The sequence below is a fragment of the Pseudomonas sp. Ga0074129 genome, assembly GCA_001465025.1.
In the GTDB taxonomy this organism is placed as follows: Bacteria; Pseudomonadota; Gammaproteobacteria; order Pseudomonadales; family Pseudomonadaceae; genus Aquipseudomonas.
Map to the genome: position 1 here is coordinate 1 of LNDO01000062.1, position 56519 is coordinate 56519.

Here is a 56519-nt window from a genome sequence, read left to right on the forward strand (position 1 = left end):
CGAAGATCAATTTACGCCCACGCAAACGCCTGGGCTGGAAGACACCGTACGAAGTGTATGCAGGGGTGAGCGTTGCACTTATGGGTTGAATTCAGGCCCTGCCTCACCCAAGATTGATCCTGTTGCAGGAGATAAGTGTTTCACAGTTGCCGCAGCCTTATGCGCCGTGGAAAGGGTGGGCAGATGTGGCATTACCGTTATAATCGCCGGCTTAGCCTGAACGTTGTCGAGATGTCATGAGCCAATCCACTGATTTGATCCAATCCGCGCAGCGCACCATTCGCTTGGAACTCGACGCCATTGAGGATCTTCTGCAGCGCATCAACGGCGACTTTATTCGTGCCTGTGAGTTGATTCTCGGCAGCAAAGGACGCGTTGTAGTGGTGGGCATGGGCAAATCAGGCCATATCGGTAACAAAATCGCTGCAACCCTAGCCAGCACCGGCACCACAGCCTTCTTTGTTCACCCGGCTGAGGCGAGCCACGGCGACATGGGCATGATCACCCGTGACGACGTGGTGCTTGCATTATCCAACTCCGGCTCAACTGCTGAGATCGTCACCCTGCTGCCCCTGATCAAACGCTTGGGCATCACACTGATCAGCATGACCGGCAATCCTGAGTCGCCATTGGCCAAGGCCGCTGAAGTCAACCTGGATGCCCGCGTGGCGCAGGAAGCCTGCCCACTCAACCTCGCCCCCACGTCATCGACCACCGTATCGCTGGTTCTTGGCGATGCCCTGGCGATTGCCTTGCTAGAAGCACGCGGCTTCACCGCCGAAGACTTCGCATTCTCCCACCCGGGCGGCGCATTGGGTCGCCGCCTACTGCTCAAGGTGGAAAACGTGATGCACACCGGCGCCAGCCTGCCGCAGGTCAAGCGCGGTACCTCACTGCGCGACGCGCTGCTGGAAATGACCCAAAAAGGCTTGGGCATGACCGTAGTTACCGAGGATGACGGGCGCTTGGCCGGCATCTTCACAGACGGCGACCTACGCCGAACCCTGGACCGTAATATCGACGTCCGTGAAACCCTTATTGACCACGTCATGACCGCTAACGGTAAAACAGCGCGCGCGGACATGCTGGCCGCCGAAGCCCTGAAAATCATGGAAGACCACAAAATCAGCTCACTGGTGGTGATCGACGAACACCAACAACCCATTGGTGCACTGAACATGCACGACCTGCTGCGCGCCGGAGTGATGTAATGACAAACCTAACCCACGAAGAACTGCTGCAACGCGCCCGCAGCGTCAAACTGGCTATTTTTGACGTCGACGGCGTGCTGACTGATGGCAAACTGTATTTCTTGGTTGATGGCAGTGAGTTCAAGACATTCAACACACTGGATGGTCACGGCATCAAAATGCTGATCAACTCAGGCGTACGCACGGCCATCATCAGCGGGCGCAAAACACCGGTGGTTGAGCGCCGCGCACAGAATCTGGGCATTCAGCACCTGTATCAAGGCCGTGAGGATAAGCTGGTGGTGCTTGATGAACTGCTGGGCGAATTGGGCCTCGACTATACTCAAGTGGCTTATCTGGGTGACGACCTGCCTGACCTGCCAGTGATTCGCCGTGTAGGCCTTGGCATGGCAGTGGCCAGCGCCGACGGTTTTGTTCGCGAGCACGCTCACGGCATTACTCGCGCCCGAGGTGGCGAAGGCGCTGCCCGCGAGTTCTGCGAATTGATCATGCATGCGCAAGGCACCCTCGATACCGCCCAAGCTGCTTACTTATAGGCCCGCCATGCCGCGCAAATTGCTCAACTTATCGCTCCTTGCTTGCGCCGCACTGCTGGTGGCAGCGCTCGGCTACTGGAACTTAAACCCGGACGAAGCGAATACAGTCAAAAGTAGTGGAGCGCCTGAAAACCTTGTCGACTTCTACGCCCACAACACGTACACCGTGCAATACCAGGCCGACGGCAAGCTGCATTATGAAATAACCGCCGAGAAGGTTGAGCACATCAAGACCAGCGACATCACCCTGATGACCGCACCGAACATGAACCTGTTTCGTGGCACCGATCTGCCGTGGCAGATTCGCAGCGAGCGTGGTGAAGTTTCCCCTGGCGGCAGCGAAGTGGAGTTAATCGAGCGGGTTCGCGTCGAGCGAACCGACGCCAAAGGCCGCCCAACGACGCTTACTACCAGCCGCCTGACCGTATTCCCAAACAAGGAATTTGCGCAGACCCAGCAGGCCGTTAGAATCGTAGCGGCCAACGGCGTGACCACGGCACAAGGAATGAAAGCGTACATGAATGACGGCAGGATGCTCCTGCTGTCCAACGTAAGAGGTCAGCATGAGGCTCGTTAACACCCTCCCCCTACTATTCAGCCTGAGCGCCGCTCTTGTTAGCGCCAGCGCATGGGCACTGCCCTCTGATCGTGAGCAGCCTATCCGCATCCAGGCAGACAGTGCAGAGCTGGATGACAAGCAAGGCGTGGCCGTTTATCGCGGCGACGTCATCATCACCCAAGGCAGCATGAAGGTTACCGGCGACACCGTGACCATCACCCAAAACGCCAAAGGCGACGTGGAGGTTTTCACCTCCGTTGGCAGCCCGGCCTACTACGAACAACAGCCTTCGGCTGACAAAGAAATCGTCAAAGCCTACGGCCTGACCATTCAATACTTTATGAGCAATGAACGCGTTGTGCTGATTGACCAGGCCAAAGTCATTCAGGAAGGCAACACCTTCGAGGGCGAGAAAATCGTTTACGACACCCGCCGCCAGATTGTGAATGCCGGCCGCGCCACAGGCACGAGCGTCACCGCTCCTCGCCCGCGCATCGACATGGTGATCCAGCCGAAGAACAAACAAGCCGATCAGCAGGCGCAATAACAATGGCCATATTGAAAGCCCAGCACTTGGCCAAGAGCTACAAAGGCCGACAGGTCGTGCGCGATGTCAGCCTGAATATCGAAAGCGGTCAGATCGTGGGCTTGCTCGGCCCCAACGGCGCAGGCAAGACCACCTGTTTCTACATGATTGTTGGCTTGGTTCAAGCGGATCAGGGGCGCGTACTCATCGATGACCTCGACGTCAGCTATCAACCTATGCACGGCCGCGCTCGCGCCGGCATCGGTTACCTGCCGCAGGAAGCCTCGATCTTCCGCAAGCTAAGCGTGGCCGACAACATCATGGCCATCCTGGAAACACGCAAAGACCTCAACAAATCCGGCCGCCAGGATGCACTCGAAGCCCTGCTGCAGGAGTTTCACATCACCCACATCCGCGACAACCTTGGCATGAGCCTGTCCGGCGGTGAGCGCCGCCGTGTAGAGATTGCCCGCGCGCTGGCAACCAACCCAAAATTCATTTTGCTGGATGAGCCTTTCGCTGGTGTTGACCCGATTTCCGTGGGCGACATCAAACAAATCATTCACCACCTCAAAGCCAAAGGCATCGGCGTATTGATCACCGATCACAACGTACGCGAGACACTGGATATCTGCGAGACCGCCTACATTGTCAGCGACGGCCAACTGATCGCCGAAGGAGATGCCGATGCCATTCTGGCCAACCAGACGGTTAAAGAGGTGTATCTGGGCCACGAATTCAAGTTGTGACACAAACTCTTCTGGGGTGAACACAACCAAGGCTAGGCAAACCCCTTAAAATCAGGCATATAATTTGCTTCCAAGTGGCGTTTTTCTTAACCGCCCTGTAGTGGATCGCGCACAGACGCCGGTAAATAAGGTCTGCAATGAAACCATCGCTAGTCCTGAAAATGGGCCAGCAGCTGACGATGACGCCTCAGCTGCAACAGGCCATTCGCCTACTCCAACTGTCGACCCTGGATCTGCAACAAGAGATCCAAGAGGCCCTGGAGTCAAACCCGATGCTCGAACGCCAAGAAGACGGCGATGACTTCGACAATTCGGACCCCATGGCCGATGGCGCAGAAAGCGCCAGCAGTCACGAACAGCAAGAACCCGCTTACCAAGACACCAACTTCCAGGAAACCACACAAACCGTGGACAACCTTGAAGAAGGCGACTGGAACGAGCGCATTCCCAATGAGCTGCCAGTTGATACTGCCTGGGAAGATATTTACCAAACCAGCGCCAGCAGCCTGCCCAGTAGCAGCAACGACGATGACGAGTGGGATTTCACCACCCGCACTTCAAGCGGCGAAAGCCTGCAAAGCCATATGCTCTGGCAACTCAATTTGGTGCCTATGTCCGACAAGGATCGCCTGATCGGCGTTACCTTGATCGACTGCATAAACCAGCAGGGCTATCTGGAAGAAACCCTGGAAGAAGTCGTTGAAGCCTTCGACCCCGAACTGGACATCGAACTCGATGAAGTGGAAGCGGTGCTGCATCGCATTCAGCAATTCGAGCCCGCCGGTATTGCCGCACGCAACCTGGGTGAATGCTTGCTGCTGCAACTGCGCCAGCTACCCAGCAAAACGCCTTGGCTGACAGAGGCCCAGCGCCTGGCCAATGACTACCTTGACCTGCTCGGCAGTCGCGACTACAGCCAGTTGATGCGCCGCATGAAGCTCAAGGAAGATGAACTGCGCCAAGTTATAGAGCTGATCCAAAGCCTCAATCCGCGTCCAGGCTCACAGATTGAGTCCAGCGAACCCGAATACGTCGTGCCTGACGTGATTGTGCGCAAACACAATGAACGCTGGTTAGTTGAGCTGAACCAGGAAGCCATGCCACGCCTGCGGGTAAACGCGCAATATGCCGGGTTCGTCAAACGGGCCGACTCCAGCGCCGACAACACCTTTATGCGCAATCAGTTGCAGGAAGCACGCTGGTTTATCAAAAGTCTGCAAAGTCGTAACGAAACGCTGATGAAAGTCGCCACGCAAATCGTCGAGCACCAACGCGGCTTCCTCGATTACGGCGATGAGGCCATGAAGCCGTTGGTGCTACACGACATTGCAGAAGCAGTCGGCATGCATGAATCGACCATTTCGCGGGTCACCACGCAAAAATTCATGCACACCCCGCGCGGCATTTTTGAGTTGAAATATTTCTTCTCCAGCCACGTCAGCACCTCTGAAGGTGGCGAATGCTCGTCCACAGCGATACGAGCCATCATCAAAAAACTGGTCGCCGCGGAAAATGCGAAAAAGCCGTTGAGTGACAGCAAGATCGCTGGTTTACTGGAAGCACAGGGCATTCAAGTGGCCCGCCGCACCGTTGCAAAATACCGTGAATCCCTCGGTATAGCGCCCTCCAGCGAGCGCAAACGATTGATCTAAGGCGACCCAAAGAAGGAAGACAACTCGCAGCGTGCAAACACCCCTGGCCACGTATTTTCGTAAAAGCGTCCATACTGTTAACAAGCAATATGCGCCGTGCCAGGCTCGCAGCGTCAGAGCCTTCCACGCCACAGTGTTCCGGCGGCAGGCCCTTTGCCTGTCTCTTACACACGGCAACAAGGAGAAAGCGGTATGCAAGTCAACATCAGTGGACATCAGCTGGATGTGACCGACGCCCTGCGCGACTACATCGCCGAAAAACTCGGTCGATTAGAGCGCCACTTCGACAAGATAACCAACGTGCAAGTCATCATGGAGGTCGAGAAACTCAAGCAGAAAATCGAAGCCACGTTGCACATCGCCGGAGGCGAAGTGGTCGCCAACGCCGAGCATGAAGACATGTACGCGGCCATCGATTTACTGACCGACAAACTCGATCGACAACTCATCAAACACAAGGAAAAACAGCTCGAACGTCAACAGGGCGCAATGGCTCGCTGACTTCGTCTATCTCCTATGATCCAACTCCAAACTATCCTGACCCCCGGCCGTTCCTTGGTGAACGTGCCGGGAGGCAGCAAAAAACGCGTTCTTGAACAGATTGCCAACCTGGTAGCCCGCGAGCTGCCTGATTTGGACGGTCAAGACGTTTTCGAAAGCCTGATTGCCCGTGAAAAGCTTGGTTCTACCGGCTTCGGTAACGGCATCGCCATTCCTCATTGCCGCTTGGTCGGTTGCAACGCGCCCATCAGCGCACTGCTGCGCCTCGACACGGCGGTAGACTTTGACGCTATCGACGGCGAGCCAGTGGACCTGCTGTTTGTCCTGCTGGTACCCGAAGCGGCGACTGATGCTCACCTTGAACTGCTGCGCCAAATCGCCAGCATGCTCGACCGCAGCGACGTTCGCGCCAGCTTGCGTCAGGCCGACAACAGCGAAGCGCTGTATCAGGTCGTAGTTGACGCACAAAACCAACTCAATCAAGGCTGAGTATGCGTCTGATCATCGTCAGCGGTCGTTCCGGCTCCGGCAAGAGCACCGCGCTCGATGTGCTCGAAGACAACGGTTTCTACTGCATCGATAACCTGCCAGCTGGGTTGCTGCCCGATCTAGCTGAGCGCACATTGATGCACACCGAGTTGCTCCACCCGCAAATTGCCGTGTCTATCGACGCGCGCAATTTACCAAGCCAACTCAAACGCTTCCCTGAACTGCTTGCCGACGTACGTGCGCGGCATATTCAGTGCGATGTGATCTTCCTGGATGCGGATGATGAAACCCTGCTCAAGCGCTTTTCAGAAACCCGCCGGCGTCACCCGCTGACCAATGAAAGCCGCTCCCTGGCTGAAGCCATTGCCGATGAAAGCCTGCTGCTAGGGCCGATTACCGATCTGGCTGATCTGAAAATCGACACCACGCGCCTCAACCTTTACCAACTGCGCGACAGCCTCAAGCTACGCCTGCTAAACCAGCCTGAACCCGGCACCGCGTTTCTGATTGAGTCCTTTGGATTCAAACGTGGCATGCCGGTGGATGCGGATTTGGTGTTTGATGTTCGCTGCCTGCCAAACCCTTACTGGAAGCCAGATTTACGTGACTTTTCAGGGCTGGATCAGCCTGTTGCTGAATACCTGTCGAGTCAGCCCGATGTTGAAGAGATGTATCAGGACATCTTCAGCTACCTGAACAAGTGGTTGCCGCGCTTCGCAGCCAGTAACCGCGCCTATGTCACAGTGGCTATCGGCTGCACGGGCGGGCACCACCGCTCGGTATACCTGGCCAACCGTTTGGGTGACGCCCTCAAGCCCATTCTGAAAAACGTTCAGACACGCCACCGCGACCTCAGTTAAGGAATTGCCGCGATGCCCGCCTGCGAAATCACCATTATCAACAAGCTTGGTCTGCACGCTCGTGCAGCGGCCAAGTTCGTTGGCGTTGCGGGGCGCTTTCCTTGCCAGGTCAAGATTGGCCGCAGCCCTGAGGGCCTGGTAGATGGAAAAAGCATTATGGCCGTGATGATGCTGGCCGCTGGCAAAGGCACGGCCGTACACCTGCATACCGAAGGTGAGCAGGACGCAGAAGCGATACAAGCCCTGTGCGAGCTGATCAATAACTTCTTCGACGAAGGCGAGTAAAAACCCAAGCGGCAGCCTCAGCATTAGGTTTGCAGGCCACGTTTTTTAGTCCCAGGCGCGTAAATCACCAATAAAAAGGGCTGCCCCGCACAAACGGGGCAGCCCTTTTTTGTGTCAGGCGATTTAGCTACCGGCCACGGTCATCCGCTCAATCAGCACTGAGCCGGTGCGGATGTTGCTGCGCAGTTCAAGGTCATTACCCACGGCCACTATTTGCTTGAACATGTCGCGCAAATTGCCGGCAATGGTCACTTCCTGCACCGGGAACTGGATCTCTCCGTTCTCCACCCAGTAGCCGCCAGCACCGCGCGAATAGTCACCGGTGACCATGTTCAAACCCTGCCCCATCAGTTCAGTGACGAGCAACCCGCGCCCCATGCGCTTTAGCAGCGCCGCCTGGTTCTCATCGCCATGACTGACAAACAGGTTATGCACACCGCCTGAGTTGGCAGTACTGGGCATGCCTAGCTTGCGCCCGGAATAAGTGCCGAGCACGTAGGAAAGCAACTCACCGCCCTCAACAAACGACTTGGCATAGGTTGCCAGGCCGTCACCATCGAAGGCGGCACTGCCCAGCGCACGCGGAATGTGCGGGCGCTCGTCGAGCTTCATCCATTCCGGGAATAACTGCTGCCCCAACGCGCCCTCTAAAAACGATGACTTGCGGTACAGGTTGCCGCCCGAGATGGCCGCGAGAAAACTGCCGAACAAGCCTGTTGCCAGTTCCGCCGCAAACAACACCGGCACCTCACAGGTGGGCACCGGTCGCGCGCCCAAGCGGCTGACGGAACGCTCGGCAGCGCGGCGGCCAATACTGGCGGCATCGGCCAGCAACTCACCCTGACGATTAACGTCATACCAGTAGTCGCGCTGCATCTGCCCGCCATCCTCGGCAATCATCACGCAACTCAGGCTGTGCCGGGTGCTGGCATAACCACTGATAAAACCATGACTATTGCCATACACCCGACAGCCCTGATGGGTATTGAGGGTAGTGCCGTCAGCATTCTTGATCCGCTGATCCGCCGCAAACGCTGCGGCTTCGCAACTCAGCGCTTGTTCGATGGCCTGCTCGGGGGTGATCGACCACGCATGGTACAAATCCAACGCCGGCAGCTCACGGGCCATCAGTGCTGCATCAGCCAAACCCGCACATTCGTCTTCAGAGGTGTGTTTGGCAATGGCCAGAGCCGCCGCCACCGTCTCGCGAATAGCCGCATCCCCGGTGGCCGACGTGCTGGCTGAACCCTTGCGCTGGCCAACATAAAGGGTGATGCCAAAACCCTGATCGCGGTTGAACTCAACCGTTTCCACCTCACCCTGGCGCACCGTGGTGGACAAGCCCTGCTCCACCGACACCGCGACCTCGCAAGCACTGGCGCCCTGCTTTTTTGCCTCAGCAATAATTTGCTCCACCTGCGCCTGCAACTGCGGCACTGCCTGTGGGCCTACCCCGTCTACTGCACTCATAAACACTCCTGAACGATAAGCGGCAAGCGCGACCAAACAGGCCAGACGCTTACAGCTGGAAACTTGCTGCTATCATGTCGGCGTTTTCCACTGGACCGCCACCATGTCTGAATACCTTGACGACTTCTCCGGCGAGAAGAGCAAAACCCAAATCAAGCGCGAGTTGCATGCGCTGCAAGATATGGGACAACGCCTGACCACCCTAAAGCTTGACCTGCTCAACAAACTGCCGCTGACCGACGAGCTGCGCCGCGCGCTTGCCGAAGCGCCGAAGCACACGGCCAATGCCGCGAAAAAGCGCCACGTGCAGTTTATCGGCCGGCTGATGCGCGACCAGGACGTGGACGCCATTCTGACCCTGCTCGATCAACTGGATGCCTCAACACGCCAGTACAACGAACGTTTTCATAACCTCGAACGTTGGCGTGACCGCTTGCTCAACGGCGACGACGACACCCTGGAGAAATTTGTCGGCGAATACGCCGACGCCGACCGTCAACACCTGCGCCAGCTAATCCGCCAGGCCCAGCATGAACTGGCGCAGAACAAAGCACCTGCCGCCTCACGCAAAATCTTCAAATACATCCGCGAACTGGATGAAGCTCAGCGCGGGCTGCGTTAACCCTCGCAACAGGTTGGGTTACGCCTGCGGCTAACCCAGCCTGCGCTTTATGCGTTGCGGTGAGCCTTTCACCGCTCACGCAAAAAGCTCGCTACGCCCCCGTCCCCCCTACAGTAATCGCATCAATCTTCAGGGTCGGCTGGCCCACACCCACTGGCACGGACTGCCCGTCTTTACCGCAGGTGCCTACGCCGCTGTCCAGCGCCAGGTCGTTACCGACCATCGACACCTTGCTCATGGCTTCCGGGCCGTTGCCGATCAGAGTTGCGCCTTTAACCGGAGCGGTAATCTTGCCGTCTTCGATCAAGTACGCCTCGCTGGTCGAAAACACAAACTTGCCGCTGGTGATATCCACCTGACCGCCGCCGAGGTTGGCGCAGTAGATGCCCTTCTTCACCGAACGGATGATTTCTTCCGGGTCGCTCTCACCGGCCAGCATGTAGGTGTTGGTCATGCGCGGCATCGGCAGATGCGCGTAAGACTCACGACGACCGTTACCGGTTGCGGCCACGCCCATCAACCGCGCGTTGAGCTTGTCCTGCATGTAGCCCTTGAGCACACCGTTTTCAATCAGCGTGGTGCACTGGGTCTGTGTGCCTTCGTCGTCCATGCTCAGGGAACCGCGCCGCTCAGCCAGGGTGCCATCATCAACGATGGTGCACAGGCTGGAGGCCACCTGCTCGCCCACTCGGCCGCTGTAAGCTGAACTGCCCTTGCGGTTGAAATCACCCTCCAGGCCATGACCAACCGCCTCGTGCAGCAGCACACCTGACCAGCCAGCGCCCATCACCACAGGCATGGTGCCCGCCGGCGCAGGAATGGCTTCCAGATTAACCAAGGCCTGACGCAGCGCCTCGCGGGCATAGCCCATGGCGCGCTCTTCGTTATTGCTGGTTTGCTCAAGGAAATACCGGTAATCGATGCGCCCGCCGCCGCCATGCCCGCCGCGTTCACGGCGGCCATTTTGCTCGACGATCACACTGACATTGAAACGCACCAACGGGCGAATATCCGCGCCCAGGCTGCCATCGGTGGCCGCCACCAAAACACGGTCCCACACACCGGCCAGGCTGACACTGACTTGCTGGATACGCGGATCAAGCGCACGGGTGGCGACGTCGACACGCTTGAGCAACTCGACCTTCTCCGCGCGGCTCAACACATCCAGCGGATTGTCTTGAGCGTACAGCGGCGTCATTAACGGGCTGCTGAACGCCTGTACACGGCCATTTTGTCCCGCGCGGGCAATCGAGCGGGCAGCGCGTGCGGCCTGGCTCAGGGCATCGGCAGTGATCGCATTGCTGTAGGCAAAACCGGTTTTCTCACCCGACTGGGCACGCACGCCCACACCTTGGTCGAGGTTAAAGCTGCCTTCCTTGACGATGCCATCCTCCAGCGCCCAGGTTTCCGATACCTGGCTCTGAAAATACAGGTCAGCGGCGTCAATACCAGGACCAGCCAACTCGGCCAGTACGCCCGGCAGATGCTCGAGGGTCAGGCCACCCGCCCCAAGTAGATGCTCACTGACAGACATCAACATCGTGTTCATGGGTTTATCTCGTTCATAACGGTTCAACACCTGGCTGCCGAGGTTCAGCAGCCGCAAAAAATCGTTTATGCCGGCTCACCGGCATGCGTTGACGGATGGCCGCCTGCTCGTGCGCGTTACGCTCGGCCACCAGCACACCAGTGCCACAGGGTAACTCGGCCAATACCCGCCCCCAGGGGTCGATCAGGGCTGAATGACCGAAGGTCTCACGCCCACCAGGGTGGCAACCGCCCTGCCCGGCGGCAAGCACATAACACTGGCTTTCGATGGCGCGGGCACGGGTCAGCACCTGCCAATGCGCCGCACCAGTTACGGCCGTAAAGGCCGCTGGCACGCTGATCAACTCAGCACCGGCATCGCGCATCGCGCTGTATAACTCGGCAAACCTCAGGTCGTAGCACACGCTCAGCCCAAGCCGACCGACAGGCGTATCAACGACCACCACGTGATCACCGAAGGCGTAGTCATCGGACTCACGGTAGCGACCATGACTGTCGCTGACATCCACATCAAACAGATGCAGCTTGTCGTACCGGGCGACGCGCTGACCTTGCGCATCAACCAACAGCGAGCAGGCGTGTGGTTTGGCATCCGGCTGGCCGTCCGGCGGCAGGGGCAAGGTACCCGCGACAATCCACAGGCCCAGATCACGGGCGGTTTGCTGCAGCCAAGGCAGAATAGGGCCCTCACCCAGCGCTTCAGCCTGCCCTAGTGCAGCCAGATCACGCCGGCCCATGGCGGCGAAGTTCTCGGGCAACACAGCCAGGCGCGCACCTTGCGCCGCGGCTTGCTCAAGCAGTTGCCGCGCCTCGGCCAGATTGCCCAGAACATCGGCCTGACTGACCATTTGAATGACTGCGAGATTCATCACGGCCTTATCTCAACGTCGGTTTAACCCAAGCTTACAAGCCACGCTGGCCGACTGCACGGGCGCATATGGCACACAAGGTTACTGCGGTTTTTCAAACGGCTTGTCGAAACTGATGTCTGGGTTCTGCCAGGCGCCTTTAACGTCGTACTGCACAGTGGCAAAACGGGCCACACGGTCGCCCAGCAGTTTATCCACCACAAACAACGCGCCACCAATGGCCGGTGCGCCGACAATCAACGCGGCCAGCGGCAGGTTGTTGGTCACTGGCAGTGTGACCAATAACTTGGCGTCGATACGGTCATTGGCAATATCCAGCGTGCCGTTAAGTTCCAGGTTGCTGGACGGGCCTGTCAGGGTGATGGGCTCGCGGGTCAGAAATACACCGCTGTCGGCATCCAGCACGCCTTTTACCCGGTCATAGCTGAGACCTTTGCCGAGCAGATCGGAAAAATCCAGTCGCAGTCGGCGACCGATTGAGTTGAAGTTCAACAAGCCAAACACTCGCAGCGCCGAAGCGGGCCCTTCCACCTCAGAAAACTGCCCCTTGCGCAGCGAAGCGTCCAGCGTGCCGCTAAAGCGTTTGAGGGCGAACCAGGCTGGCGAGCCAGGCCAGTGACCGTCTACATCCAAGTGAAAGCTGCGACTGGTCGCCGTGGGGGCAAACCCCCAAGCGATCAGCACGTCGGCCAAATCAGCCCCCGCCAAACGTCCCTGGTAAGTTGAGCGCACGCCAGCGCCCGCGTGCTGCCAACTGGCGCGACCGGCGATGTTCAACCCCTTGAGATTCAGATCAAGTTCGCTGAATTGAACGCCGGCACTAACCGGGCGCGCCTTGAATGACCAACCGCCCAGCGGCTCAATCCCCTGAAAGACCTCAGTGATGCGTACATCCAGCGCAGGGAAACCGCGCGGATCGAAGGTCGCGAGCGGGTCGGGGGTATCGACCTTCACCTCACCTTCGACCTTCGCTTTAGCCGCCGGGAAACGTAGATAATCCAGCGCGAGAACTATTGGCTGGTCGCTGCTGCTTGGCAAACCAACCCGCCCCTTAAGCTGCGCACTGTCAAGGCTCACCGACCACGCGGCCGCCTCACGCGAGACACCAACCTCCAGCGCCTGCAGGCTGATACCAAAGCCGTTGAACTGAGCGACCTGCAGTTGAGCGTCCTTGAACAGTTGCTGGGCATCATCTTTCGGTAAAGCCGAATAAGGTTTTAACGCGTGCTGCCAGGCTGACCAGTCCAACTCGGCCACTCGACCGCGCACACGCAGGCCCGGCGTGGTCGGCAAACGCGCTGGGCCATCGGCCAGTCGCAACTCGCCACGGCCCTGACCGAACTGGCCGGGTGCCGCAGCAAACGACAGACTCAGCAACTCGGCATAATCCAGCCAGTAGCGCCGCTCTGCGCCGCCCAGGCTCATGCGCCACTGCGTATCGCGCTCGTCTGCCGCCGCTTTGCCGAACGGCGCGGGCAAATCCACCACGGCGCCTTTAAGGCTGGAGCTGACACGCAACTGGCTGTCAGCGCCTTCCAGAATCAGATTTAAGCGATACGGCAGCAGGCCGCTAACGGGCACGGGTTGTGTCACCCCCAGCCAGGCCGTCAGCTCTGGCACGGCAATTTGCCCACGGGCTTCGATACGGCTGCGTGCCTTACCGCGCGAGCCTTCAGCCAATGCTTTGGCACGCACCGCATGGCCAAGTAACTGCGCACGAATATCCGGGGCACTCAGGCCACTGGCAGTATCGTAGCGAAATGCACCCTGCAACTGGGTGAACTGCAACGCTGGATTGGTCAGATTGAGCTGCGCATTCTCGGTGGCGAAATCCACCACCACCTCTGGCGGCAGGCCCTTGCGCAGCGGCAAGTCTAAACTGAGTTTGCCCGCCAGCGCACCCTCGCCAGACCACCCAGCAAAGGTCGACGCGGTGCCAATCGGAGCTTGTTGGAGAATCTGCAGGGCATCGCGCAAGCTGCTGTTCAGATCTGCCGTGAGCTTTAACCGCGGGATTTGTCCGGGCAACGCCGTGGCAATCACTGCCTGAGCATTCACAATCTGGCTGTCGAGAATGCGCCCCTCAGCCAAGTCGACCCGCACGCCGCTGTCTTCGACCAACACCTGGCCGCGTGCCGCTTGCAGCGACGGCCAACCAGGTTGAAAAGCCAGTTCGGCATCACGCACGGCAAAGAACAGGCTAATACTGCGCGCGCTGTTTTCAGCCCCTTTATTCAACGAACCCTGATATTGGAAGTAGCCCTCATCCACCGCACCGCCGCGAATGGCCTGTTTCAGCCAGGCATCCAACTGCGGGCTCATGCCCGGAGAGCGGCTGGGCAGATACTTCTCAGTGAAGCGCGCATCGCCGTTACGCAGGCCCACGCGCAGGTCCATGTAATCCTCTTCGGCAGGATCACGACGTAAGCGAATCAGGAAATCACCGGCCACCGGCCCTTCTTCACCGAGCACCTGCAAATAGGGGCTGCGCAAGGTGAAGGCGTGCTCGTCCAGCTGCCAGGTCAGGCGTGCACTGGCCTTTTCATAGCGCCAAGGCTGTGGAAAGAGCGTCTCCAGGTGCAGTGAAAAATGCTCGGTTTGTAAACGCAACTCACCCTGACCGAGATCGCCAGCGATGCTGCCACTGACGTTTTCAACGGCAGGCGAGCCTAGGTAAGCGGCAAAACCAACCTGCTGCAGGTTGGCCGCAAATTGCACACGCTTGCTGTCAGTAAGGCCGGGGCGAACATCCAGCTGAATGTTACGCAGCGTGCCATGGGGCTTGAGCTGATTGAGCAACGCCAGGGCATTATCGGGCAGCGGTGCTAAGGCGCTGATCAGAGGCTGCAAAGGCGCCAGCTCAAGGCGGTCAGCACTGAGCAGCCATTGCTCCTGCAACTCTGGGCTTTCTGCCTGCTGAGTCAGCCCTAGGCGCACATCGCCCCAGCGCTGCCCATCGCGGCTAAAGGCCAGATCATCGAGAAGCAAGTTAAAGCCCGTGGCCGTGCGTGTGAAGTAGGCATTCAGCGCCAGATTACCCAGCGTCACCGCATCGCGCCCGGCCAACCCCGCCTGAAGCTGCGGTGCGTGTAACCGGCTAACGGCGCGCTGCACGGCACCATCCACCCATTTCAGCCACACTTCGCCGCCCAGTTGCAGTTGCTGCACGCGCCACTGTGCCAGCACCTTGGGTGGTAACCAGGGTGCCCAATCGCTCTGCGGCAGGCTGAGGTAAACATCCGCCTGCAGATCTTGCCAGCGCTCGGCCTGCATGCGCGTGCGCACCTGCAAGGCCAGCGGCTGACCATCAGGCAGTAGCAAACGACCATCCAGGCGCTGGCGCACTGTGCCATTGAGCAGGCTGAGGTTGACGTAGGTCAGGGTGCGCGCCGGCTGCTCATAGGCTTGCAGGGTGACCTGACTGTTGAGCAGGGAGATGCGTTTGACCACCTGCAGCTGGCGCAGAGTTTTCGCGATGTCCAGTTCGACCTCGGGTTTCGCCAGCGGCAAGCCCTTGAGCGTCCAGCGGCCCTCGGCATCCTCCGTCAGCACCACTTGCAGGCCGTCCAACTCCAGCCGGGCGATGCGCACCTGACGCGCCATCAGGCTGCCCAGCACATCCGGCACCACGCGCACCTGCTCCAACTGCAATGCCGTGGCACCTTCGCCCAGGTCGACGTCATGCGCAGTGAGCAGGGGGGCAAAGCCTCGCCAGGAGCCTTCCAGCTCACCAATGCGTACCGGCATGTGCAGAGCAGTTCGGGCCTTGTCTTCCACCTCAAGGCGGTACTCGGCCAGAAACGGCACTAACTCACGCCCCAGGCTCACATAAAGCGCGGCCAACACCAAACCCAAGGCACATAGCCCGAGCGTGGCGCGCAGCAACCACGCTAACCCGCGTGCCAATAACTGCATTCAGTTCAGGCCCGTGCACATATCAGAGCAACACCACATCGTATTGCTCCTGGGAGTACATGGTTTCCACCTGTAACTTGATTGTCCGGCCGATAAAGGCTTCCAGATCAGCAACATTGCCCGACTCTTCATCGAGCAGGCGATCCACCACTTTCTGGTTGGCCAACACTCGGTAGCCTTCGGCCTGATAGGCCCGCGCCTCACGCAGAATCTCGCGGAAAATTTCATAGCAGGTGGTTTCTGCGGTTTTCAGCTTGCCGCGTCCCTGGCAGGCACTGCAGGACTCGCACAGCACTTGCTCGAGGCTTTCGCGGGTGCGCTTGCGGGTCATCTGCACCAAGCCCAACTCGGTAATGCCGATGATGTTGGTTTTTGCGTGGTCGCGCTCCAGTTGCTTCTCCAGCGTGCGCAGCACTTGGCGCTGATGCTCTTCATCTTCCATGTCGATGAAATCGATGATGATGATGCCGCCGATATTGCGCAGACGAAGCTGCCGGGCAATGGCGGTGGCGGCCTCCAAATTGGTTTTGAAGATGGTCTCTTCAAGGGTGCGATGGCCGACGAAAGCACCAGTGTTGACGTCAATGGTGCTCATCGCCTCGGCCGGATCGATGATCAGGTAGCCACCCGATTTGAGCGGCACTTTGCGCTCAAGGGCTTTCTGGATCTCATCTTCAACGCCGTACAGGTCGAAAATCGGCCGCTCGCCAGGGTAATGCTCCAGGCGGTCGGCAATTTCCGGCATCAACTCATCGACGAACTGAGTGATCTTGCCAAAAGTTTCCCGCGAGTCGATGCGGATCTTCTCGATCTTCGGGTTGACCAGATCACGCAAGGTGCGCAGCGCCAGGCTGAGGTCTTCATAGATCACTTGCGGCGTAGGGCCGATTTTCATCTGCGTGGCGATCTGCCCCCACAAGCGGCGTAAATAGCGGATGTCCGCGAGAATTTCATCCGCACCCGCGCCATCGGCGGCCGTGCGCAGGATAAAACCGCCGCTCTCTTCAATGCCTTCGGCGGCCACACAATCGGCGACCACTTTTTTCAGACGCTCGCGCTCGGCTTCATCCTCGATTTTCAAGGAGATACCAACGTGCGCGGTGCGCGGCATGTACACCAGATAGCGCGACGGGATTGACAGCTGTGTGGTCAGGCGCGCGCCTTTGCTGCCGATCGGGTCTTTGGTGACTTGCACCACCAAGCTCTGCCCTTCATGCACCAGCGCGCTGATGCTCTCGACGGCGGAACCTTCACGGCTGGATATTTCGGCCGCATGAATAAACGCGGCACGTTCCAGGCCAATGTCGACAAACGCGGCTTGCATACCCGGCAGCACGCGCACCACTTTGCCTTTGTAGATGTTGCCGACGATGCCGCGCTTTTGCGTACGTTCGACGTGAACCTCTTGCAGTACGCCGTTTTCCACCACCGCCACGCGCGATTCCATCGGCGTGATATTGATCAGGATCTCTTCGCTCATGCGCACATCTCTTGGGAGATCAGGCTGAAGCCGTGGCACTGCACCTCAAACGGCAGCTCATTACCCACGACCGGCCACCTCGTGACTGTGGACTGGCAGCGTTTGCCAGCACGGAATAGCAAATTCGGCGAGCAAGGCCGCCGTCTCACACAACGGCAAACCGACCACGGCCGAGTAACTGCCTTGCAACTGGCTGACAAACACCGCTGCCAGCCCCTGAATGCCGTAACTGCCAGCTTTGTCCTGTGGTTCACCGCTGGCCCAGTAGGCCTCGATTTCGGCCACGGACAATGCCCGGAACGTGACATGGCTTGTGACTACCTGCGAAACAATCCGTTCGCTGCTTACCAGCGCCACCGCCGTCAGCACCTCATGGCACCGACCCGACAACGCCTGCAAAGTCGCCAGCGCGTCGGCACGATCCAGAGGCTTGCCGAGAATGCGCCCATCCAGCACAACGGCGGTATCCGCACCGAGCACAACCGCATCGGCTGGATTGCTCAACGCAGCCAAACCGGCCAGGCCTTTGGCGCGCGCCAGGCGCTCTACATAGGCTGATGCCAGCTCATCTGGCAATGCATTTTCATCAATCGGCGCGATTTGCGTGAGAAACGGCACGCCAATCTGCGTCAGCAGTTCGCGTCGCCGTGGCGAGCCGGATGCGAGATAGAGCGTGGCCATGCAGACTTCTCCCTGTCGGATAGACGCAAGGCCAAGGCACCTTGCTTAATTGACACCCAGACGTTGCTGGAAACCGCGCAAAATGGCGCAGACCCAAGGCCAGAGCAGTGCGCTGATCAGCGCGGGCAAGACAAAGGTCAAGGTCGGCGGACGACTGCCGGTGAGGGCATTGAGCCAAAGCTGGACCAGTTGCGCCAAGCCAAAGACCACCAGCAGCACCATGCTCTGCTGCCACATCGGAAACATGCGCAGGCGCTGGTGCAAGGTCAGCACAAGAAAGGTGATCAAGGTCAAAATCAGCGCATTCTGCCCAAGCAGGCTGCCGTTAAGTACATCCGCCAGCAACCCCAGACACCAGGCCGTGGTCATGCCTACGCGATGCGGCACAGCCAGCACCCAATAGGTCAGAAACAACGCCTGCCACAAGGGACGACCCAGCTCCATGAACTTCGGCAGACTGGCCACGCTCAGCAGCAGCGCAACCGCGAACGTCAACCACACCAACCAGATATTGCTTGCCCGTGCGGCCATCATTGCGCTGCCTCTGGCGGGTTCACGGCAGGCTCAGATGCACCTGCCGCCTGAACAGCAGGTTGTGCCTGCTGAAGAATTTCCTGATCCAACGCTTCCTGCGCCTGCGCCGATTCAGTTGCGCGCTGCTCAGGGGTACGCGGATCGGTGAACACCAGCAGCATGTAGCGACTGCGATTGAGCATGGCCGTCGGCACCGCTCGAACAATCGCAAAGGGCTGGCCAGAGTCATGGATCACTTCACTGACCATGGCCACCGGATACCCGGCCGGGAAGCGCTGACCCAAACCCGAGCTGACCAGCAGATCGCCTTCTTTGATGTCTGCCGTGTCCGCTACATGGCGCAACTCCAGGCGTTCCGGGTTGCCTGTACCGCTGGCAATGGCGCGCAGGCCATTGCGATTGACCTGCACCGGAATGCTGTGTGTGGTGTCGGTGAGCAGCAACACGCGCGAGGTGTAGGGCATGACTTCAACCACCTGGCCCATCAGACCGCGCGCATCCAGCACAGGCTGGCCCATGACCACGCCGTCTTTCTCACCTTTGTCGATGAGGATGCGGTGGGTAAACGGATTGGGGTCGATGCCGATCAGCTCGGTGGCCAGCACCTCGTCATCGACCAACGCGGCGGAGTTCAGCAATTCGCGCAAGCGCACGTTTTGTTCGGTGAGGGCAGCCAACTTCTGCAACCGACGCTGCAACATCAGTTGCTCGGCTTTGAGTCGCTCATTTTCGGCCGTCAGTTCATTGCGCGTGCTCAGCTCTTGCGTCGCACTGTCCCAGATCCGTACCGGTAAACGCCCAACCCAATACACCGGCTCGACAATCAAGCCCAGTTGCGCGCGCAAAGGCTGCAACAACGTGAAGCGCGCATCGACCACCATCAGCGCAGCCGAAAGCACGGTGAACACCAGCAGGCGAACACCCAGCGAAGTACCTTTGGCAAATAGCGGTTTGATCGGCAATTCCTCACAGCGGCAGGCAGCAAAACAAAAGCTGCAAGCAGGTTAACCCGGCTTGCAGCTCAAGACTTGGAGCGCTCGCGTTTATTCCGAGGACAGCAGATCCATGGTGTGGCGATCCATCATCTCCAGCGCCTTGCCACCACCACGGGCAACACAGGTCAGCGGGTCTTCGGCGACGATCACCGGCAGGCCGGTTTCCTGCGACAGCAGTTTGTCCAGGTCACGCAGCAGCGCGCCACCACCGGTCAACACCAAACCGCGCTCAGCGATATCGGAAGCCAGCTCAGGCGGTGATTGCTCAAGGGCGCTTTTAACCGCCTGAACGATGGTCGCCAGGGATTCCTGCAGCGCTTCAAGCACTTCGTTGGAATTCAGGGTAAAGCTGCGCGGCACACCTTCAGCCAGGTTACGACCACGCACGTCGACTTCACGCAGTTCGCCACCGGCGAAAGCGGTGCCGATTTCCTGCTTGATGCGCTCAGCGGTGGATTCACCGATCAGCGAACCGTAGTTACGGCGCACGTAAGTGATGATCGCTTCGTCGAAACGGTCGCCACCCACACGCACGGATTCGGCATAAACCACACCGTTCAGCGAGATCAGGGCGATTTCAGTGGTACCACCACCGATATCGACCACCATCGAACCACGCGCCTCCTCAACCGGCAGGCCCGCACCAATGGCGGCGGCCATCGGCTCTTCGATCAGGAACACTTCGCGAGCACCGGCACCAAGGGCCGATTCACGAATAGCGCGACGCTCAACCTGAGTGGATTTGCATGGCACGCAGATCAGCACGCGCGGCGACGGCTGCAGGAAGCTGTTTTCGTGAACTTTGTTGATGAAGTACTGCAGCATTTTTTCGCAAACGCTGAAGTCGGCGATAACGCCATCTTTCATCGGGCGGATAGCGGCAATGTTACCGGGGGTACGACCGAGCATGCGTTTTGCTTCGGTACCAACAGCGACCACGCTCTTTTGGTTACCGTGAGTACGGATGGCAACAACCGACGGTTCGTTGAGGACGATGCCGCGTTCGCGAACATAAATCAGGGTATTGGCAGTGCCCAGGTCAATCGACAGATCGCTGGAAAACATGCCACGCAGTTTTTTGAACATGGGATAAGGACCCTAGGCAACGCGTGGGTAAAGGCAAGCGCACAAACGCGCAGGTAAAAAGTGCGGCAAACTCTAACAACGGTAGGGATTTTGAGCAAGGCACCAATATGGTAGATTGCCGGCTTTTCCGGGCTTTACGCCCCATCATCGCGGCCTTTGACCGCCACCTTTTGCAATCTGTTCCCTAATGTTTCCTACACGGGAACCTGTTCACATTTCCACAGACAGCCAAGCATTGCGCTGCGTTTAATAGGGGAGATATCTGATGGCGCTTGAACGCTCCGACGTGGAGAAAATCGCTCATCTGGCTCGACTGGGCCTGAATGACGCCGATATTCCAGACACAACCGCGACCCTGAACAACATTCTCGGCCTGATTGACCAGATGCAGGCGGTCAATACCGACGGCATCGAACCGCTGGCCCACCCACTGGAAGCCACCCAGCGCCTGCGCGCTGATCAGGTCACCGAACGCAACCAGCGCGAGGCTTACCAAGCCATCGCCCCGGCCGTCGAGAACGGCCTGTATCTGGTTCCGAAAGTCATCGAGTAAGGGAAAAGCCACCTCATGCATCAATTGACCCTGGCCGAGATCTCCCGCGGACTCGCCGATAAACAGTTTTCCGCTGAAGAACTGACCCGCAACCTGCTGGCGCGCATCGCCCAACTGGACCCGCAACTCAACAGCTTTATCACCGTCACCGCTGATCAAGCCATCGCCCAGGCCCAGGCTGCCGACGCGCGCCGCGCCGCTGGCGAAAGCAGCGCCCTGCTTGGCGCGCCGATTGCGCACAAAGATCTATTTTGCACGCATGATGTACTGACCACCTGCGGCTCGAAGATCCTCACCGGTTTCAAGGCCCCGTATAACGCCACCGTGGTGGAAAAACTCGCGACTGCCGGAGCTGTGAGTCTGGGCAAGCTGAACATGGACGAGTTCGCCATGGGCTCGGCCAACGAGTCCAGCCACTTCGGCGCGGTGAAAAACCCCTGGGACCTAACCCGCGTACCTGGCGGCTCCTCAGGCGGTTCCGCTGCGGCTGTGGCGGCACGCCTGCTGCCCGCAGCCACCGGCACCGACACCGGCGGCTCGATCCGCCAGCCCGCGGCGCTGACCAACCTCACCGGGATCAAGCCAACCTACGGCCGCGTCTCACGCTGGGGCATGATCGCTTACGCCTCCAGCCTTGATCAGGGCGGCCCACTGGCGCGCACCGCTGAAGACTGCGCACTGATGCTGCAAGCCATGGCCGGTTTCGACGCCAAAGACTCCACCAGCGTCGATCAGCCTGTTGACGACTACCTTGCCGCCCTCAGCCAGCCGCTCGCAGGCCTGCGCATTGGCCTGCCGAAGGAATACTTCGGCACAGGCCTGGATGCACGCATCGGCGAGAAGGTCATGGCCGTGGTCGAAGCGCTGAAAAAGCTCGGCGCGACCGTCAAAGACATCAGCCTGCCGAACATGCAGCACGCGATCCCCGCCTACTACGTAATCGCCCCGGCCGAAGCCAGCAGCAACCTGTCGCGCTTTGACGGCGTGCGCTTCGGCTATCGCTGCGAGAACCCAGTCAACCTCGAAGACCTGTACAAGCGCTCACGCGGCGAAGGTTTTGGCGCGGAAGTGAAGCGCCGGATTATGGTCGGCACCTACGCGCTGTCCGCTGGCTACTACGACGCGTACTACCTAAAAGCGCAGAAAATCCGCCGCCTGATCAAAAACGATTTCGTTGCTGCCTTTAATGATGTCGACGTGATCCTCGGCCCGACCACGCCAAACCTGGCCTGGAAGCTCGGCGAGAAGAACAACGATCCGGTCGCCGCCTACTTGGAAGACATCTACACCATCACCGCGAACCTGGCCGGCATCCCCGGCTTGTCGATGCCTGCGGGCTTCGTCGATGGTTTGCCGGTTGGCGTGCAGTTACTCGGCAACTATTTCCAGGAAGGCCGCCTGCTCAACGTCGCCCACCAGTACCAACAGGTCACTGACTGGCACACACAAGCTCCGGCTGGATTCTGAGGACGACTGACATGCAATGGGAAACCGTAATCGGGCTGGAAATTCACGCCCAGCTCAGCACCCAATCGAAGATTTTCTCCGCCAGCGCCATCGCCTTCGGCGCTGAGCCCAACACCCAGGCCAGCCTGGTTGACCTTGGCATGCCCGGCACCCTGCCGGTGCTGAATGCCGAAGCTGTGCGCATGGCCTGCAAGTTCGGCCTGGCGATTGACGCCGAAATCGCGCCGCAGAACATCTTCGCCCGTAAAAACTACTTTTACCCGGATCTGCCCAAGGGCTATCAGACCAGCCAGATGGATCACCCCATCGTCGGCAAGGGCTTCCTCGACATCACCTTGGAAGACGGCACCCAGAAGCGCATCGGCATCACCCGCGCGCACCTGGAAGAAGACGCGGGCAAAAGCCTGCACGAAGACTTCCACGGCATGAGCGGCATCGACCTCAACCGCGCTGGCACGCCGCTTTTGGAGATTGTCTCCGAGCCGGATATACGCAGCGCCAAGGAAGCCGTGGCTTACGTCAAGGCCATGCACGCGCTGGTACGTTACCTGGGCATCTGCGACGGCAACATGGCCGAAGGCTCGCTGCGCTGCGACTGCAACGTATCGGTACGCCCGAAGGGCCAGGCCGAGTTCGGCACCCGCGCCGAGATCAAGAACGTCAACTCGTTCCGCTTTATCGAAAAAGCCATCAACCATGAAGTGCAACGGCAGATCGAACTGATCGAAGATGGCGGCAAGGTGGTGCAGGAAACCCGCCTGTACGACCCGAACAAAGACCAGACGCGCTCCATGCGCAGTAAGGAAGAAGCCAACGACTACCGTTACTTCCCCTGCCCTGACCTGCTGCCTGTGGTGATTGAGCAAAGCTTCCTCGATGAAGTCCGCGCAACTCTTCCAGAGCTGCCGGTGCAAAAGCGTGCGCGCTTTGAAGCGCAGTTTGGTTTGTCCGCCTACGACGCCGACGTGTTGGCTGCCAGCCGCGAACTGGCCGACTACTTCGAGGCCGTCAACGCTGTGTGTGGCGATGCCAAGTTGGCCGCCAACTGGGTGATGGGCGAGCTGTCCAGCCTGCTCAACAAAGACAACCTGGAGATCGAGCAGTCGCCAGTATCCGCCGAGCAGTTGGGCGGGATGATCCTGCGCATCAAGGACAACACCATCAGCGGCAAAATCGCCAAGATGGTCTTCGAGGCCCTGGCCGCCGGTGAAGGCGCCAGTGCCGATGAAGTGATCGAGAAGAAAGGCCTTAAACAGGTCACCGACTCCGGCGCCATCGAATCGATGCTCGACGAAGTGCTGGCCGCTAACGCCGAGCAGGTCGAACAGTACCGCGCGGCTGATGAAGCCAAGCGCGGCAAGATGTTCGGCTTCTTCGTCGGCCAGGCCATGAAGGCCTCGAAAGGCAAGGCCAACCCTGCACAAGTGAACGAACTGCTGAAGAAAAAGCTCGAAGGGTGAGCCGGCGCGCCCTAACAAGCCAAGGATGGCTTGCTCTATCAACGCCGGGTCAGCCCGGCGTTGTTTTGTCCGTCGCACCCACCTCGGAGCTGCTATGCGCTTTCTGTTAATCGCCATAACCAGCCTGTTGCTCAGCGCCTGCGCCAGCCAGGGCCAGGTCGACCCGCAGGGCTATCGCGCCGAAGGTCAGGCGTCTTATTACGGTGCACGCCACCACGGCAACAAAACCGCCAGCGGCGAACGCTTCGACCAAAACGCCCTGACCGCCGCGCACCGCAGCCTGCCGTTTGGCAGCCAGGTACAGGTGACCAACCTGCGTAACAACAAAAGCGTGGTGGTGCGCATCAACGACCGCGGCCCCTACGCAAAACAGCGCATCATCGATCTGTCGCAAAAAGCCGCCGAACGGCTGGGCATGCTGCGTGACGGCGTGGTGCCGGTACGCATCGAAAAACTGCACGAGCAATAACAGTTGTTTACAAACACATGCGCAAAAAAGCCAACGCCACTGGCAAATCACAAACCGATGATTAAACTAGCGCCACTTTTATGGAGCTGACTGCAATGACTGTAATGACCTTTGTTTATCTAATTGCCGGCCTAGTGCTGCTGGTGGCCGGCGCGGAAGTGCTGGTGCGCGGCGCGGCTAAACTGGCTGCTCAGTTTGGTATTCCGCCACTGATTATCGGCCTGACGGTGGTTGCTTTCGGCACCAGCGCCCCCGAAACAGCGGTCAGCGTTCAAGCGGCGCTGGACGGAAGCGGGGACTTAGCAATTGGCAACGTTGTTGGCAGTAACATTGCCAACGTTCTGTTTATTCTGGGCCTCACCGCATTAATCGCTCCGCTGATCGTTTCGCGTCAACTGATCCGCCTGGACGTGCCGATTATGATCGGTGCCAGCCTGCTGACCTTCGGCTTGGCCTGGGACGGCAGCCTGAACAAGCTCGACGGCGCCATTCTGTTTACGTGCATCGTCGCTTATACCGTGTTTTTGATTATCAGCAGCCGCAAAGACAAAGGCAGCGAAGATGACGAGTTCACCAAGGAGTTCGGTCTTGATGAACCGGTCAAGCCCTATGCTTGGGCAATAAATCTGGCCCTGATCGTGGCCGGCCTGGTACTCCTAGTCACGGGTTCCAACTTCCTGGTGGAAGGTGCAGTCACACTGGCTCGTGCGCTGGGTATCTCGGAATTGGTCATCGGCCTGACTGTTGTCGCCATCGGCACGTCGCTGCCTGAGTTGGCCACCTCTGTTTTGGCAGCCATCAAGGGAGAGCGCGATATTGCCGTGGGCAACATCGTCGGCAGCAACATTTTCAACCTGCTCTGCGTGCTGGGCTTGGCCTCTCTGGTCGCACCACTGCCAGTCAGCGTGTCTGCAAACGCCCTCGCCTTCGACTTCCCGGTGATGATCGCTGTGGCGGTGGCCTGCCTGCCGATTTTCTTTGCCGGTTACCGCATCAACCGCTGGGAAGGCCTGCTGTTCCTCGCCTACTACGTGGCCTACACGGTTTACCTCGTGTTGTCCTCCACTGGCCGCCCGTTCGCCGAGGTAATGGGTGATGCGATGCTGGGTTACGTGTTGCCACTGACCGCTGTAACACTGGTAGTGATTGCCGGGCGCGCCAGGCAGAAACAACGCGGCCAAGCGCTCTAACATGAGTGATAACCACGCACAGGGATTAAAGGTACGCCGCGAGGTGATGGGCGACGCGTTTGTCGACCGCGCGTTGGGCAATGCCACCGAGTTCAGCCAGCCGCTGCAGGATTTCGTCAATGAGCACGCCTGGGGCGGCGTGTGGACCCGCGAGGGGCTTGATCGTAAAACCCGCAGCCTGATCACCCTGGCCGCATTAACCGCCCTTAAATGCCCACAGGAACTCAAAGGCCATGTGCGTGGCGCATTGAACAACGGCTGCAGCGTTGAGGAAATCCGCGAAACACTGCTGCATTGCGCGGTATACGCTGGGGTGCCGGCCTCCATCGACGCCTTCCGCGCGGCACAGGACGTGATCGACGACTATCAGCAAGGCTGATCACGACCCAATAAAAAGCCGGGCATGCCCGGCTTTTTTACGCCTGCGTGGTCACTAGATCCACCCCGCCCACTGCAGCACAAACAACCCCAGATTAGTGGTGACCACCGTTGCCAAGGTGCTTAGCACAATAATCGCCGCCGCCAACTGGTGATTGCCACCCACGGCTTTGGCCATAACGAAACTGGCCGCCGCCGTGGGGCTGGCAAAATACAGAAAGAGAATCGCCAGATCGGCCCCACGGAACCCCCACAACCAAGCGCCCAGGGTGGCCACCAACGGCAGCCAGAACACCTTCATCAGGCTTGAGCTGATCGCCATGCCACTGCTTTGCCGCAGTGATTCCAGGGTCAGGGTGCCGCCGATGCAGATCAACGCCAACGGCAGGCTCATCTGCGCAAAGTACTCAGCCGAGGTCAGCAGCCAGTCAGGCAGGGCAATCTGCCACAGCGCAAACGGAATGGCGGCCAACACGCCGATGATCAACGGATTACTGAGGATGCTTTTGCTCAGGCTCCAGACATCGGTTTTCGCCTGCGGGCTGTAGATGGCCAGGATAATCGCCGACAGCGTATTGTAACTGAGGATCACCACCCCACCGAGCACCGCGCCGACCGACAAGCCGTAGTCGCCATACATGCTGGTGGCCAGCGCCAGGCCGATGATGCCGTTGTTACCGCGAAACGCACCCTGGGTGTAGATGCCGCGATCCGCCTCAGGGCAGCGCAAAATCGACCAGCCCCACGCCAAGAGAAAGCAGCCCAGCGTGGCGATCACGAAATACAGCAATAACGCGGGCTGCAATGCAGTGCTCAGGTCAGCCTGGACAATCCCGAGGAACAACAAGGTCGGCAGTGTGCCGCGAAAGACCAAGGCCGACGCCGTGTTGATAAAGGCCCCGTCAATCAACCCCAGGCGCTTGAGCAGCACGCCAAGAAACAACATCGAAAAGACTGGAGCAGTGACACTGATGGTTTGTTGCACAACCGCGAGCATGAAGCCCCCACTGGCGGATCAGAGAGGGGCTGATGGTAACAAGGCTGTGCGCTAGAAAGCTTTCGGCAGGCTTTCAGCGACCACATTATTGACGCGTCAGCCGGGCTGACGGGGCATTCGTTTAGCGTCGCACCGGACGCTTCTGCAGTTTGCGCTGCAAGGTGCGCCGGTGCATGCCAAGGGCACGCGCCGTGGCGGAGATGTTGCCTTCGTGCTCGCTGAGTACGCGCTGGATATGTTCCCACTGCAGGCGGTCCACGGACATCGGGTTATCCGGCACCAAACTTTCCAGGTCGGCATGTTGAGTCAGCAGCGCGGCCAGCACATCGTCGGCATCCGCCGGTTTGCACAGGTAATTGCAGGCACCGCGCTTGATCGCCTCAACCGCCGTGGCGATGCTCGAATAGCCAGTGAGGATGACCACGCGCATTTCCGCGTCCAACTCCAGCAACTTGGGCAGCAGCACCAGGCCGGAATCGCCGTTCATTTTCAGGTCAACCACGGCGTAGTCCGGCACATCCTGCTCGGCCAGGGCCAGGCCTTCTTCCGCAGAACCGGCGGTAGAAACCCTCAAGCCACGGCGGCTCATGGCCCGCGCCATAACGCGGGTAAAGGTCGGGTCGTCATCGACCAGCAACAGGTGAGGCTGATCTTCACCTTCGAACAGCACGTCATCACTCATTCGGTAACTTCCTTAGGCTCGGCCATAGGCGCGCGGTAATTTCAGCTCGGTGAGCGTACCGCCTTCTTCGTGGTTATACAGTTTAACGGTGCCGCCCGCTCGGGTGACGCTGGCCTGGCTGAGGAACAACCCCAGGCCAAAGCCTTTGCCCTTGGTGGTGAAAAACGCTCGCCCCAGTTGTTCGGCAATGGCCAGCGGCACACCGGCACCAAAGTCGCGAATACTTAAACGCAACCATTGGTGATCCCAGTCCAGGCGGATATCCAGTTTCTCCGGGCAGGCATCGGCGGCGTTGTTAAGCAGGTTGAGCAACGCCTGGGTCAGATCAGCCGGCGGCATCATGCGCGGCGGCGCACCGCGCCCCAGGCATTGATAGCGATAACTGGCCTCAGGGCGCATCAGATGCCAACGGTTGAGGGTGGTTTCCAGCCACTCCACCGAAGACATTTCGACCACGGCCTGACGCCGATCCGCCTCGGCGGCCCGCACCAACTGCTGCAGGGTTTGTTTGCACAGTTTGACCTGCTCTTGCAGCACCGCCAGATCCTCCTGCAAGGTCGGCTCCTGATGCTCACGGCGCAATTCTTTGATCAACACGCTCATGGTCGCCAATGGCGTGCCCAGCTCATGCGCCGCACCGGCGGCCTGCGTCGCGACGGCCAGCAGTTGTTGATCACGCAAGCCCTCCTCGCGTCGCTCGGCGCGCAGCTCATCCTGACGGCGCAACTCTTCGGCCATCTTGGCCACGAAGAAGGTGATCAAGCCAGCCGCCAAGGCAAAACTCAGCCACATGCCGTAAATCAACAGCACCTCACGCGGGCCGGACGGCAAATCGAGCGGATGCGACCAGACCAGCAAAAAGGTGTAACCGCCCAAGGCCAGCCCGGAGAGGGTGATGGTGTAAAGCCAGGGCAACGTCGCCGCCGCAATCGTCAGCGGTACCAGGTAGTAAGAGACAAAGGGATTGGTCGAGCCACCGGAGTAATACAGCAGCAAGCTGTGGATGATCAGGTCGCAGGCAAGCTGCACAGCGTATTCAAGCTCGGTAACCGGCCACGGCCCACGCAGTCGAAGCGCCGTGAGCAGGCACACCACCAGTGAAATACCCAGCGTCACGCTCAGTTCAAGCCAGGGCAACGGCAACGCACCCGACTTGTATGCCAGCCCCACGGAACCCGCTTGAGCAGCCAGCACCAAGATGCGGATCAAGGTTAATCGCCAGAGGTTTTGCCGGCTCGCCGACAGCAACTGAACAGGTGCGAGCATAGGGTCTCCAGGGTGCATGAACGCCCGTTACGTGAGCCGCAGGAGTATAACCAAGGCGCTACCGGGCAAACTGCGGCAACGCGCCGCAGCAGTGGTAATAAAACGCCAATTGCAACTTGGCTTAACCCGCTTGGTCAGATCCCTTCGTCTATACACTGGAAAGCGGCGCATCAGTGGACGCGCCCACCTCGTTAAGGAGTTGTCATGTTGTCGAAACCCCTGTTCGCCAGCGCCCTGCTGCTGAGCGCATGCACCTTGATAAGCACCGCCTCTTTTGCCGCCGAGCCGCGCTACAACCAAGTCGCGCTTCGCGCTGAAGTCAGCCAGGAGATTGCCCATGACCTGATGCACGTGACCCTTTACAGCGAAGCGCAAGGCTCTGACCCTGCCGTTCTTGCGGCGCAGATCAGCAAAACCCTGAATGCCGGCATTGCGCAAGCGCGCAAGGTCAAGGGCATCAGCGTCACCTCCGGCAACCGTCACAGCTACCCGATTTACGCGGAGTCCACCTCAGAGCGCAAAGGGCCGCAGATCACCGCTTGGCGTGAACGCGCCGAACTGCGTCTGGAAAGTGCTGATTTCAGCGCCCTCTCAACACTCACCGGCGAACTGCTGCAAAACCTGAGCATGGGCGACATGAGTTTCAGCATTGCGCCCAGCACCCGCAAAAGCCATGAAGACACCCTGCTCAAAGACGCTGTTGCAGCGTTTAAAGCACGCGCCGATCTGGCCACCCTGGCCCTTGGCGGCAGCGATTACAAGTTAGTCCGGCTGGACCTCAACAGCGGCGGCTTCCAACACCCTGCGCCGATGCGCATGGAGGCCATGAAAGGCGCAGCCATGATGGATGCCGCAGTGACCCCGGAAATAGAAGCAGGCACCAGCCAAGTCAGCATCAACGCCGATGGCGTCATCGAAGTGCTGATGCCTTAAGTCTCTGGCCGATAACAGGGCGCTCAGAGCGACGGCGCTGCTGGTTTGTAGAACAGCCGATAGCCGATTAGCCCGACCGCCTCGTTGAGCAGCAGGCCGTTTTGCCAAACGGCCTTGCTCTCCGGCAACCAGCCACCGACCGGGCGCCCATTGGGCGTACCGAGAAAGCCCATCGGCGCGCTGATCACGTGCAGCCCCGCCTGCTCAAAGCTCCAGCGCGCACGGGGCATGTGCCAGGCTTGAGTCACCAGCACAACGCGGTTGATTCCCTGGGCATTGAGTAACTGCGCGGTATATAGCGCGTTTTCCCAGGTCGTGCGGCTCTGGCCTTCCTGCCAGCGCACGGGCAAACCGTAATCTCGGGCAAAGACCTCGGCCATCAGCGCCGCCTCGCTGGGTGGCTGGCCATAGTGCAAGCCGCCCGTTGTCAGCAACGGCAAACCCGAGGCCTTGGCCAGCCGCGCGGCAAAACGCACTCGCTCCAACGCCATTAGGCTTGGTTGATCGGCGCCCCAGCCGGGGTCGGCCAAATCGCGACCACCACCCAAAACCACAATCACCTGCGCCTGCTCGGCAAGGGCCGGCCACGTCTCTTGGTGCAGTGCTGGCTCGCGCTCCAGCCCGCGCGCGGCCCACTCCACCACAACTGGCAGACTGAACAGCGCCATACCGGCGAACCCGCTCACGAAACATAGAGCGGCCATCCGCGGAAAACGCCGACGCAGCCACCAAGCGGCCAATAACAGCAGCAGGAAAAGGCCCGGCGGAAGGAAGAACTGTTTAAGCATGTAGCGAATCGACATTGAGCACCTCCAAAGGTGCACGCAGCCTACCGAGGATTGCTCGCCCGAAACAATTGCGATCCACACGCGTGGCAGGCTTTAACCCCACGCCCGGACTGCCAGCCCGCTGGCGCACCGCACATCGCGCAACACAGCTGCAGGCGACGCTTGAGCAACGGCTTGACCTTACTCGGTAACGGTGGAGGCACCTTCTGATTAATACGCGCCGCTTTGCGCGAACTGGGTAACTGCTCAATCTGCGTCATCTCCTGCGCAGCAGCATGCCAGCCGCGCAGCCAATTCAGATCACGGTTGAGGTAGGCACGAATCAGCTCCATCTCGGCAGCAGTCAGGCCGCGCAATTCCAGCTCTTCAAGCGGTTGCGCCGACAGCACACTCAACCCATCGGCTTCATCCAAGGCAATGGCCAAGCGCTGCAAGAGACGCTCGTAAAGCCCTCCTGGTGGAACACCGCGCCTTGATTCAGCCATAACTCACCTCATACGGGGGCGATTGCGGCCCCCTAACCAAGCTTAGTCGCCAGGGCTAAGCCAGAGGCCTGCTGCGACCAACGGCGAGCGGCCCAGGGCCGGCGGCGACGTAATCTGGGTTTCCCTGATTAAGCAGGCCTCATGTATGCTACTGCGTTTTCCGCAGCCCTCACCTCCAGCGTCGGTAGCCATGCAAGAACAGTATTCGCCCCGTGAAATCGAAGCCGCTGCGCAGTCCCATTGGGACGCGCAAAAATCCTTTGTAGTGAGTGAGCAACCCGGCAAGGAAAGCTTCTATTGCCTGTCGATGTTCCCCTACCCGAGCGGCAAGCTGCACATGGGCCATGTGCGCAATTACACCATCGGTGACGTAATCGCCCGCTACCAGCGCATGCAGGGCAAGAACGTGCTGCAGCCAATGGGCTGGGACGCCTTCGGCATGCCGGCGGAAAACGCCGCCATGAAAAACCAAGTAGCACCGGCTAAGTGGACCTACGAAAACATCGCCTACATGAAGACCCAGCTCAAATCCCTGGGCCTGGCCATCGACTGGACGCGCGAAGTTACCACCTGCAAACCAGACTACTACCGCTGGGAGCAATGGCTGTTCACCCGCCTGTTCGAAAAAGGCGTGATCTACCGCAAAAATGGCACCGTAAACTGGGATCCGGTCGACCAGACCGTACTGGCCAACGAGCAGGTTATCGACGGTCGCGGCTGGCGCTCGGGCGCGGTGATCGAAAAGCGCGAAATCCCCATGTACTACTTCAAGATCACCGCCTACGCGGAAGAACTCTTGAGCAGCCTGGATGAACTGGATGGCTGGCCGGAACAGGTCAAAACCATGCAGCGCAACTGGATCGGCAAAAGCTTTGGCGCCGACATCGTGTTCGACTACGACCTCGCCAGCATCGGCATCAACGGTCAGCTTAAAGTCTACTCGACCCGTCCTGACACCCTGATGGGCGCGACCTATGTCGCCGTGGCCGCTGAACACCCGCTGGCCCAGCGCGCTGCTGAGAGCAACCCTGCTATCGCGGCGTTTATTGCCGAATGCAAAGGTGGCTCCGTGGCCGAGGCTGACATGGCCACCATGGAGAAGAAGGGCGTGGCCACCGGCCAATTCGTCCTCCATCCGCTGACCGGCGACAAGCTGCCGGTATTCGTCGCCAACTACGTGTTGTGGGGCTATGGCGAAGGCGCGGTGATGGCCGTGCCAGCGCATGACGAACGCGACTTTGAATTCGCCAACAAATATGACCTGCCAATCAAGCAGGTTTATGCCGGCGAAGGTAAAGACTACGACGCCAGCCTTTGGCAGGACTGGTATGGCGACAAAGCCGGCCTGACTACTGTCAACTCCGCTCAGTACGATGGCAAAGACTTCAGCGCGGCCTTCGACGCCATCGTCGCCGACCTAGAAACCAGCGCTCACGGCGCACGCAAAACCCAGTTCCGCCTGCGCGACTGGGGCATCAGCCGTCAGCGTTACTGGGGCTGTCCGATCCCAATTATCCATTGCGACACCTGCGGCGACGTGCCGGTGCCAGAAGACCAACTGCCGGTCGTGCTGCCCGAAGACGTTGTGCCCGATGGCGCTGGCAGCCCACTGGCGCGCATGCCCGAATTCTACGAATGCACCTGCCCGAAATGCGGCAGCCCGGCCAAGCGTGAAACAGACACCATGGACACCTTCGTTGAGTCGTCCTGGTATTACGCACGCTATGCATCGCCGCAGTTCACCGACGGCATGGTCGACCCCGCAGCGGCCAACCACTGGCTGCCGGTTGATCAATACATTGGCGGTATCGAACACGCCATTTTGCACCTGCTCTACGCGCGCTTCTTCCACAAGCTGATGCGCGACGAAGGCCTGGTATCGTCCAACGAGCCGTTCAAAAACCTGCTGACTCAGGGCATGGTGGTGGCTGAAACCTACTACCGCACCCTGGAAAACGGCGGCAAAGACTGGTTCAACCCAGCCGACGTTGAACTGGAGCGTGACAGCAAAGCCAAGGTCATCAGCGCCAAATTGAAGAGCGACGGCCTGCCGGTGGAAATCGGCGGCACTGAGAAGATGTCCAAGTCGAAAAACAACGGCGTTGATCCACAGTCAATGATCGATCAGTTTGGTGCCGACACCTGCCGCCTATTTATGATGTTCGCCTCGCCGCCCGACATGAGCTGCGAGTGGTCGGACTCCGGTGTTGAGGGTGCCAACCGCTTCCTGCGCCGCGTCTGGCGTCTGGCGCAGAACCACGTCAATCAAGGCACCGTGGGTGCAATTGATGTCGCCAGCTTGAATGATGAGCAAAAGGCTGTGCGTCGCGCGATTCACCTGGCCATTAAGCAATCGAGCTTCGATATTGGTCAGCACCACAAATTCAACACCGCCATCGCCCATGTGATGACCCTGATGAACGTGCTGGAAAAAGCTGCGCAAAGCACCGCACAAGACCGCGCGCTGTTGCAGGAAGGCCTGGAAGCTGTCGCCCTGCTGCTGGCACCGATCACCCCACACATCAGCCACCAACTGTGGCTTGAACTGGGCTATGAGGAGGCGATCATTGATGCCAGCTGGCCGCAAGTGGATGAGGCCGCGCTGGTACAGGACACCCTGACGCTGGTGGTGCAGGTCAACGGCAAACTGCGCGGTCAGATTGAAGTGCCCGCCTCGGCCACTCGCGAAGACGTTGAAGCCAACGCTCGCGCCAACGAAAACGTGCTGCGTTTCACTGAAGGCCTGAGCATTCGCAAGGTCATCGTGGTGCCGGGCAAACTGGTCAATATTGTTGCCAACTGATAAAAACCCGGCACGCCCACAGGGCGTGCCGCAGTGTTAGCCAAGGGGAAAAACATGCTCAAACGGAATCTGTTGGTAATCGGCCTGGCCACCCTGCTCAGCGCTTGCGGCTTCCAACTGCGCGGCACCAACGACGTTCAATTCGCACTCAGCGAACTGGATGTCAGCGCGCGCAATGCCTACGGCGAAACCGTCAAACAGGTGCGCGACGTGCTGCAGAACAACGGCGTGCGCGTGTATCCCGGCGCGCCTTACCGCCTAATCCTCAGCAATGAACAGGAAAGCCGCCGCGCCGCAAGCTTCACCAGCGCCGCGCGCACAGCCGAATACGAGCTGAATAAAACCCTCGAGTACGAAATCCGTGGCAGCAAGAACCTGCTGCTGTTGAGCGACAAGGTCGAAGCGCAAAACTACTACAACCAAGACGGCAACAACCTGATTGGCGGCGATCAGGAAGCAGCGCAGGTTCGCCAGGAAATGGACCGTGAACTGGTCCAGCAACTGGCCCTGCGCCTGCAACAAATCACCCCGGCTCAGCTTGACCAGTTGCAACAAACCGCAGAGGCCAAAGCACAAGCCGAAGCCCAGGCATTGGAAGCCGCACGCCAAGAGCAGGCGGCGCAACCGCAGCAGTCGCCGATCCAGTTGCCGATCCCCGCCCAGTAAGTGTGTCGGGCCGCGCAGGCGGCCCGTATCTCTCGCAATGAAACTCAACCCCGCACAACTCGGCAAACACCTGCAGGGCAACCTAAGCCCTGTCTATGTGATCAGTGGCGACGAACCGCTGCTCTGTCAGGAAGCCACCGACACCATTCGCGCTGCGACCCGCCAACAGGGTTTCAGCGAGCGTCAGGTGTTTAACGCGGACAACAACTTTGACTGGGGCAACCTGCTGCAAGCCGGTGCCAGCCTGTCGTTGTTTGCCGACAAACGCCTGCTTGAGTTGCGCGTGCCCAATGGCAAGCCCGGCGACAAGGGCGCGAGCGCCTTGCTCGAATACCTCGCCCGCCCCGCCGAAGACACTGTACTGTTGATCAGCCTGCCGAAACTTGACGGCAGCGCGCAGAAGACTAAATGGGGCAAGGCACTGATCGACGGCGCGCAAACCCAGTTCGTGCAGATCTGGCCGGTCGATGCCCATCAACTGCCGCAATGGATTCGCCAGCGCCTCGCTCAGTCAGGCCTGACTGCCAGCGCCGAAGCCATCGACATGATCGCCGTGCGCGTCGAAGGCAACCTGCTGGCCGCCGCCCAAGAAATTGAAAAGCTCAAACTGCTGGCCGAAGGCACTCAGATTGATGTGGACACCGTGCATGCTTCGGTCGCCGACAGCGCTCGTTTCGACGTGTTCGGCCTGATCGACGCCGCTCTGAACGGCGAAGCCGCCCATGCCTTGCGCATGCTCGAAGGGTTGCGCGGCGAAGGCGTCGAGCCACCTGTCATTCTGTGGGCTTTGGCGCGGGAAATTCGCCTGCTAGCCACCATCGCCCAGCAGTTCGCTCAAGGCATGCCCTTGGACAAAGCCTTCAGCTCAGCCCGCCCGCCCGTCTGGGACAAGCGCCGACCGCTGGTCAGCAAAGCCCTGCAGCGCCTATCTGCCGCACGCTGGGCCGCGCTGCTGCAAGATGCCCAACAGATCGACGCACAGATCAAAGGCCAAGCGGGCGGCGACCCTTGGCGCGGTTTAAGCCTGCTGACCCTGGCAATCTGCGGTCAGCGCCTGGCGCTCACTCGCTAATCGGCAGCATCTGGACTTTCCCACATGAGCGGCGCATCCTTTGCGCGCGCTGCTATGTGCAGTGCCACGCCGGAGAGAAAACCATGGCAAAGAACCGCAGCAAACGACCCAACAAAGCCAAATCCCTGATTGCCCAACCGCTGTTCCGCTCTCGCCTAGAGACACCAGCCAAAGGCAAAGGCAGCTACCGCCGCGAAGCCTCCCAGCAAAACTGGGAGGCTTCTTACCTTCTGGCCGCCTGAAACGCCCGCCACAGCCCGCACAACATGCCTTTCATGCTAAGGTTACGGCCTGCGAAACATGCCGAGACCACCATGTCCTACCTGCTTCTACGTGGCCTTTCCAACTGCGCCACCGCCTGCACACTGCTGCTTCTGACTGCCTGCGCCGAAGTGCCTGCTCAGCCGCTTCCCGTCGCCCCCCTTCCCAGCGCCAGTCCCGCAGCCATAACGGCATCTACTGCAATGCCAGCACCAGCACCGTTACTCACCTTTGAAGAGTGGCGCATGCTCCTGCGCAGCGATGCGATTGCCGCCGGAATTAATGCTGATCTGTTCGACCGTACATTCGCTGGCCTGACCCTCGACCCTAATGTGGTTCGCGCGGATAACAGCCAGCCCGAATTCACCCGCCCGGTATGGGAATATATCGACGGTGCGGTGTCGGTATCGCGTATCGCACAGGGCCGCCTGCTCAAGGCGCAACATCGGCCGACGCTGAAAGCCGTGCGCAAGGCTTATGCAGTCGACCATGAAGTGCTGATCGCCATCTGGGGCATGGAAAGCAATTACGGTAGCAACATTGGCAGCCACAACGTGATCCGCTCACTGGCCACGCTGGCCTTCGACGGGCGCCGCCAAGTGTTCTGGCGTACACAGTTGTTGGCCGCGCTGCAAATTCTGCAAAACGGCGATGCTCCAGCCCAGGGCCTGATCGGCTCGTGGGCCGGCGCCATGGGTCAGACACAGTTCATGCCCACCACCTTCAATGAACACGCCGTGGACTTTGACGGTGACGGTCGCCGCGACCTTTGGCGCTCAACCCCCGACGCCCTCGCCTCGGCCGCCCACTACCTGCAAGCATCAGGCTGGGAAAATGGCCAACCCTGGGGGTTTGAAGTCAACCTGCCGCAGGGCTTCGATTACGCCCTGGCTGATCCTGAAATCCGCCGCAGCGTGGCGCAATGGCGCATCCTAGGGATCAATCCGACCAGAGCGATTGACGTCAATGAACACAGCCTGGCCACCCTGTTCCTGCCCGCCGGACATCGTGGCCCGGCATTCTTACTGCTGAATAACTTCCGTAGCATTCTCAAGTACAACAACTCGACCGCTTACGCCCTGGCCATCGGCCTGCTGTCTGACGCGCTGGATGGCAACCCAGGCGTGCAAGCGACATGGCCGCGCACGGATCGCCAGTTAGGCCGCAGCGAGCGCATCGAACTGCAAGAGTTGCTCACCCGTAACGGCTTCGAACCCGGTCCGGCAGACGGCATCATCGGCGCTAACACGCGCAAAGCAGTACGGGCATTCCAACAGCGCCAGGGTTTACCCGCAGATGGCTACCCCAGCCATGAGTTACTGCAAAAACTCCGTCAACCCTGAGCATCACCGGTGCCAACTGGCACCGACGGCCATGGCCGCCGCGCAACACGGACTGATCAGTCAGCGTCTGTGATAAACTGCGCCGCGGCCACAAGCCGCCCCTTCCCGGAGCCTCTAGCGGAGCCCAGATAGCCGATGTCCGACACACTCCCGCCGAAAACCATCGCCAGCGGCGAAAAATTCCGTACTGCACAAGGCATCACTGCCATCAAAGACGGGCAAAAACGCCGCAGCTCAAGCGAAGCTCAAGTATTTGAACCCAAGCCCAAATGGCTGAGAGTCAAAGCGCCAGGTGGTAGCCGTTTTGAAGCGGTCAAACGCAATGTCGGCGAGCATCGCCTGAGTACCGTATGCCAGGAATCGCATTGCCCGAACATGGGCGAATGCTGGTCCAACGGCACGGCAACCATCATGCTCATGGGCTCGGTTTGCACCCGCGCCTGCCGCTTCTGTGCCGTGGATACCGGCAACCCCAACGGCTGGCTGGACCTGGAAGAGCCGCAAAACACCGCAAAATCAGTTGAACTGATGGCCCTGCGCTATATCGTGCTGACCTCAGTGGATCGCGACGACCTCGACGACGGCGGCGCAGCGCACTATGCCGCCTGCGTACGGGCGATAAAGGAGCGTACACCGCACGTGGTGGTGGAGGCCCTGACACCGGACTTTGACGGCGACCTGCTGGCCATCGAACGCGTGGTGGATTCCGGCCTAGAGGTGTTTGCGCAAAACGTAGAAACGGTCAAACGCCTGACCTACGATGTGCGCGACCCGCGTGCCGGCTACGAAAAAACCCTGCGCGCTCTTGAGCACGCCAAACGTCATCGCCCACAAGTGCTGACCAAAACCAGCCTGATGCTGGGCCTGGGCGAAACCGACGAAGAAATCCTCGAAACCATGGATGACCTGCGCGCCATCGGCGTAGACATCCTTACACTCGGTCAATACCTGCAGCCCACTCGTAACCACCTGAAAGTGCAGCGCTGGGTCACGCCAGAAGCCTTTAATCAGTTCCGCGACATTGGTTTGGCGAAAGGTTTTATGGAGGTCGCAGCAGGCCCGCTGGTGCGCTCCAGCTACCGCGCTGACCGGGTTTTTGAGAAGAACAACCTGGGCCTGGCCGCACCTGTACCCGTACCTGGCCAACAGATCGACAGCAGCCTGATCCCCGCGCTCAACCTGAGCTGATCCGATAACGGCAAATGACCCTGCTTCTAGTTCTAGCAGGGTCATGACTCCAAACCATTACTAAGCGCTTAACCTGGCAGAACGCCCGGCAAACTCCGCGACTCTGCGTATTGCAGATGCTGCAGCAGTTGCGCGCGCAGCCGTGCAGCAACCTGAGCCATCACCAAGGGTTCATCAACCTGATCGGCAAGCTGCGTCATGCTCATGCCCGCATAGCCGCAGGGGTTGATGCGCTGGAACGGCTGCAAGTCCATGTCCACGTTCAACGCCAACCCGTGAAAAGAGCGGCCATTGCGGATACGCAGGCCAAGTGAGGCGATTTTCGCGCCGTTGACATACACACCCGGCGCATCGGGCTTGGCTGAAGCCTCGACGCCATAGCTGGCCAATAGATCAATCAGGCTGCGCTCAATGCGGCTGACCAACTCACGCACCCCGATACCACTGCGGCGTACATCCAGCAGCAGATACGCAACCAGCTGACCTGGCCCGTGGTAGGTCACCTGACCACCACGATCGACCTGCACCACCGGAATATCACCCGGGAACAACACATGCTCAGCCTTGCCTGCCTGCCCCTGGGTAAATACGGGCGCATGCTCCAGCAACCAGACTTCGTCGGCGGTAAAGCCATCACGCTCATCGGTAAAACGCTGCATCGCGTGCCAGGTCGGCTCATAGTCAACCTGACCGAGTTCGCGAAAGCCAAGCGGCAGTCTCATCAGAGCACCATGTGCACAATGCCGGTCGCGCGCAGGGCGCTGTTGATATCGCGCAGTTGCTCCTCACCGGTCGCCACAATGTGCAACTGCACGGTGGTGTACTTGCCATTACTGCTTTGCCGCTCAGCCAGGGAGCTGAGGTCGACCTCGGCGTATTTGCGCAGAATTTCGATGACTGTGTCGCGATAGCCGGCACCGCTGTTACCGACGACCTTGATCGGATAATCCGGGCAAGGGAATTCAATTATGTGTGATTTAACGTCAGGTTGAGTCATGGCTATGGCGGCCTCCTAAACCGTAAAAACAACAAAGCCCCTGCACAGGGCAGGGGCGTTGTGATCAGACTATCAGTTGAACAGCCCGAAGAAGAACAGGCTGATGCTGTCCCACAAACGACGGAAGAAGCTGCCTGCCTCAACCGCTTCCAGGGCAATCAGGTCGGCGCTGTGCACCACTTCCTCACCCAACTTGACCTCAACCTTGCCGATTACATCACCTTGGGCAATCGGCGCGGTTAGCTGAGGATTTAGGATCATCCCAGCCTGCAGCTTATCTAACTGCCCCTTGGGCAAGGTCAGACTCAGGTCCTTCGCCAGACCGGCTTTAACCAGGCGGGTCTGCCCTTTCCAGACTTGAGCCTGTGCCAACTCCTGACCTTTTTTGTAGAACGTGCGTGATTCAAAGAAGCGGAAACCATACGTCAGGAGTTTCTGCGTTTCAGCCGCACGGGCCGACTCACTGACAGTACCGAACACCGAGGTGATCATCCGAGCACCGTCACGCACAGCCGACGCAACCAAGCAGAAGCCAGCTTCTTCGGTATGGCCGGTTTTCAGGCCATCAACAGTTTTATCGCGCCACAACAGCAGATTGCGGTTGCCCTGTTTGATGTTGTTCCAGAGAAACTCCTTCTGGGCATAGATCGCGTAGTGCTCTTGGTCTTCGTCAATAATCGCCCGCGCCATGATGGCCATGTCATGGGCGCTGGAGTAATGCTCTGGGTGAGGCAGCCCAGTGGCATTCATAAAGTTACTGTTGGTCATGCCCAGGCGCGCAGCGGTTTCGTTCATCATGTCGGCGAAGGCGTCTTCACTGCCGGCAATGTACTCAGCCAGCGCAATGCTGGCGTCGTTACCGGACTGAATGATTACGCCATGCAGCAGGTCATCTACCGTGGCCTGGCTATTGAGCGGCAGGAACATAGTGGAGCCACCCGACGCTGCACCACCGGTGCGCCAGGCATGCTCACTGATTGGCACCAGATCCTGCTCACCGATCTTGCCTTTACGAATTTCCAAAGTCGCAATGTAAGCCGTCATCAGCTTGGTCAGACTCGCGGGGGGCAGCCGCTCATCACCATTGTTTTCCACCAGTATCTTGCCCGTCGCCGCATCCATCAGCACATAAGACTTGGCGGCGAGCTGAGGGGCTGCGGGCATTGCTGACTGGTTAGCCCAGGCGGTGGATGCACTGAGCAAGCACAGTGACAGGAAAACGCGTTGCGTAAAGCTGAAGATATTCATCCGTCTCTCTAGATTACTGATGGTCGTTCTGGCACAGGGCCATAAGTTGCAAGTCACTCACCCTGATTGCATCAGGCAAATCAGGCGAGTAGGTGTTTAGTCCTGCAAAAGCGTGACAAGTGCCCGATCAGTCAGCTTTAACCAGTGTCGGCTCGCCCAGGTTAGCCAGGCGCACGCTGTCTTGCAGTTGTTCAGCCTCGCGCTGGGTGTTCACCGGGCCCAATCGCACGCGGTGCAGGATCTGCTGGTTGCGTACCACTGAGCTGACGAACACTGGCGCAACCACTGATTCGCTCAGCTTGGCCTTGAGTAACTCCGCAGCGTCCGGATTGGCGAAGGCGGCCACTTGGAGATACAGGCCAGACACTCCGACTAAAGCGTTTTTTTTTGCGTCAATCTGCACGGGGAGCACCGCGGCGGCATGCTGTTGTGGCGGCGGTGAATATTGCTCAATTGGCTGAGCAACGGGTTGTGCAACAGGCTTAGCCTGAGCGACCTGCTGCGGCGCAGCCAATACCATTGGCACTGGGCGGCCCTGCTGAGCCCACCACTCGTGCGGATCGATCCCCTCAACCTTAACGCGTGCGGTGCCGCTTTCGGCGTAGCCAAGCTTTTTCGCCGCCGCAAAGGAAAGGTCGATGATTCGGTCGGAATAGAACGGGCCGCGGTCATTGACCCGCAGAATCGCACTCTTACCGTTTTCCAGATTAGTTACACGCACATAACTCGGAAGCGGCAGGGTTTTGTGTGCTGCGGTCATGCCGTACAGGTCGTAAGTCTCGCCGTTCGCGGTAGCCTGGCCATGGAACTTAGTACCGTACCAAGACGCGGGGCCGACCGACTGATAACGACGCGCATCGGGAATCGGATAGTACTGCTTACCGAAAACGGTATACGGGCTGGCTTTGACCGGGCCGTAATGCGGCATGGGCACGGCATCTGGGATTTTTGATACATCAACATCCCACCAAGGCGCCCCGTCCTTGTGCGGGCGGTTGAAATCCGACGGGCCGGAAATGCCACCGCCTTGCTGTATGGGAGCAGTCGGCGTGACAGGCTCAGGCGCACGGGTCGACGAGCAACTGGCTAGCAGCAGCGCAAAACTGCCACAGGCAGCCAATTTAAACGGCAAACGCGACATCAATTATTACCCCGTGCCTCAACCAACAACTCGGCCAGCTGATTAACTGCCATTGCATACATTACGCTGCGATTGTAGCGGGTGATGACATAGAAATTCGGCAGACCCAGCCAGTACTCATCCCCAGCTGCGCCTTGCAGACGGAATGCCGTGACAGGTAGATCGTTGGCTAAAGGGTCAGCACTTGTCCACCCCAAGCTACGCAACTCTGCAACGTTCTTAACCGGTTCCAGGCCGACGGTCAGGCCCTTATCCACATCGGCCCCGTTGACGGTGGCCGCACTGACGACCGGCTGGCCAGGCTGCCAGCGGTGCTGTTTGAAGTAGCTGGCCACGCTGCCGATGGCGTCCGCTGGATTGGTCCAAATATTAATGTGTCCGTCACCGTCGAAATCCACGGCATAGGCACGAAAGCTACTCGGCATAAACTGCGGCAGGCCCATGGCGCCGGCATAGGAGCCTTTCAGCCCGATCGGATCGACCTGCTCTTCACGCGTCAGCAGCAGAAACTCACGCAACTCTTTTCGAAAGAACGGCGCGCGCGGCGGATAATCAAAAGCCAGCGTCGACAGTGCATCCATCACCCGCCAACTGCCGGTATTACCGCCGTAGAAAGTTTCCACGCCGATAATGGCCACAATGATTTGCGCCGGCACACCGTACTCGGCTTCGGCGCGCGCAAGCGTCGCTTCGTGCTGCTTCCAGAACGCGGCACCCTGAGTAATGCGCTTGTCAGTAATGAAGATCGGTCGGTAGTCTTTCCAAGGTTTAACCTTTTCTGCCGGGCGCGAAATGGCATCCAAAATGGCCTGCTTGCGCTCGACCTGAGCAAACAGATCAACCAACTGCTCACCGGCAAAGCCATAGTCACGGGTCATCTCAGCGATGAACTCATCGACCTGCGGCGACTGTTGATAGTCAGCAGCCAAGACCGGCTGCGCCGTTGCGCAAAAACCAGCCAAGAGCAACCAAGGCGCCTTACGAACCATCCAACCACGCGCGTTTTGCATTGAATACCTTGTCTCAATCAAATCTAAGTCATCCACTTTCGATGGGTGTGGATCGACATCAAAATTCCGAATCCGGCCAACAGGGTGGTCAGAGATGTGCCGCCAAAGCTGATGAAGGGCAGCGGCACTCCGACAACAGGCAACAAACCACTGACCATGCCGATATTGATAAACACATAGACGAAAAACGTCATGGTCAGTGCGCCGGCTAATAGCTTACCGAACAGCGTTTGCGCCTGCACGGTAATCACCAAGCCGCGCGCAATCAACAGCAAGTACACCAGCAGTAACAAACACACACCCACTAGGCCGAACTCTTCGGCCAAAACGGCAATGATGAAGTCGGTATGACTCTCTGGCAGAAAGTCCAAGTGCGACTGGGTGCCTTGCAACCAGCCCTTACCGAACACTCCGCCCGAACCAATGGCTGCTTTGGACTGAATGATATTCCAACCACTGCCTAGGGGATCGCTCTCAGGGTTGAGAAATGTCAAAACACGCTGCTTCTGGTACTGGTGCATCACAAACATCCAGAAGCCGATTGCAATTGGCACCAAAGCCGCCACAGCACCGATCACCCAGCGCCATTTTAGGCCAGCCATAAAGAGCACGAAGCCACCGGAGGTGATGATCAGTAATGAAGTGCCCAAGTCAGGCTGAATCAAAATGAGTACGAAAGGCACGACGATCATCGCGCCACTGATGCAAATATGCTTGAAATTAGGCGGTAAGCTGCGATTGGACAAATACCAAGCGATGGTCGCTGGCATGATGATTTTCATAAACTCAGAGGGTTGGAAGCGTATTACCCCGGGGATGTTGATCCAACGCGTGGCACCCATGGCGGTATGACCCATAACGTCAACGGCAACCAGCAGCGCAACGCCCCCCGCATAGGCCAGCGGCACCCAGCGCGCCATAAATCGCGGCTCAAACTGCGCGATGATGAGCATGCCGATGAGGCCAATGCCAAATGAGGTGGCCTGTTTCGTGACCACATCAAGATTTTTGCCACTGGCCGAATACAGAATCAACAGGCTGCCCACGGCCAGGGTTAGCAACAGCAGCAGCAAAATTCCATCAATATGCACGCGCTGCAGAAAGGTCGCACGCCGACGCAGCAAGTCTTCATTGGACAGGTTACGGTCGAAATTTCCGGTCATGGCGCAGTTCCAGTAGCCGCAGCTTGCGGGGCATATTCAGCCTTCAACTGACCCGTTTTCTCATCCAGCAACCAGGCATCCAGTACTTGTTTTACGACAGGCGCCGCAACACCCGAGCCAGACTCGCCATTTTCCACCATCACTGACACTGCAATTTGCGGATTTTCAGCCGGAGCAAAGGCTACAAACAAGGCATGATCGCGATGGCGCTCGGCCACTTTGTCGCGGTCATACTTTTCGCCTTGTTTAATCGCCACCACCTGCGCTGTACCGCTCTTGCCAGCGATGCGGTAAAGCGAAGCATCGCCAACCTTGCGAGCCGTGCCACGCGCGCCATGCATCACAGACTCCATGCCCTTGATGCCGTGGTCCCAAAACGCCGGGTCTCGCAGAACGATGTCGGGCGGCGGATTGGTATTGAGCACGGGATCATCACCAATGCTCTTGGCCAGATGCGGCCGAATCCACTTGCCGCGTGTCGCCATCAGCACCGTGGCCTGAGCCAGTTGTAAAGGCGTGGTCTGCATATAGCCCTGACCAATACCAAGAATCAGCGTTTCACCGGGATACCAAGGCTGCCGTAAGCGAGCACGTTTCCACTCACGTGAGGGCATCAGCCCGCCCGTTTCTTCAAACATATCCAACGCGACTCGCTGGCCCAGACCAAAACGGCTCATGTAGTCATGCATACGGTCGACGCCCATTTTGTGCGCCATGGAATAGAAGTAGGTGTCATTGGAGCGGGCGATGGCTAAATCCATGTCCACCCAACCATCGCCCGTGCGATTCCAGTTGCGGTATTTATGACTGTGGTTGGGCAACTGGTAAAAACCTGGGTCAAAGACGCGCGTCTGCGGCGTCACTACACCCGCATCCAAACCGGCAACGGCAACCATCGGCTTGATGGTCGAGCCAGGCGGGTAGAGGCCACGCAGAACCCGGTTAAAGAGCGGACGGTCAATCGAATCGCGTAAATCGGCATAGGCTTTAAAGCCAATCCCCGTCACAAAAGGATTGGGGTCAAAACTCGGCTGGCTGACCATTGCCAGCACTTCCCCCGTTTGCGGCTGGATAGCGACCACCGCACCACGCCGACCAGCGAGCGCATTCTCGGCAGCCTCCTGCAAACGCACATCTAGGCTCAGAATAATGTCTTTACCGGGGGTAGGGTCGGTTCGCTTGAGCACACGTAGCACGCGCCCCCGTGCATTGGTTTCGACCTCTTCGTAGCCGACCTGGCCATGCAACTCATCCTCGTAAAACCGCTCGATGCCGGTTTTACCAATGTGGTGCGTACCGCTGTAAGCGACAGGATCAAGCTTTTTCAGTTCCTTGTCGTTGATTCGCCCGACATAACCAACCGAGTGAGCGAAGTGATCACCCAACGGATAATGCCGTACCAATTGTGCGACCACTTCTACGCCAGGCAAACGAAATTGATTAATCGCAATGCGAGCGATCTGCTCCTCGCTCAATTCGAACAATACCGGTACGGGCTCGAATGGCCGACGGCCCTGACGCACACGTTTTTCAAACAACGCCCGCTCTTCAGACCCGAGCTCAAGCACACTGACAACTTCGTCCAAGACTCGCGGCCAATCACCGGCACGCTCGCGGGTCAGGGTCAAACTGAAGCTTGGTCGGTTGTCCGCAATAATCACCCCGTTACGGTCATAAATCAGCCCGCGGCTCGGTGGAATCGGCTGCACATGGATCCGATTGTTTTCCGCCAGCGTGGTGTGATGCTCGAACTGCACCACTTGCAGGTAATACATGCGGGCCACAAGAATGGACGTCATCAGCAAAACCACTGCCGCACCCACGATTGCCCGCTTGCGGATCAGGCGACTGTCTTTTTCGTGGTCTTTGAGGCGAATGGCTTGCGGCATCGGTGGCGGCTGACTGTTGGCTGATTACTTGTGATAAGGATGGCCGGACAACACCGTCCAGGCCCGATACATCTGCTCGCCAATCAAAATACGCACCAACGGGTGCGGCAAGGTGAGCGGTGAGAGCGACCAACGCTGCTCACTGCGCGCCTGAACCTCAGGTGCCAGCCCCTCCGGGCCACCGACCATCAAGTTGACCGTGCGCGCATCGAGACGCCACTTGTCCAACTCAACCGCCAACTGCTCGGTGCTCCAGGGTCGCCCCTCGACTTCCAGGGTGACGATACGTTCCCCAGGCTGCACTTTGCTCAGCATGGCCTCACCTTCCTGGCGAATCATGCGCGCCACATCGGCATTTTTGCCGCGCGTGGTCAGCGGTATTTCCACCAGCTCCAGCGGCAACTCGCTGGGCATGCGCTTGGCATACTCCTGCCAGCCGTCTTCGACCCAGCGCGGCATGCGCGAACCCACAGCGATCAGCTTGATGCGCACCGCTATGCGCCCTTAATTCTGCTCGGGGCCAGGCTCGGCGCTGAACTGCGCACGGCTCTGCTCGGCACCTTGCCACAGACGCTCAAGGTCATAGAACTGACGGGCAGTAGGCAGCATCACGTGTACGACGATGTCGCCCAGGTCGAGCAGTGCCCACTCGCCGGTGTCCATGCCTTCAGTACCGATCGGGCGCACGCCCTGCTCTTTGACCTTCTCCAGCACGTTGTCGACCAGCGACTTAACGTGACGGCTGGAGGTGCCGCTTGCGATCAGCATGAAATCGGTGATGCTGGTTTTGCCGCGCACATCAATGGTGGTGATGTCTTGCGCTTTGATTTCTTCCAGAGCGGTGATGGCCAGCTTGACCAGGTCTTCGCTCTGCATTTTTGCGTTTGTCATAAATAACTCGTTTGCCTCGTGTTCAATTCGCGCCACGGTACAGTCCGTGGGCATGGATATAGGCCAGTACCGTGTCAGGCACCAGAAAGCGTGCCGACTTTCCGCTCGCCAGTAGCGCGCGGATCTGGGTAGCCGACACCGCCAGGGGTGTCTGCCAGATAAAAGCAATTTGTCCGCCCGGCCCTTCAAGGGCCGACGGTGTACTCACACTGCGCGCCGCCAACAGATCACGCAGCGCCTCTGGCGCCTCACTGTCGGCGTCGGGGCGCTGCAACACCAGAATATGGCAGTGCTGCAGCAGTTCTTCCCAGCGCTGCCAACTGGGCAAACCACAAAAGGCGTCCCACCCCAGCAGCAAAAAAAGCTGATCATCCGCGCTCAGTTCACTGCGCAGCGATTCCAACGTGTCGATGCTGTAAGACGGCTTGTCGCGCTGCAACTCGCGATCATCCACCTCCAGCACATCAGCATCCGCCACCGCCAACGTGACCATGGCCAGACGATCCTGCGCACTGACCTGCGGCGCATTGCGATGCGGCGGGCGCGCACTGGGAATCAGGCGCAACTCATCAAGCTGCAACGCCTCGGCGACTTCCACCGCGCTGCGCAAATGGCCAATGTGCACCGGATCAAAAGTGCCACCGAGGATGCCTATGCGTCGGGCGTCGCTACGCTGGGCCATCAGGTACGGATATGTCCGTCGCCAAACACCACATACTTCTCGCTGGTCAGCCCTTCCAGACCGACCGGACCACGGGCGTGCAGCTTGTCGGTGGAAATACCGATCTCCGCGCCCAGGCCGTACTCAAAACCATCGGCGAACCGCGTTGAAGCATTGACCATCACCGAGGCGGAATCCACTTCGGTCAGGAAGCGCCGAGCATCGCTGAAGTTCTCGGTGATGATGGCGTCGGTGTGCTGCGAGCCATATTGGTTGATGTGCTCGATGGCCGCATCTAGCGATTCAACAATGCGAATCGCCAGGATCGGCGCGTTGTATTCGGCGAACCAATCGTCTTCGCTCGCTTCCAGCACGTCGCTGCCAAGCAGCGCGCGGGTCGCGGCGTCGCCACGCAGTTCAACGCCTTTATCGCGGTAGATCGCAGCCAGCGGCGGCAGCACCTTGTCGGCCATGGCGGCGTGCACCAGCAGGGTTTCCATGGCATTGCACGGCGAGTAGCGATGGGTCTTGGCGTTATCAGCTACGCGGATGGCCTTATCAAGGTCAGCGGCGATATCGATATAAACGTGACAGACGCCGTCCAAATGCTTGATCACCGGCACTTTGGCGTCGCGGCTGATGCGCTCGATCAGGCCTTTGCCGCCACGCGGCACGATCACATCAACAAACTCAGGCATGCTGATCAACGCACCCACAGCGGCGCGATCGGTGGTTTCTACCACCTGCACGGCGCTGGCCGGCAAGCCTGCTTCAGCCAGACCGAGCTGAATGCAGCGGGCAATGGCCTGATTGGAATGAATCGCCTCGGAACCGCCGCGCAGAATGGTGGCGTTACCGGATTTCAGGCACAGACTGGCGGCATCGATGGTCACGTTCGGCCGCGACTCATAAATGATGCCGATCACGCCCAGCGGCACGCGCATCTTGCCGACCTGAATCCCGGACGGCATGTAACGCATGCCCTGGATCTCGCCGATCGGGTCCGGCAGGGTCGCCACCTGACGCAGGCCTTCGATCATCGAGTCGATTACCGACGGCGTGAGTGCAAGACGATCAACCATGGCCGGTTCCAGACCATTGGCGCGGGCGGCGGCCAGGTCCAGTTCGTTGGCAGCCGTTAATTCGCTGCGCGCGGCGTCCAGCGCAGCAGCAGCAGCCTGCAGGGCACGGTTTTTCTGCGCCGTATTGGCCCGCGCGAGTACGCGCGAAGCACTGCGGGCGGCCTGTCCCAGGCGGGTCATATAGTCGAGCACGGACTCAGTCATGATCTTGGCAGGTCTGGCGGTTGAAAAAAGTCGCTGAGTATAACGGGCGCGCCGCCTCACGCCCAGCGCTGTGCGGCGGACGGTAAACAGGTCGTTCAGCAGAACCTTCGGTAACGCGGCAAAAGCCATGGCGATAGGCCTTGGCGGGAAACAGTGACACCAGCCTGCATCTGCCGCCCGAAGGTTAGGTAAACAAAATACGCATAAATGTTTACCGTGAAGCTGTACGAAAAACAGGCGGTCAACCGCCGGGTGGGATCAGCATGCATTACCGTACCGACTATTGCGCTGCGCAACTCAACGAAGCCCCGCGTGTACTGCAACTGGGCGAACTGCGCCTGCATTACCAGGCCTTCGCCCTGCGCAGTCATGACCCGCGCCCGCCCGTGCTGCTGCTGGGCGGGGCCTTCCAGAGTTTTCGCTCATTTGCCGCCGAGGTCAGCGAGCTCCTCACCGAACACCCAGTCATCCTGCTTGATCTACCCAGCCAGGGTTGCAACCTGCAACTGGCCCCCCACCTGAGCCTGGAACAACTGGCCGACCTAATCGCCGCCTTTGCCGAAGAACTCGAACTGCCGCCGCTGATGCCGATCGGGTTGTCGTATGGCTCGGCATTGGCAGGGCTGTTTGCCGCCCGCCACCCTCGGCACTGCGCCCGCCTGTTGCTGGCGGGAATCACGGCCTTCGGTCGGCCAGGGGCGCGGCTGTTACTGCAAGAGGGGCTGGCGCTGCTGGCTGAAGGGCGCACAGATGCTTTTGCCCATGGCGCACTCACGGGGCTTTTGAACCCGCTGCGCCTGGAGCAGACCGGCGTCGCGCCGGTATTTCGTAAAGCCTTGCTGCGCCAGATCCAGCGCCTGTCCGCAGCAGACATCGAACGCTACCGGCAAAACAGTCAGCGCCTGCTGGATTTTCAGGGCTTTAAGCAGCATCCCAGTTGCCCCACCCTGGTACTGGCAGGCGAATATGATCATTTCACTCAACCGTGGGAGCACGCGCACTTCGCCAACGCCTGTGCGCAGGCCACGTGCGCGCTGATCCACAACGCCGACCACCTCGCTCAGTTTGAGCAACGCGGAGCGTGCGCCAGCTTGTACAACCCATTTTTGCGTGGCGACGCCCTGCCCAGCCGCAGTGCAGGCACCCACCTGCTGGCGCAAAAGCAATTGCTGCACCTGAACAAACGCCACGAACCGCGCCTACCGCCCAACCAGCGCAACGCGCTCTTGCGGCATGCCGAGGGCGGCGAATGGCGGGTAACGGTGGATGAACTGGGTTTCTTTGGTGGTTTGCTACAGGGCGACCTGCCTGAGTTGTGCGGCACGCGTGGCTGGCAACTGCACTGCAAGGATTTGCCGGCGCAGCCTTTGCTGCCGCTGCGCCAAGACGCCAACGGCGTGGCTTTCGTCTTTCCGCACAGTGAACCACTCGCCAGCCAAACACTGGCCCTGCAATTTAGCCTGCCGCCTTTGCCCAGCGCGGCCTGCGCTTAACAGGCAATGAAAGGAAGCAACGCGAGACGTCACCTCACCTCCACGAGGCGCTGAACGCGTTGCAGCGAGCACGCTCAGACCCGCGCCTCAATGACCCGCACCAACCCCGCATTACGCGACGGCGCCAGGCCTAGCGCCTGACTGGTCAAGCTTGGATCAAAGACCGTTACGTCTGTAAAACCGCAACGCTGAAAGCCCTGAGCAATCGCCTGATCATCGCGGTAATGCAGCGGGTAACTGCCGCGCGTAAGGCGGCCGATCAAATCAACACCCCAGCGCAACTGGCGGTAACGCGGATGCTCATGCAGATCCGGGTACAGTTCGGTGAGGTAGGTGGCGTGAGGAAACACGCGCAATTGTTCAGCCAGGCGCGTCCAGAACGACTCAATCAAGGGCAACTCGAAGTAATTCACCAACCCTTCGGTAATCACCACCAGCGGTTTACTGCGGTCCAGTTCAGCAAACAGTGCGCTTAGGCTTCTGCTGCCCTCCTCGGCCAGAATATCCACCGACCGCACCTGATGCTGACTGCCCAACCAGCCTTGCGCGTGAAGCAAGAGCCGCTTGCGCGCCGCCATCACCGGCAAATCTGCCTCGACATAACGTAACTGCGGGTAACGGGCGGTAAAACGACGACCGCGCGGTGACAAACCGCATGCAATCTCCACCACTTGGCACACACCACGCTGCTCAATCGCGGCTGTCAGTTGCGCATCAATTTGCAAATGCCGCTGCAACAGAAACAGCTCAATGTCCAGGCCAAACCCAACCCGCGCGCCCCAGGTAATCGGGCTGAGCAGGCCGTGTACAAAACGACCAAACCCGGTCTTAAAGGCTGCATCAGCCAATTGATGGCGATACCAGACGTAGCCGGTGTAGTGGGCGCTGGGGCTGATATGGGCGCTGCTGGCACGGGCGCGTTCAGGCATGATTAAGACTCTTGTTGTTATTATTGACCGGCACCGCTGATACCCTGCGCGCGCCTGTTGCGCAGCAGCCTATGCCCTGACGAGCCAAGCGACAACGCATGCCAGCCGATCCCAACCTTAGTTTGCCGCTCACTGCTCAACCCGGCGTGTTCGAATATTTAGGTAGCCTCACGCGCACCAACCGCGCCCGTACAGCCCATCAACCGCACAAGGATAACCAGCCATGACACAGTGGCTAGAGACTGTAACGCAGTGGCTTGGCCACCACCCCGAGTGGTTGGCACTGGCCATTGTGCTGATCGCCTGCATCGAGTGCCTGGCAATTGTTGGCATTCTCATACCCGGCACAATTCTGATGTTCGCCGTCGCGGTGCTGGCGGGCAGCGGCGCGCTGACGCTCTGGGAAACACTTCTGCTGGCCTACGTGGGCGGTTTGCTGGGCGATGCAATGTCGTACGCCATAGGCCGCTATTTTCATCGCGACATTCGCCGCTTGCCGGTGCTGCGCCATAACCCGCAGTGGCTGAGCAGTGCCGAGGGCTATTTCCAGCGTTATGGCGTCGCCAGTTTGCTGATTGGTCGCTACATCGGTCCGCTGCGCCCCATGCTGCCTATGGTGGCGGGCGCACTGAATATGCCTCCGGTTCGTTTTATGGCAATCAGTATGCTGGCCGCGGCGGGTTGGTCGGTGGCCTACATGCTGCCAGGCTGGGCCACAGGTGCCGCACTGCGCCTGCCCTTGCCCGAGAACTTCTGGCCGCAGGCGGGCGCAGTCGCCGCTGCCGTCGCCATCGTCGCCGCCTTAAGCATTCAAGGCACATTGCGCCAGGTGCGTCACGCCAGCCTGCTGGCGGCCGTGGCCAGCCTGACGCTGTGTGCCGCGTTAATGATCAGCTGGCCCTTCCTCAACCAACTCGATCAAGGCCTGCTGACCTTGCTGCAAGCGCAACGCACGGCCAGCCTCGACAGCCTGATGGTGCTGATTACCCGCCTTGGCGACCTGCATACACAGCTGATTGCTGCCTTGGTGTTGTGTTTGGTATTGCTGGCGACCCGGCAATGGCGCGCGCTGTACCTGGCGATTGGGGCCACGCTGGGTACCGCGTTAGCGAACACCGCACTCAAGACGCTGTTTGCCCGCAGCCGACCAGATGTGCTGCTCGACCCCCTGAGCAGTTACAGCTTCCCCAGCGGACACAGTTCCGCAGCGTTTGCGTTTTTCCTGCTGCTGGGGCTTTTGGCCGGCCGCGGGCAACCGCCGCGCTGGCGGCTGACCTGGCTACTGCTGGCCAGCCTGCCGGCAACCGCGATAGCCCTTTCGCGCGTGTACTTGGGCGTGCATTGGCCAAGCGACATTATTGCGGGCGCCGCTTTGGCGGCTGGGATCTGCGCATTGAGCCTGGCTCTGGCGCAGTGGCGCACACCTTTACCGGCACTACCCGCCAAGGTCTGGTGGTTAATGCTGCCGGCTGTAATCGCGGTGTTGGGCGGCATGGCCACTTGGCAACTGTCGGCGGGGCTGTTGCTATACCGTTATTGATGGCCGTTTTGTAGCAAATCCAGCAGTTGCTGGAGTAAATCCAAGCGCGATTCAGCGCTGGCTGTATCAAGCAATTGCAGCTTGCGCTCGCTGTCCAGCGGCAGCAGGTAGGCCAGTTGATTGGCCAACGCCTGCTGCCCGGCAGGCTCAGCCGACATGCCCAACGCAGCCACCAAGGGATGCGCACTGAGCGCGCTCAGCAATGCAGCCAAATCAGCGTGTTCGGCCCGCAGCGGCTGCTCATCAGACTCGCTCAGCCATTGCACCTGCGCCACGCTGAGTTGGTCCGGCAACACCTGGGCGCTGAGCACACGAAAGCGCCGCGCACCCTCAACGCGAATACCCAACAAGCCATTGGGCAACTGCTGGAAATCGTGGATCAGGGCCTCGCAGCCCATCGCCGAAAACTGCCCGGCTGCGGCTCCCACTTCGTTGCCTTCGACAATGCACACCACACCAAAACCCTGCCCCTGCTTCATGCAGCGACTGATCATGTCCAGGTAGCGTGGCTCGAAGATTTGCAAATCGAGCATGCAGCCGGGGAACAGCACGGTATTGAGTGCAAATAACGGCAATGTCACACGCCTAACCTCATAGCCAGAACAAAATCGCCAACGGCAGCAATACCGCTGTCACCACACCCATCAGACTCATCGCCAGAGCAGAAAAAGCGCCACACTCATCGCCTTCCTGCAGGGCGCGCGCCGTACCCACCGCGTGGGCGGTCAGGCCCAGCGCCATGCCCAACGCGGCGGGGTGGTGCACGCCGCAGCGCTTGAGCAAAGACGGCCCGATAATCGCGCCAATAATCCCGGTGATCATCACAAACACCGCCGCCAAAGCGGCAATCCCGCCAATCTGATTGGCCACCAACATGGCAATCGGCGAGGTGACCGACTTGGGCGCCATGCTCATCAGCATCACCTGCTCGGCCCCAAAAGCCCACGCCAGGCTCACGCCCAACACCGTGGCCACCACGCCCGCAATCAGCAGAGTGATCAGGATTGGCCAAAACAGCTGGCGAATACGCCGCAGATTGATAAACAACGGCACCGCCAGCGCCACCGTGGCCGGCCCCAGAAACAACGTCATGGCCGCCACGCTGTCGCGGTATTCGTTAAAAGTCAGGCCGCAGGCCAACAAAATGCCGATTACTGTCAGCATGGACAGCAACACCGGCTGCAAAAATACCCAGCGGGTTTTCTCGTAGGCAACCACTGCCAATTGATAAGCGCCGAGGGTGATGCCGACACCAAACAGCGGGTGATGAGTGAGCGCCTGCCAGGCGGCGTGCCATTCCAGATTCATGCATCCTCCCGGCGTTGCTGACGATCGATGAGCTTTTGCATCAACCAACCGGTAAACACAATCGAGATCAGCAACGACAGCAACAATGCCCCGGCAATCGCCCAGAAGTCCGCAAAGATCGCTTCGGCATAGGCCATCACGCCGACCGCAGGCGGCACCAGCAGCAACGGTAGGTACTTCAGCAAGCTCGTCGAGGCTTCATGCAGTGGCTCGCCCACCTCCCCGCGCACCAACAAGAAGACAAACAGCAACAGCATGCCGATGATTGGCCCCGGCAGCATCGGCATCAACAGAACATTCAGCGCAGTGCCGAGAAGCTGGCACAACACCAGCCAGGAAAGGCCGCGTAACAGCATGATGGGTAATCTCCGAATCGTATGATCCCAGGCGCAGTGCCGCGCATTATAAGCAGAACCCCTCGGTAATGGCCGAGATACAGCGGTCGAGTGGGAAAAGCAGAAACGCCAATGCAGCCGGCAACTGACACTTGACCCTGTCGCAAACCCATGATGATCTAAAGGCAGAAGGATTTACGCCCCAAAAAAAACAACACTTGCGTCTTCAAGGAGAAACCATGACATCAGTACCCGCCGCCGAATTGCCCAGCTACATCGGCAAAGAACTCGGCCGTTCCGAATGGCTGACCATCGATCAAGAGCGCATCAACCAGTTTGCCGAGTGCACCGGCGATCACCAGTTCATCCACGTTGACCCGGAAAAAGCCAAGCTCACCCCGTTTGGCTCAACCATCGCCCACGGCTTCCTCTCGCTGTCGCTAGTGCCCAAGCTGATGGAAGGCATCATGATCATGCCCAAAGGGCTGAAGATGGCCGTCAACTATGGCTTGGACAGCGTGCGTTTTATCCAGCCGGTGAAGGTCAACTCCAAGGTACGCCTGGTCGTCACCCTGACCGATGCCACCGAGAAAAACCCCGGCCAATGGCTGCTCAAAGCCAAGGTCGTGCTGGAAATCGAAGGTTCGGAAAAACCCGCCTATATCGCTGAACCGCTGACCCTCTGCTTCGTCTAACCGCAGCCGGCTGACCACGGCGTACAGATCAACCTGTATGCCGTGGCCTACTCAACCAGCCTCACTCGCGGCAGCGGTAACACCTCACACCCGCCTATTTTCATATCGTCCGTACGCTCAAACCCGGCACTCTGCGCGGTTTGAGGCATACTCGGCGTACCTCCACAGCCCGGATTGTTGCCCATGCTGCGTCTGTCCCATCTGGCTCCTTTAAGCCTTGCCCTGTTTCTGGCCGCGTGCGGCGATGCTGAACCGTTGCTGCCGCCTGATGCGGTTCTGCCGGATGGCAGTCGATACCGTGGTGAGGTCATTAATGGCCTGCTGCAGGGTCAGGGCCGGCTGGATTACGGTGATGGCAGTCATTACCAAGGGCAGTTCAAAGACGGTCAATTCAACGGCCAGGGCATTTACACCTACGCCGATGGCAGCCGCTACGAAGGCCACTTTGTAAAGGGCCTGCCCAGCGGTGAAGGGCATCTGAGCAGCTCGGACTTCGATTACCGGGGCGAATTTCGCCAAGGTCAATACAACGGTCTGGGCGTATTGCAATGGCGCAGCGGTGATGGCTTTCAAGGCCAGTTCCGACGGGGCGAGCCGCACGGTCAGGGGGTAATGACCGACACCGAAGGCAACGTCTTCACCGGCAGTTTTGACAATAACCAACTCAATGGCCTGGGCAGCTTCAAGAGCGCTGATGGCGACCTGTACAGCGGCGAGTTTCGCGACAATCAGTTTCACGGCAAAGGGCGCTACCAAAGCGCTAACGGCGACGTCTGGAGCGGACGCTTTCGTGAGGGCAGCCTGAGCGGCAAGGGCCAGTTGACCGGCACCGACGCAAGCCACTACCAAGGCCAGTTCCGCGACTGGCGCTACCATGGCGAGGGCCGTTTGAGCCAAGCCGATGGCAGTGTTTACCAAGGCCAATTTTCTTATGGCAAATACCACGGTGACGGCAGCCTGACCCTGGCCGATGCCAGCGTGCAGCGCGGCACTTGGCAGCATGGTCGGCTGATTCGTGACGGTGAAGGCAAGGTTATAGCCGACGCACTGGCTGAAGGGCTGCTGGAGCAAGGCCGCCTGCTGGACGAGGCGATCGCGCAACTTCCCGCCTCGACTCCGGCGATCGAACTCTACGCCATGACCGTCGCCGGCGACGGCAAGCAAAGCGTGTTTATGCGCGAGGCCGATTACGTCGGCAACCTGTTGCAAACGCGCTTTGCGGCCCACGGCCGGCTGACTTTGATCAACCACCGCGATCATCTGGCCACCCGCCCGATGGCCACCAGCGCCAGCCTGGGCCGTAGTTTCCAGGCGCTGGCTGAGCGCAGCGGCGCGGAAGACCTGATCTTCATTTACCTCACCAG

General features: G+C 59.3%; 57 protein-coding genes (1 of these 57 running past the window's edge). 28 read left to right on the top strand and 29 right to left on the bottom strand.

All coding sequences use genetic code 11. The features are described 5' to 3' along the window. The first annotated feature begins 236 nt into the window (after positions 1–236). The 10 genes from AUK77_RS06440 to AUK77_RS06485 all read left to right on the top strand — a co-directional run bounded on the left by AUK77_RS06440 (position 237) and on the right by AUK77_RS06485 (position 7368). Positions 237–1211, top strand: coding sequence for a KpsF/GutQ family sugar-phosphate isomerase (locus AUK77_RS06440; RefSeq protein WP_296127349.1), 975 nt, complete (start codon positions 237–239; stop codon positions 1209–1211). Further along, on the top strand, positions 1211–1747 hold the full coding sequence (locus AUK77_RS06445; RefSeq protein ID WP_296127351.1) for an HAD family hydrolase: 537 nt from the start codon (positions 1211–1213) through the stop codon (positions 1745–1747). Before AUK77_RS06440 ends, AUK77_RS06445 begins: the two co-directional genes overlap by 1 nt. 7 nt (positions 1748–1754) lie before the next feature. After that, entirely contained in the window at positions 1755–2324 is a 570-nt protein-coding gene (gene lptC, locus AUK77_RS06450; RefSeq protein ID WP_296127470.1) for an LPS export ABC transporter periplasmic protein LptC, read from the top strand. Further along, the gene (gene lptA, locus AUK77_RS06455; protein WP_296127353.1) at positions 2311–2853 is read left to right on the top strand and encodes a lipopolysaccharide transport periplasmic protein LptA; all 543 of its coding nucleotides are present in this window, start codon (positions 2311–2313) and stop codon (positions 2851–2853) included. The genes lptC and lptA overlap by 14 nt, the downstream gene beginning before the upstream one ends. A gap of 2 nt (positions 2854–2855) precedes the next feature. Continuing rightward, positions 2856–3581 carry an LPS export ABC transporter ATP-binding protein gene (gene lptB, locus AUK77_RS06460; protein ID WP_296127356.1) on the top strand — a complete coding sequence of 242 codons (726 nt, stop codon included), beginning with the start codon at positions 2856–2858 and terminating at the stop codon, positions 3579–3581. Positions 3582–3718: 137 nt separating this feature from the next. Then, positions 3719–5233 carry an RNA polymerase factor sigma-54 gene (locus AUK77_RS06465; protein ID WP_296127358.1) on the top strand — a complete coding sequence of 505 codons (1515 nt, stop codon included), beginning with the start codon at positions 3719–3721 and terminating at the stop codon, positions 5231–5233. Between the two features lie 192 nt (positions 5234–5425). Next, positions 5426–5734, top strand: coding sequence for a ribosome-associated translation inhibitor RaiA (gene raiA / locus AUK77_RS06470; protein WP_296127360.1), 309 nt, complete (start codon positions 5426–5428; stop codon positions 5732–5734). A 15-nt stretch (positions 5735–5749) separates the two neighbouring features. Next, a complete protein-coding gene (gene ptsN, locus AUK77_RS06475) occupies positions 5750–6223 on the top strand; it encodes a PTS IIA-like nitrogen regulatory protein PtsN (RefSeq protein WP_296127362.1) in 474 nt (157 codons plus the stop codon). 2 nt (positions 6224–6225) lie between these two features. Continuing rightward, positions 6226–7083, top strand: a complete 858-nt coding sequence (rapZ, locus tag AUK77_RS06480) for an RNase adapter RapZ (RefSeq protein WP_296127364.1) — start codon at positions 6226–6228, stop codon at positions 7081–7083. 12 nt (positions 7084–7095) lie between these two features. Continuing rightward, positions 7096–7368 carry an HPr family phosphocarrier protein gene (locus tag AUK77_RS06485; RefSeq protein ID WP_296127366.1) on the top strand — a complete coding sequence of 91 codons (273 nt, stop codon included), beginning with the start codon at positions 7096–7098 and terminating at the stop codon, positions 7366–7368. Positions 7369–7491: 123 nt separating this feature from the next. Here the strand turns inward: AUK77_RS06485 and pmbA are convergent, their stop codons facing one another. Beyond that, a complete protein-coding gene (gene pmbA, locus AUK77_RS06490; RefSeq protein WP_296127368.1) occupies positions 7492–8838 on the bottom strand; it encodes a metalloprotease PmbA in 1347 nt (448 codons plus the stop codon). Positions 8839–8941: 103 nt separating this feature from the next. Between pmbA and yjgA the strand changes: the two genes are divergently transcribed. Further along, entirely contained in the window at positions 8942–9460 is a 519-nt protein-coding gene (gene yjgA / locus AUK77_RS06495) for a ribosome biogenesis factor YjgA (RefSeq protein WP_296127369.1), read from the top strand. A gap of 91 nt (positions 9461–9551) precedes the next feature. Here the strand turns inward: yjgA and tldD are convergent, their stop codons facing one another. The 8 genes from tldD to mreB form a co-directional block, all read right to left on the bottom strand. Further along, positions 9552–11009, bottom strand: a complete 1458-nt coding sequence (gene tldD / locus AUK77_RS06500; RefSeq protein WP_296127371.1) for a metalloprotease TldD — start codon at positions 11007–11009, stop codon at positions 9552–9554. A 13-nt stretch (positions 11010–11022) separates the two neighbouring features. Then, positions 11023–11877, bottom strand: a complete 855-nt coding sequence (locus tag AUK77_RS06505) for a carbon-nitrogen hydrolase family protein (protein WP_296127372.1) — start codon at positions 11875–11877, stop codon at positions 11023–11025. Positions 11878–11958: 81 nt separating this feature from the next. Next, on the bottom strand, positions 11959–15792 hold the full coding sequence (locus AUK77_RS06510; RefSeq protein ID WP_296127374.1) for a YhdP family protein: 3834 nt from the start codon (positions 15790–15792) through the stop codon (positions 11959–11961). A 22-nt stretch (positions 15793–15814) separates the two neighbouring features. Continuing rightward, positions 15815–17272: a ribonuclease G gene (rng, locus tag AUK77_RS06515; protein WP_296127375.1), complete on the bottom strand. Its 1458-nt coding sequence runs from the start codon at positions 17270–17272 to the stop codon at positions 15815–15817. Between the two features lie 60 nt (positions 17273–17332). Next, positions 17333–17953 carry a Maf family protein gene (locus AUK77_RS06520; RefSeq protein WP_296127377.1) on the bottom strand — a complete coding sequence of 207 codons (621 nt, stop codon included), beginning with the start codon at positions 17951–17953 and terminating at the stop codon, positions 17333–17335. 45 nt (positions 17954–17998) lie between these two features. Further along, the gene (gene mreD, locus AUK77_RS06525) at positions 17999–18487 is read right to left on the bottom strand and encodes a rod shape-determining protein MreD (RefSeq protein ID WP_296127379.1); all 489 of its coding nucleotides are present in this window, start codon (positions 18485–18487) and stop codon (positions 17999–18001) included. Beyond that, entirely contained in the window at positions 18484–19449 is a 966-nt protein-coding gene (mreC, locus tag AUK77_RS06530) for a rod shape-determining protein MreC (protein WP_296127381.1), read from the bottom strand. Before mreC ends, mreD begins: the two co-directional genes overlap by 4 nt. Before the next feature lie 81 nt (positions 19450–19530). Further along, positions 19531–20568 carry a rod shape-determining protein MreB gene (mreB, locus tag AUK77_RS06535; RefSeq protein WP_296127383.1) on the bottom strand — a complete coding sequence of 346 codons (1038 nt, stop codon included), beginning with the start codon at positions 20566–20568 and terminating at the stop codon, positions 19531–19533. A 265-nt stretch (positions 20569–20833) separates the two neighbouring features. On the opposite strand from mreB, the gene gatC reads away from it, so the two are divergent. The 6 genes from gatC (at position 20834) to AUK77_RS06565 (ending at position 26086) form a co-directional block, all read left to right on the top strand. Beyond that, positions 20834–21121 carry an Asp-tRNA(Asn)/Glu-tRNA(Gln) amidotransferase subunit GatC gene (gatC, locus tag AUK77_RS06540; protein WP_296127385.1) on the top strand — a complete coding sequence of 96 codons (288 nt, stop codon included), beginning with the start codon at positions 20834–20836 and terminating at the stop codon, positions 21119–21121. Between the two features lie 15 nt (positions 21122–21136). After that, positions 21137–22588: an Asp-tRNA(Asn)/Glu-tRNA(Gln) amidotransferase subunit GatA gene (gene gatA / locus AUK77_RS06545; RefSeq protein WP_296127387.1), complete on the top strand. Its 1452-nt coding sequence runs from the start codon at positions 21137–21139 to the stop codon at positions 22586–22588. Between the two features lie 11 nt (positions 22589–22599). After that, positions 22600–24048, top strand: coding sequence for an Asp-tRNA(Asn)/Glu-tRNA(Gln) amidotransferase subunit GatB (gene gatB / locus AUK77_RS06550; RefSeq protein ID WP_296127389.1), 1449 nt, complete (start codon positions 22600–22602; stop codon positions 24046–24048). Positions 24049–24142: 94 nt separating this feature from the next. Further along, positions 24143–24517 (top strand): septal ring lytic transglycosylase RlpA family protein, encoded by a 375-nt coding sequence (locus AUK77_RS06555; RefSeq protein WP_296127391.1) that lies wholly within the window; start codon positions 24143–24145, stop codon positions 24515–24517. A 95-nt stretch (positions 24518–24612) separates the two neighbouring features. Beyond that, positions 24613–25707: a calcium/sodium antiporter gene (locus tag AUK77_RS06560; protein WP_296127393.1), complete on the top strand. Its 1095-nt coding sequence runs from the start codon at positions 24613–24615 to the stop codon at positions 25705–25707. Position 25708: 1 nt separating this feature from the next. Further along, positions 25709–26086, top strand: coding sequence for a carboxymuconolactone decarboxylase family protein (locus tag AUK77_RS06565; RefSeq protein WP_296127395.1), 378 nt, complete (start codon positions 25709–25711; stop codon positions 26084–26086). Positions 26087–26140: 54 nt separating this feature from the next. Here AUK77_RS06565 and AUK77_RS06570 read toward each other — a convergent pair whose 3' ends face one another. From AUK77_RS06570 to AUK77_RS06580, 3 genes are all read right to left on the bottom strand, one after another. Then, positions 26141–27082 (bottom strand): AEC family transporter, encoded by a 942-nt coding sequence (locus tag AUK77_RS06570; RefSeq protein ID WP_296127397.1) that lies wholly within the window; start codon positions 27080–27082, stop codon positions 26141–26143. Positions 27083–27203: 121 nt separating this feature from the next. After that, on the bottom strand, positions 27204–27764 hold the full coding sequence (locus AUK77_RS06575) for a response regulator transcription factor (protein ID WP_296127399.1): 561 nt from the start codon (positions 27762–27764) through the stop codon (positions 27204–27206). Between the two features lie 12 nt (positions 27765–27776). Beyond that, the gene (locus tag AUK77_RS06580) at positions 27777–29030 is read right to left on the bottom strand and encodes an ATP-binding protein (protein ID WP_296127401.1); all 1254 of its coding nucleotides are present in this window, start codon (positions 29028–29030) and stop codon (positions 27777–27779) included. Between the two features lie 204 nt (positions 29031–29234). Here AUK77_RS06580 and AUK77_RS06585 point away from each other — a divergent pair, with 204 nt between their 5' ends. After that, the gene (locus tag AUK77_RS06585) at positions 29235–29963 is read left to right on the top strand and encodes an SIMPL domain-containing protein (protein ID WP_296127402.1); all 729 of its coding nucleotides are present in this window, start codon (positions 29235–29237) and stop codon (positions 29961–29963) included. Positions 29964–29986: 23 nt separating this feature from the next. Here the strand turns inward: AUK77_RS06585 and AUK77_RS06590 are convergent, their stop codons facing one another. Together AUK77_RS06590 and AUK77_RS06595 are read right to left on the bottom strand one after the other, a co-directional pair. Then, positions 29987–30766, bottom strand: coding sequence for a YdcF family protein (locus tag AUK77_RS06590; protein ID WP_296127404.1), 780 nt, complete (start codon positions 30764–30766; stop codon positions 29987–29989). 26 nt (positions 30767–30792) lie between these two features. Continuing rightward, a complete protein-coding gene (locus tag AUK77_RS06595) occupies positions 30793–31236 on the bottom strand; it encodes a hypothetical protein (protein WP_296127406.1) in 444 nt (147 codons plus the stop codon). Positions 31237–31426: 190 nt separating this feature from the next. Here AUK77_RS06595 and leuS point away from each other — a divergent pair, with 190 nt between their 5' ends. The 6 genes from leuS (at position 31427) to lipA (ending at position 38569) form a co-directional block, all read left to right on the top strand. Continuing rightward, a complete protein-coding gene (gene leuS, locus AUK77_RS06600; protein ID WP_296127472.1) occupies positions 31427–34039 on the top strand; it encodes a leucine--tRNA ligase in 2613 nt (870 codons plus the stop codon). A gap of 54 nt (positions 34040–34093) precedes the next feature. Continuing rightward, positions 34094–34705, top strand: coding sequence for an LPS assembly lipoprotein LptE (gene lptE, locus AUK77_RS06605; protein ID WP_296127409.1), 612 nt, complete (start codon positions 34094–34096; stop codon positions 34703–34705). Positions 34706–34742: 37 nt separating this feature from the next. Beyond that, positions 34743–35777, top strand: coding sequence for a DNA polymerase III subunit delta (gene holA / locus AUK77_RS06610; protein ID WP_296127411.1), 1035 nt, complete (start codon positions 34743–34745; stop codon positions 35775–35777). Positions 35778–35860: 83 nt separating this feature from the next. Then, complete coding sequence (gene arfA / locus AUK77_RS06615; RefSeq protein ID WP_296127414.1) at positions 35861–36019, top strand: alternative ribosome rescue factor ArfA; 159 nt, start codon at positions 35861–35863, stop codon at positions 36017–36019. 72 nt (positions 36020–36091) lie between these two features. Then, on the top strand, positions 36092–37381 hold the full coding sequence (locus AUK77_RS06620) for a lytic murein transglycosylase (RefSeq protein ID WP_296127416.1): 1290 nt from the start codon (positions 36092–36094) through the stop codon (positions 37379–37381). 135 nt (positions 37382–37516) lie between these two features. Continuing rightward, complete coding sequence (lipA, locus tag AUK77_RS06625; protein ID WP_296127417.1) at positions 37517–38569, top strand: lipoyl synthase; 1053 nt, start codon at positions 37517–37519, stop codon at positions 38567–38569. A gap of 68 nt (positions 38570–38637) precedes the next feature. On the opposite strand, the gene lipB is transcribed toward lipA, so the two are convergent. From lipB to AUK77_RS06680, 11 genes are all read right to left on the bottom strand, one after another. Further along, entirely contained in the window at positions 38638–39291 is a 654-nt protein-coding gene (gene lipB / locus AUK77_RS06630; RefSeq protein ID WP_296127420.1) for a lipoyl(octanoyl) transferase LipB, read from the bottom strand. Then, complete coding sequence (locus AUK77_RS06635; RefSeq protein WP_296127422.1) at positions 39291–39566, bottom strand: DUF493 domain-containing protein; 276 nt, start codon at positions 39564–39566, stop codon at positions 39291–39293. The genes lipB and AUK77_RS06635 overlap by 1 nt, the downstream gene beginning before the upstream one ends. Before the next feature lie 72 nt (positions 39567–39638). Continuing rightward, positions 39639–40814, bottom strand: a complete 1176-nt coding sequence (locus AUK77_RS06640; RefSeq protein WP_296127423.1) for a D-alanyl-D-alanine carboxypeptidase family protein — start codon at positions 40812–40814, stop codon at positions 39639–39641. 127 nt (positions 40815–40941) lie between these two features. Beyond that, entirely contained in the window at positions 40942–41955 is a 1014-nt protein-coding gene (locus AUK77_RS06645; RefSeq protein ID WP_296127424.1) for a septal ring lytic transglycosylase RlpA family protein, read from the bottom strand. Next, positions 41955–42965 carry a lytic murein transglycosylase B gene (gene mltB, locus AUK77_RS06650; protein WP_296127426.1) on the bottom strand — a complete coding sequence of 337 codons (1011 nt, stop codon included), beginning with the start codon at positions 42963–42965 and terminating at the stop codon, positions 41955–41957. The genes AUK77_RS06645 and mltB overlap by 1 nt, the downstream gene beginning before the upstream one ends. Positions 42966–42988: 23 nt before the next feature. Further along, positions 42989–44086, bottom strand: coding sequence for a rod shape-determining protein RodA (gene rodA, locus AUK77_RS06655; RefSeq protein ID WP_296127474.1), 1098 nt, complete (start codon positions 44084–44086; stop codon positions 42989–42991). A gap of 38 nt (positions 44087–44124) precedes the next feature. Beyond that, positions 44125–46017, bottom strand: a complete 1893-nt coding sequence (gene mrdA / locus AUK77_RS06660) for a penicillin-binding protein 2 (RefSeq protein ID WP_296127428.1) — start codon at positions 46015–46017, stop codon at positions 44125–44127. A gap of 24 nt (positions 46018–46041) precedes the next feature. Then, positions 46042–46509, bottom strand: coding sequence for a 23S rRNA (pseudouridine(1915)-N(3))-methyltransferase RlmH (gene rlmH, locus AUK77_RS06665; RefSeq protein ID WP_296127430.1), 468 nt, complete (start codon positions 46507–46509; stop codon positions 46042–46044). Positions 46510–46521: 12 nt separating this feature from the next. Next, the gene (gene rsfS, locus AUK77_RS06670; protein WP_296127476.1) at positions 46522–46893 is read right to left on the bottom strand and encodes a ribosome silencing factor; all 372 of its coding nucleotides are present in this window, start codon (positions 46891–46893) and stop codon (positions 46522–46524) included. Positions 46894–46930: 37 nt separating this feature from the next. Next, positions 46931–47590 (bottom strand): nicotinate-nucleotide adenylyltransferase, encoded by a 660-nt coding sequence (gene nadD, locus AUK77_RS06675; RefSeq protein WP_296127432.1) that lies wholly within the window; start codon positions 47588–47590, stop codon positions 46931–46933. Next, positions 47590–48855: a glutamate-5-semialdehyde dehydrogenase gene (locus AUK77_RS06680; RefSeq protein WP_296127434.1), complete on the bottom strand. Its 1266-nt coding sequence runs from the start codon at positions 48853–48855 to the stop codon at positions 47590–47592. The genes nadD and AUK77_RS06680 overlap by 1 nt, the downstream gene beginning before the upstream one ends. A 263-nt stretch (positions 48856–49118) precedes the next feature. Here AUK77_RS06680 and AUK77_RS06685 point away from each other — a divergent pair, with 263 nt between their 5' ends. Further along, positions 49119–50348: an alpha/beta hydrolase gene (locus tag AUK77_RS06685; RefSeq protein WP_296127436.1), complete on the top strand. Its 1230-nt coding sequence runs from the start codon at positions 49119–49121 to the stop codon at positions 50346–50348. Positions 50349–50422: 74 nt separating this feature from the next. Here AUK77_RS06685 and AUK77_RS06690 read toward each other — a convergent pair whose 3' ends face one another. Further along, positions 50423–51277 (bottom strand): class I SAM-dependent methyltransferase, encoded by an 855-nt coding sequence (locus AUK77_RS06690; protein WP_296127439.1) that lies wholly within the window; start codon positions 51275–51277, stop codon positions 50423–50425. Positions 51278–51500: 223 nt separating this feature from the next. On the opposite strand from AUK77_RS06690, the gene AUK77_RS06695 reads away from it, so the two are divergent. Continuing rightward, complete coding sequence (locus AUK77_RS06695; protein WP_296127441.1) at positions 51501–52817, top strand: bifunctional DedA family/phosphatase PAP2 family protein; 1317 nt, start codon at positions 51501–51503, stop codon at positions 52815–52817. Here the strand turns inward: AUK77_RS06695 and AUK77_RS06700 are convergent. The 3 genes from AUK77_RS06700 to AUK77_RS06710 are packed head-to-tail and all read right to left on the bottom strand — an operon-like array spanning position 52811 to position 54481. Next, the gene (locus AUK77_RS06700) at positions 52811–53398 is read right to left on the bottom strand and encodes an LON peptidase substrate-binding domain-containing protein (protein WP_296127443.1); all 588 of its coding nucleotides are present in this window, start codon (positions 53396–53398) and stop codon (positions 52811–52813) included. The genes AUK77_RS06695 and AUK77_RS06700 overlap by 7 nt on opposite strands. A 10-nt stretch (positions 53399–53408) precedes the next feature. Then, positions 53409–54119: an LrgB family protein gene (locus tag AUK77_RS06705; RefSeq protein WP_296127478.1), complete on the bottom strand. Its 711-nt coding sequence runs from the start codon at positions 54117–54119 to the stop codon at positions 53409–53411. A 2-nt stretch (positions 54120–54121) separates the two neighbouring features. Continuing rightward, entirely contained in the window at positions 54122–54481 is a 360-nt protein-coding gene (locus tag AUK77_RS06710) for a CidA/LrgA family protein (RefSeq protein WP_296127445.1), read from the bottom strand. Between the two features lie 218 nt (positions 54482–54699). Here AUK77_RS06710 and AUK77_RS06715 point away from each other — a divergent pair, with 218 nt between their 5' ends. After that, positions 54700–55155 carry a MaoC family dehydratase gene (locus AUK77_RS06715; RefSeq protein ID WP_296127447.1) on the top strand — a complete coding sequence of 152 codons (456 nt, stop codon included), beginning with the start codon at positions 54700–54702 and terminating at the stop codon, positions 55153–55155. A 183-nt stretch (positions 55156–55338) separates the two neighbouring features. Continuing rightward, on the top strand, positions 55339–56519 hold the 5' portion of the coding sequence (locus tag AUK77_RS06720) for a C13 family peptidase (protein WP_296127449.1). Its footprint extends 472 nt past the window's final position; only the first 1181 of its 1653 coding nucleotides appear in the window; its start codon is at positions 55339–55341; the stop codon falls past the right edge of the window.

Excerpts from the sequence above, each read along its gene's own strand:
- AUK77_RS06440 (WP_296127349.1), top strand. The coding sequence starts at position 237 with ATGAGCCAATCCACTGATTTGATCCAATCCGCGCAGCGCACCATTCGC.
- AUK77_RS06445 (WP_296127351.1), top strand. The coding sequence starts at position 1,211 with ATGACAAACCTAACCCACGAAGAACTGCTGCAACGCGCCCGCAGCGTC.
- lptC (WP_296127470.1), top strand. The coding sequence starts at position 1,755 with ATGCCGCGCAAATTGCTCAACTTATCGCTCCTTGCTTGCGCCGCACTG.
- lptA (WP_296127353.1), top strand. The coding sequence starts at position 2,311 with ATGAGGCTCGTTAACACCCTCCCCCTACTATTCAGCCTGAGCGCCGCT.
- lptB (WP_296127356.1), top strand. The coding sequence starts at position 2,856 with ATGGCCATATTGAAAGCCCAGCACTTGGCCAAGAGCTACAAAGGCCGA.
- AUK77_RS06465 (WP_296127358.1), top strand. The coding sequence starts at position 3,719 with ATGAAACCATCGCTAGTCCTGAAAATGGGCCAGCAGCTGACGATGACG.
- raiA (WP_296127360.1), top strand. The coding sequence starts at position 5,426 with ATGCAAGTCAACATCAGTGGACATCAGCTGGATGTGACCGACGCCCTG.
- ptsN (WP_296127362.1), top strand. The coding sequence starts at position 5,750 with ATGATCCAACTCCAAACTATCCTGACCCCCGGCCGTTCCTTGGTGAAC.
- rapZ (WP_296127364.1), top strand. The coding sequence starts at position 6,226 with ATGCGTCTGATCATCGTCAGCGGTCGTTCCGGCTCCGGCAAGAGCACC.
- AUK77_RS06485 (WP_296127366.1), top strand. The coding sequence starts at position 7,096 with ATGCCCGCCTGCGAAATCACCATTATCAACAAGCTTGGTCTGCACGCT.
- pmbA (WP_296127368.1), bottom strand. The coding sequence starts at position 8,838 with ATGAGTGCAGTAGACGGGGTAGGCCCACAGGCAGTGCCGCAGTTGCAG.
- yjgA (WP_296127369.1), top strand. The coding sequence starts at position 8,942 with ATGTCTGAATACCTTGACGACTTCTCCGGCGAGAAGAGCAAAACCCAA.
- tldD (WP_296127371.1), bottom strand. The coding sequence starts at position 11,009 with ATGAACACGATGTTGATGTCTGTCAGTGAGCATCTACTTGGGGCGGGT.
- AUK77_RS06505 (WP_296127372.1), bottom strand. The coding sequence starts at position 11,877 with ATGAATCTCGCAGTCATTCAAATGGTCAGTCAGGCCGATGTTCTGGGC.
- AUK77_RS06510 (WP_296127374.1), bottom strand. The coding sequence starts at position 15,792 with ATGCAGTTATTGGCACGCGGGTTAGCGTGGTTGCTGCGCGCCACGCTC.
- rng (WP_296127375.1), bottom strand. The coding sequence starts at position 17,272 with ATGAGCGAAGAGATCCTGATCAATATCACGCCGATGGAATCGCGCGTG.
- AUK77_RS06520 (WP_296127377.1), bottom strand. The coding sequence starts at position 17,953 with ATGGCCACGCTCTATCTCGCATCCGGCTCGCCACGGCGACGCGAACTG.
- mreD (WP_296127379.1), bottom strand. The coding sequence starts at position 18,487 with ATGATGGCCGCACGGGCAAGCAATATCTGGTTGGTGTGGTTGACGTTC.
- mreB (WP_296127383.1), bottom strand. The coding sequence starts at position 20,568 with ATGTTCAAAAAACTGCGTGGCATGTTTTCCAGCGATCTGTCGATTGAC.
- gatC (WP_296127385.1), top strand. The coding sequence starts at position 20,834 with ATGGCGCTTGAACGCTCCGACGTGGAGAAAATCGCTCATCTGGCTCGA.
- gatA (WP_296127387.1), top strand. The coding sequence starts at position 21,137 with ATGCATCAATTGACCCTGGCCGAGATCTCCCGCGGACTCGCCGATAAA.
- gatB (WP_296127389.1), top strand. The coding sequence starts at position 22,600 with ATGCAATGGGAAACCGTAATCGGGCTGGAAATTCACGCCCAGCTCAGC.
- AUK77_RS06555 (WP_296127391.1), top strand. The coding sequence starts at position 24,143 with ATGCGCTTTCTGTTAATCGCCATAACCAGCCTGTTGCTCAGCGCCTGC.
- AUK77_RS06560 (WP_296127393.1), top strand. The coding sequence starts at position 24,613 with ATGACTGTAATGACCTTTGTTTATCTAATTGCCGGCCTAGTGCTGCTG.
- AUK77_RS06565 (WP_296127395.1), top strand. The coding sequence starts at position 25,709 with ATGAGTGATAACCACGCACAGGGATTAAAGGTACGCCGCGAGGTGATG.
- AUK77_RS06570 (WP_296127397.1), bottom strand. The coding sequence starts at position 27,082 with ATGCTCGCGGTTGTGCAACAAACCATCAGTGTCACTGCTCCAGTCTTT.
- AUK77_RS06575 (WP_296127399.1), bottom strand. The coding sequence starts at position 27,764 with ATGAGTGATGACGTGCTGTTCGAAGGTGAAGATCAGCCTCACCTGTTG.
- AUK77_RS06580 (WP_296127401.1), bottom strand. The coding sequence starts at position 29,030 with ATGCTCGCACCTGTTCAGTTGCTGTCGGCGAGCCGGCAAAACCTCTGG.
- AUK77_RS06585 (WP_296127402.1), top strand. The coding sequence starts at position 29,235 with ATGTTGTCGAAACCCCTGTTCGCCAGCGCCCTGCTGCTGAGCGCATGC.
- AUK77_RS06590 (WP_296127404.1), bottom strand. The coding sequence starts at position 30,766 with ATGTCGATTCGCTACATGCTTAAACAGTTCTTCCTTCCGCCGGGCCTT.
- AUK77_RS06595 (WP_296127406.1), bottom strand. The coding sequence starts at position 31,236 with ATGGCTGAATCAAGGCGCGGTGTTCCACCAGGAGGGCTTTACGAGCGT.
- leuS (WP_296127472.1), top strand. The coding sequence starts at position 31,427 with ATGCAAGAACAGTATTCGCCCCGTGAAATCGAAGCCGCTGCGCAGTCC.
- lptE (WP_296127409.1), top strand. The coding sequence starts at position 34,094 with ATGCTCAAACGGAATCTGTTGGTAATCGGCCTGGCCACCCTGCTCAGC.
- holA (WP_296127411.1), top strand. The coding sequence starts at position 34,743 with ATGAAACTCAACCCCGCACAACTCGGCAAACACCTGCAGGGCAACCTA.
- arfA (WP_296127414.1), top strand. The coding sequence starts at position 35,861 with ATGGCAAAGAACCGCAGCAAACGACCCAACAAAGCCAAATCCCTGATT.
- AUK77_RS06620 (WP_296127416.1), top strand. The coding sequence starts at position 36,092 with ATGTCCTACCTGCTTCTACGTGGCCTTTCCAACTGCGCCACCGCCTGC.
- lipA (WP_296127417.1), top strand. The coding sequence starts at position 37,517 with ATGTCCGACACACTCCCGCCGAAAACCATCGCCAGCGGCGAAAAATTC.
- lipB (WP_296127420.1), bottom strand. The coding sequence starts at position 39,291 with ATGAGACTGCCGCTTGGCTTTCGCGAACTCGGTCAGGTTGACTATGAG.
- AUK77_RS06635 (WP_296127422.1), bottom strand. The coding sequence starts at position 39,566 with ATGACTCAACCTGACGTTAAATCACACATAATTGAATTCCCTTGCCCG.
- AUK77_RS06640 (WP_296127423.1), bottom strand. The coding sequence starts at position 40,814 with ATGAATATCTTCAGCTTTACGCAACGCGTTTTCCTGTCACTGTGCTTG.
- AUK77_RS06645 (WP_296127424.1), bottom strand. The coding sequence starts at position 41,955 with ATGTCGCGTTTGCCGTTTAAATTGGCTGCCTGTGGCAGTTTTGCGCTG.
- mltB (WP_296127426.1), bottom strand. The coding sequence starts at position 42,965 with ATGCAAAACGCGCGTGGTTGGATGGTTCGTAAGGCGCCTTGGTTGCTC.
- mrdA (WP_296127428.1), bottom strand. The coding sequence starts at position 46,017 with ATGCCGCAAGCCATTCGCCTCAAAGACCACGAAAAAGACAGTCGCCTG.
- rsfS (WP_296127476.1), bottom strand. The coding sequence starts at position 46,893 with ATGCAGAGCGAAGACCTGGTCAAGCTGGCCATCACCGCTCTGGAAGAA.
- nadD (WP_296127432.1), bottom strand. The coding sequence starts at position 47,590 with ATGGCCCAGCGTAGCGACGCCCGACGCATAGGCATCCTCGGTGGCACT.
- AUK77_RS06680 (WP_296127434.1), bottom strand. The coding sequence starts at position 48,855 with ATGACTGAGTCCGTGCTCGACTATATGACCCGCCTGGGACAGGCCGCC.
- AUK77_RS06685 (WP_296127436.1), top strand. The coding sequence starts at position 49,119 with ATGCATTACCGTACCGACTATTGCGCTGCGCAACTCAACGAAGCCCCG.
- AUK77_RS06690 (WP_296127439.1), bottom strand. The coding sequence starts at position 51,277 with ATGCCTGAACGCGCCCGTGCCAGCAGCGCCCATATCAGCCCCAGCGCC.
- AUK77_RS06695 (WP_296127441.1), top strand. The coding sequence starts at position 51,501 with ATGACACAGTGGCTAGAGACTGTAACGCAGTGGCTTGGCCACCACCCC.
- AUK77_RS06710 (WP_296127445.1), bottom strand. The coding sequence starts at position 54,481 with ATGCTGTTACGCGGCCTTTCCTGGCTGGTGTTGTGCCAGCTTCTCGGC.
- AUK77_RS06715 (WP_296127447.1), top strand. The coding sequence starts at position 54,700 with ATGACATCAGTACCCGCCGCCGAATTGCCCAGCTACATCGGCAAAGAA.